The organism is Paenibacillus mobilis (genome assembly GCF_058267595.1).
This window is the reverse complement of sequence record NZ_JBZCMS010000012.1, coordinates 1-56,951: the sequence shown is the minus strand read 5'-3', so window position 1 is coordinate 56,951 and position 56,951 is coordinate 1. Positions and strand designations below refer to the sequence as shown.

At 51.3% G+C, this 56,951-nt stretch carries 52 protein-coding genes (1 of these 52 running past the window's edge); 12 read left to right on the top strand and 40 right to left on the bottom strand.

Annotated features, from left to right (window positions below):
- The 3 genes from AC3ZPD_RS19200 to AC3ZPD_RS19190 all read right to left on the bottom strand — a co-directional run.
- Nucleotides 1–318: the 5' portion of an Lrp/AsnC family transcriptional regulator gene (locus AC3ZPD_RS19200; RefSeq protein ID WP_490985887.1), read on the bottom strand. 183 nt of this gene lie to the left of the window's left edge; 318 of the gene's 501 nt are visible here — the first part of the coding sequence; it begins with the start codon at nucleotides 316–318; its stop codon lies beyond the left edge, outside the window.
- Between the two features lie 154 nt (nucleotides 319–472).
- Entirely contained in the window at nucleotides 473–841 is a 369-nt protein-coding gene (locus AC3ZPD_RS19195; protein WP_490985886.1) for a spore coat protein, read from the bottom strand.
- A gap of 19 nt (nucleotides 842–860) precedes the next feature.
- Entirely contained in the window at nucleotides 861–1,097 is a 237-nt protein-coding gene (locus AC3ZPD_RS19190) for a hypothetical protein (RefSeq protein WP_490985885.1), read from the bottom strand.
- A 140-nt stretch (nucleotides 1,098–1,237) separates the two neighbouring features.
- Here AC3ZPD_RS19190 and AC3ZPD_RS19185 point away from each other — a divergent pair, with 140 nt between their 5' ends.
- Complete coding sequence (locus AC3ZPD_RS19185) at nucleotides 1,238–2,470, top strand: NAD(P)/FAD-dependent oxidoreductase (RefSeq protein WP_490985884.1); 1,233 nt, start codon at nucleotides 1,238–1,240, stop codon at nucleotides 2,468–2,470.
- A gap of 104 nt (nucleotides 2,471–2,574) precedes the next feature.
- Here AC3ZPD_RS19185 and AC3ZPD_RS19180 read toward each other — a convergent pair whose 3' ends face one another.
- From AC3ZPD_RS19180 to AC3ZPD_RS19170, 3 genes are read right to left on the bottom strand one after another with little or no spacing between them, the layout of a single operon-like run.
- Complete coding sequence (locus AC3ZPD_RS19180) at nucleotides 2,575–3,138, bottom strand: hypothetical protein (RefSeq protein ID WP_490985883.1); 564 nt, start codon at nucleotides 3,136–3,138, stop codon at nucleotides 2,575–2,577.
- A 24-nt stretch (nucleotides 3,139–3,162) separates the two neighbouring features.
- Nucleotides 3,163–3,576 (bottom strand): DUF350 domain-containing protein, encoded by a 414-nt coding sequence (locus AC3ZPD_RS19175; RefSeq protein WP_490985945.1) that lies wholly within the window; start codon nucleotides 3,574–3,576, stop codon nucleotides 3,163–3,165.
- Between the two features lie 19 nt (nucleotides 3,577–3,595).
- Nucleotides 3,596–5,956 carry an endonuclease MutS2 gene (locus AC3ZPD_RS19170; RefSeq protein ID WP_490985882.1) on the bottom strand — a complete coding sequence of 787 codons (2,361 nt, stop codon included), beginning with the start codon at nucleotides 5,954–5,956 and terminating at the stop codon, nucleotides 3,596–3,598.
- Nucleotides 5,957–6,141: 185 nt separating this feature from the next.
- On the opposite strand from AC3ZPD_RS19170, the gene AC3ZPD_RS19165 reads away from it, so the two are divergent.
- Nucleotides 6,142–6,498: a phage holin family protein gene (locus tag AC3ZPD_RS19165; protein ID WP_490985881.1), complete on the top strand. Its 357-nt coding sequence runs from the start codon at nucleotides 6,142–6,144 to the stop codon at nucleotides 6,496–6,498.
- Between the two features lie 84 nt (nucleotides 6,499–6,582).
- On the opposite strand, the gene AC3ZPD_RS19160 is transcribed toward AC3ZPD_RS19165, so the two are convergent.
- Nucleotides 6,583–7,674: a GGDEF domain-containing protein gene (locus AC3ZPD_RS19160; protein WP_490985880.1), complete on the bottom strand. Its 1,092-nt coding sequence runs from the start codon at nucleotides 7,672–7,674 to the stop codon at nucleotides 6,583–6,585.
- 275 nt (nucleotides 7,675–7,949) lie between these two features.
- Here AC3ZPD_RS19160 and AC3ZPD_RS19155 point away from each other — a divergent pair, with 275 nt between their 5' ends.
- Nucleotides 7,950–8,330 (top strand): cupredoxin domain-containing protein, encoded by a 381-nt coding sequence (locus AC3ZPD_RS19155; RefSeq protein WP_490985879.1) that lies wholly within the window; start codon nucleotides 7,950–7,952, stop codon nucleotides 8,328–8,330.
- Nucleotides 8,331–8,474: 144 nt separating this feature from the next.
- Here AC3ZPD_RS19155 and zapA read toward each other — a convergent pair whose 3' ends face one another.
- The 3 genes from zapA to pheS all read right to left on the bottom strand — a co-directional run bounded on the left by zapA (nucleotide 8,475) and on the right by pheS (nucleotide 14,546).
- Nucleotides 8,475–10,850 (bottom strand): cell division protein ZapA, encoded by a 2,376-nt coding sequence (gene zapA, locus AC3ZPD_RS19150; RefSeq protein ID WP_490985878.1) that lies wholly within the window; start codon nucleotides 10,848–10,850, stop codon nucleotides 8,475–8,477.
- A gap of 185 nt (nucleotides 10,851–11,035) precedes the next feature.
- A complete protein-coding gene (gene pheT, locus AC3ZPD_RS19145; RefSeq protein WP_490985877.1) occupies nucleotides 11,036–13,477 on the bottom strand; it encodes a phenylalanine--tRNA ligase subunit beta in 2,442 nt (813 codons plus the stop codon).
- Between the two features lie 34 nt (nucleotides 13,478–13,511).
- Nucleotides 13,512–14,546: a phenylalanine--tRNA ligase subunit alpha gene (gene pheS / locus AC3ZPD_RS19140; protein ID WP_490985876.1), complete on the bottom strand. Its 1,035-nt coding sequence runs from the start codon at nucleotides 14,544–14,546 to the stop codon at nucleotides 13,512–13,514.
- 540 nt (nucleotides 14,547–15,086) lie between these two features.
- On the opposite strand from pheS, the gene AC3ZPD_RS19135 reads away from it, so the two are divergent.
- Nucleotides 15,087–15,296 (top strand): YwbE family protein, encoded by a 210-nt coding sequence (locus AC3ZPD_RS19135; RefSeq protein ID WP_490985875.1) that lies wholly within the window; start codon nucleotides 15,087–15,089, stop codon nucleotides 15,294–15,296.
- A 138-nt stretch (nucleotides 15,297–15,434) separates the two neighbouring features.
- On the opposite strand, the gene AC3ZPD_RS19130 is transcribed toward AC3ZPD_RS19135, so the two are convergent.
- From AC3ZPD_RS19130 to ilvB, 15 genes are all read right to left on the bottom strand, one after another.
- The gene (locus AC3ZPD_RS19130) at nucleotides 15,435–15,944 is read right to left on the bottom strand and encodes a hypothetical protein (protein WP_490985874.1); all 510 of its coding nucleotides are present in this window, start codon (nucleotides 15,942–15,944) and stop codon (nucleotides 15,435–15,437) included.
- A 167-nt stretch (nucleotides 15,945–16,111) separates the two neighbouring features.
- A complete protein-coding gene (locus AC3ZPD_RS19125; RefSeq protein ID WP_490985873.1) occupies nucleotides 16,112–17,074 on the bottom strand; it encodes an ABC transporter permease in 963 nt (320 codons plus the stop codon).
- Nucleotides 17,075–18,151 carry an ABC transporter permease gene (locus AC3ZPD_RS19120; RefSeq protein ID WP_490985872.1) on the bottom strand — a complete coding sequence of 359 codons (1,077 nt, stop codon included), beginning with the start codon at nucleotides 18,149–18,151 and terminating at the stop codon, nucleotides 17,075–17,077. It abuts the gene before it with no gap.
- Nucleotides 18,144–19,682, bottom strand: coding sequence for an ABC transporter ATP-binding protein (locus tag AC3ZPD_RS19115; RefSeq protein ID WP_490985871.1), 1,539 nt, complete (start codon nucleotides 19,680–19,682; stop codon nucleotides 18,144–18,146). The genes AC3ZPD_RS19120 and AC3ZPD_RS19115 overlap by 8 nt, the downstream gene beginning before the upstream one ends.
- A 157-nt stretch (nucleotides 19,683–19,839) precedes the next feature.
- A complete protein-coding gene (locus AC3ZPD_RS19110) occupies nucleotides 19,840–20,877 on the bottom strand; it encodes a BMP family lipoprotein (RefSeq protein WP_490985870.1) in 1,038 nt (345 codons plus the stop codon).
- 353 nt (nucleotides 20,878–21,230) lie between these two features.
- Nucleotides 21,231–22,712: a putative bifunctional diguanylate cyclase/phosphodiesterase gene (locus AC3ZPD_RS19105; RefSeq protein WP_490985869.1), complete on the bottom strand. Its 1,482-nt coding sequence runs from the start codon at nucleotides 22,710–22,712 to the stop codon at nucleotides 21,231–21,233.
- A 221-nt stretch (nucleotides 22,713–22,933) separates the two neighbouring features.
- Nucleotides 22,934–23,893, bottom strand: coding sequence for an aldolase catalytic domain-containing protein (locus AC3ZPD_RS19100; RefSeq protein ID WP_490985868.1), 960 nt, complete (start codon nucleotides 23,891–23,893; stop codon nucleotides 22,934–22,936).
- A gap of 297 nt (nucleotides 23,894–24,190) precedes the next feature.
- Nucleotides 24,191–25,753 (bottom strand): leucyl aminopeptidase, encoded by a 1,563-nt coding sequence (locus AC3ZPD_RS19095; protein WP_490985867.1) that lies wholly within the window; start codon nucleotides 25,751–25,753, stop codon nucleotides 24,191–24,193.
- Between the two features lie 142 nt (nucleotides 25,754–25,895).
- Entirely contained in the window at nucleotides 25,896–26,999 is a 1,104-nt protein-coding gene (locus AC3ZPD_RS19090; protein ID WP_490985866.1) for an ATP-binding protein, read from the bottom strand.
- A gap of 417 nt (nucleotides 27,000–27,416) precedes the next feature.
- Complete coding sequence (locus tag AC3ZPD_RS19085) at nucleotides 27,417–27,821, bottom strand: hypothetical protein (RefSeq protein WP_068694136.1); 405 nt, start codon at nucleotides 27,819–27,821, stop codon at nucleotides 27,417–27,419.
- 206 nt (nucleotides 27,822–28,027) lie between these two features.
- Nucleotides 28,028–28,573 carry a peroxiredoxin gene (locus AC3ZPD_RS19080; RefSeq protein ID WP_490985865.1) on the bottom strand — a complete coding sequence of 182 codons (546 nt, stop codon included), beginning with the start codon at nucleotides 28,571–28,573 and terminating at the stop codon, nucleotides 28,028–28,030.
- A gap of 183 nt (nucleotides 28,574–28,756) precedes the next feature.
- Nucleotides 28,757–29,857 carry a 3-isopropylmalate dehydrogenase gene (gene leuB / locus AC3ZPD_RS19075; RefSeq protein ID WP_490985864.1) on the bottom strand — a complete coding sequence of 367 codons (1,101 nt, stop codon included), beginning with the start codon at nucleotides 29,855–29,857 and terminating at the stop codon, nucleotides 28,757–28,759.
- A 204-nt stretch (nucleotides 29,858–30,061) separates the two neighbouring features.
- A complete protein-coding gene (gene ilvC, locus AC3ZPD_RS19070) occupies nucleotides 30,062–31,054 on the bottom strand; it encodes a ketol-acid reductoisomerase (RefSeq protein ID WP_490985863.1) in 993 nt (330 codons plus the stop codon).
- 223 nt (nucleotides 31,055–31,277) lie between these two features.
- Nucleotides 31,278–31,763, bottom strand: a complete 486-nt coding sequence (gene ilvN / locus AC3ZPD_RS19065; RefSeq protein ID WP_490985862.1) for an acetolactate synthase small subunit — start codon at nucleotides 31,761–31,763, stop codon at nucleotides 31,278–31,280.
- Entirely contained in the window at nucleotides 31,763–33,454 is a 1,692-nt protein-coding gene (ilvB, locus tag AC3ZPD_RS19060) for a biosynthetic-type acetolactate synthase large subunit (protein WP_490985944.1), read from the bottom strand. Before ilvB ends, ilvN begins: the two co-directional genes overlap by 1 nt.
- A 588-nt stretch (nucleotides 33,455–34,042) precedes the next feature.
- Between ilvB and AC3ZPD_RS19055 the strand changes: the two genes are divergently transcribed.
- Nucleotides 34,043–34,495 carry a GNAT family N-acetyltransferase gene (locus tag AC3ZPD_RS19055; protein WP_490985861.1) on the top strand — a complete coding sequence of 151 codons (453 nt, stop codon included), beginning with the start codon at nucleotides 34,043–34,045 and terminating at the stop codon, nucleotides 34,493–34,495.
- Nucleotides 34,496–34,502: 7 nt separating this feature from the next.
- Here AC3ZPD_RS19055 and AC3ZPD_RS19050 read toward each other — a convergent pair whose 3' ends face one another.
- From AC3ZPD_RS19050 to AC3ZPD_RS19030, 5 genes are all read right to left on the bottom strand, one after another.
- Entirely contained in the window at nucleotides 34,503–34,832 is a 330-nt protein-coding gene (locus tag AC3ZPD_RS19050; RefSeq protein ID WP_490985860.1) for a hypothetical protein, read from the bottom strand.
- A 131-nt stretch (nucleotides 34,833–34,963) separates the two neighbouring features.
- Complete coding sequence (gene rplT / locus AC3ZPD_RS19045) at nucleotides 34,964–35,323, bottom strand: 50S ribosomal protein L20 (RefSeq protein ID WP_068694121.1); 360 nt, start codon at nucleotides 35,321–35,323, stop codon at nucleotides 34,964–34,966.
- A gap of 35 nt (nucleotides 35,324–35,358) precedes the next feature.
- On the bottom strand, nucleotides 35,359–35,559 hold the full coding sequence (gene rpmI / locus AC3ZPD_RS19040) for a 50S ribosomal protein L35 (protein ID WP_068694119.1): 201 nt from the start codon (nucleotides 35,557–35,559) through the stop codon (nucleotides 35,359–35,361).
- 31 nt (nucleotides 35,560–35,590) lie between these two features.
- Complete coding sequence (gene infC, locus AC3ZPD_RS19035) at nucleotides 35,591–36,085, bottom strand: translation initiation factor IF-3 (protein WP_490985859.1); 495 nt, start codon at nucleotides 36,083–36,085, stop codon at nucleotides 35,591–35,593.
- Between the two features lie 301 nt (nucleotides 36,086–36,386).
- Entirely contained in the window at nucleotides 36,387–37,625 is a 1,239-nt protein-coding gene (locus AC3ZPD_RS19030; RefSeq protein WP_490985858.1) for a glycosyltransferase family 2 protein, read from the bottom strand.
- 679 nt (nucleotides 37,626–38,304) lie between these two features.
- On the opposite strand from AC3ZPD_RS19030, the gene AC3ZPD_RS19025 reads away from it, so the two are divergent.
- Entirely contained in the window at nucleotides 38,305–38,835 is a 531-nt protein-coding gene (locus AC3ZPD_RS19025; RefSeq protein ID WP_490985857.1) for a phosphatase PAP2 family protein, read from the top strand.
- Nucleotides 38,836–38,888: 53 nt separating this feature from the next.
- Complete coding sequence (locus tag AC3ZPD_RS19020) at nucleotides 38,889–40,055, top strand: MGDG synthase family glycosyltransferase (protein WP_490985856.1); 1,167 nt, start codon at nucleotides 38,889–38,891, stop codon at nucleotides 40,053–40,055.
- Nucleotides 40,056–40,356: 301 nt separating this feature from the next.
- On the opposite strand, the gene AC3ZPD_RS19015 is transcribed toward AC3ZPD_RS19020, so the two are convergent.
- The 8 genes from AC3ZPD_RS19015 to trmB all read right to left on the bottom strand — a co-directional run bounded on the left by AC3ZPD_RS19015 (nucleotide 40,357) and on the right by trmB (nucleotide 47,398).
- Nucleotides 40,357–40,530, bottom strand: coding sequence for a YezD family protein (locus AC3ZPD_RS19015; RefSeq protein WP_490985855.1), 174 nt, complete (start codon nucleotides 40,528–40,530; stop codon nucleotides 40,357–40,359).
- Nucleotides 40,531–40,641: 111 nt separating this feature from the next.
- Nucleotides 40,642–41,649: an ABC transporter substrate-binding protein gene (locus AC3ZPD_RS19010; protein ID WP_490985943.1), complete on the bottom strand. Its 1,008-nt coding sequence runs from the start codon at nucleotides 41,647–41,649 to the stop codon at nucleotides 40,642–40,644.
- 136 nt (nucleotides 41,650–41,785) lie between these two features.
- Nucleotides 41,786–42,118 (bottom strand): 4Fe-4S binding protein, encoded by a 333-nt coding sequence (locus AC3ZPD_RS19005; RefSeq protein ID WP_490985854.1) that lies wholly within the window; start codon nucleotides 42,116–42,118, stop codon nucleotides 41,786–41,788.
- Entirely contained in the window at nucleotides 42,111–43,718 is a 1,608-nt protein-coding gene (locus AC3ZPD_RS19000; protein WP_490985853.1) for an FAD-dependent oxidoreductase, read from the bottom strand. The genes AC3ZPD_RS19005 and AC3ZPD_RS19000 overlap by 8 nt, the downstream gene beginning before the upstream one ends.
- A gap of 79 nt (nucleotides 43,719–43,797) precedes the next feature.
- Nucleotides 43,798–44,763 (bottom strand): ABC transporter permease, encoded by a 966-nt coding sequence (locus AC3ZPD_RS18995; RefSeq protein WP_490985852.1) that lies wholly within the window; start codon nucleotides 44,761–44,763, stop codon nucleotides 43,798–43,800.
- Nucleotides 44,764–44,793: 30 nt separating this feature from the next.
- Nucleotides 44,794–45,585 (bottom strand): ABC transporter permease, encoded by a 792-nt coding sequence (locus tag AC3ZPD_RS18990; RefSeq protein ID WP_490985851.1) that lies wholly within the window; start codon nucleotides 45,583–45,585, stop codon nucleotides 44,794–44,796.
- A 43-nt stretch (nucleotides 45,586–45,628) separates the two neighbouring features.
- Nucleotides 45,629–46,405, bottom strand: a complete 777-nt coding sequence (locus AC3ZPD_RS18985; protein ID WP_490985850.1) for an ABC transporter ATP-binding protein — start codon at nucleotides 46,403–46,405, stop codon at nucleotides 45,629–45,631.
- A 270-nt stretch (nucleotides 46,406–46,675) separates the two neighbouring features.
- The gene (gene trmB / locus AC3ZPD_RS18980) at nucleotides 46,676–47,398 is read right to left on the bottom strand and encodes a tRNA (guanosine(46)-N7)-methyltransferase TrmB (protein WP_490985849.1); all 723 of its coding nucleotides are present in this window, start codon (nucleotides 47,396–47,398) and stop codon (nucleotides 46,676–46,678) included.
- 435 nt (nucleotides 47,399–47,833) lie between these two features.
- On the opposite strand from trmB, the gene mnmL reads away from it, so the two are divergent.
- The 4 genes from mnmL (at nucleotide 47,834) to AC3ZPD_RS18960 (ending at nucleotide 50,944) form a co-directional block, all read left to right on the top strand.
- Complete coding sequence (mnmL, locus tag AC3ZPD_RS18975) at nucleotides 47,834–48,784, top strand: tRNA modification radical SAM protein MnmL/YtqA (RefSeq protein WP_490985848.1); 951 nt, start codon at nucleotides 47,834–47,836, stop codon at nucleotides 48,782–48,784.
- Complete coding sequence (gene mnmM / locus AC3ZPD_RS18970; RefSeq protein WP_490985847.1) at nucleotides 48,784–49,371, top strand: tRNA 5-(aminomethyl)-2-thiouridylate-methyltransferase MnmM; 588 nt, start codon at nucleotides 48,784–48,786, stop codon at nucleotides 49,369–49,371. The genes mnmL and mnmM overlap by 1 nt, the downstream gene beginning before the upstream one ends.
- A 101-nt stretch (nucleotides 49,372–49,472) precedes the next feature.
- The gene (locus tag AC3ZPD_RS18965; protein WP_490985846.1) at nucleotides 49,473–49,868 is read left to right on the top strand and encodes a VOC family protein; all 396 of its coding nucleotides are present in this window, start codon (nucleotides 49,473–49,475) and stop codon (nucleotides 49,866–49,868) included.
- An 80-nt stretch (nucleotides 49,869–49,948) separates the two neighbouring features.
- Complete coding sequence (locus tag AC3ZPD_RS18960; protein WP_490985845.1) at nucleotides 49,949–50,944, top strand: alpha/beta hydrolase; 996 nt, start codon at nucleotides 49,949–49,951, stop codon at nucleotides 50,942–50,944.
- 150 nt (nucleotides 50,945–51,094) lie between these two features.
- Here AC3ZPD_RS18960 and AC3ZPD_RS18955 read toward each other — a convergent pair whose 3' ends face one another.
- Nucleotides 51,095–52,927: a B12-binding domain-containing radical SAM protein gene (locus AC3ZPD_RS18955; RefSeq protein WP_490985844.1), complete on the bottom strand. Its 1,833-nt coding sequence runs from the start codon at nucleotides 52,925–52,927 to the stop codon at nucleotides 51,095–51,097.
- A gap of 51 nt (nucleotides 52,928–52,978) precedes the next feature.
- Nucleotides 52,979–54,886 carry a DNA helicase RecQ gene (gene recQ / locus AC3ZPD_RS18950; RefSeq protein ID WP_490985843.1) on the bottom strand — a complete coding sequence of 636 codons (1,908 nt, stop codon included), beginning with the start codon at nucleotides 54,884–54,886 and terminating at the stop codon, nucleotides 52,979–52,981.
- A gap of 256 nt (nucleotides 54,887–55,142) precedes the next feature.
- Between recQ and rlmD the strand changes: the two genes are divergently transcribed.
- On the top strand, nucleotides 55,143–56,774 hold the full coding sequence (gene rlmD / locus AC3ZPD_RS18945; RefSeq protein WP_490985842.1) for a 23S rRNA (uracil(1939)-C(5))-methyltransferase RlmD: 1,632 nt from the start codon (nucleotides 55,143–55,145) through the stop codon (nucleotides 56,772–56,774).
- Nucleotides 56,775–56,951: the final 177 nt, after the last annotated feature.

The following is a 56,951-nucleotide window of genomic DNA, read 5'->3' as shown; positions in this document are numbered from 1 at the left end:
GTAGGCTCCGGACATCAGATAAACGGATTTTACCTGGGGATATAAATATACCCGTTCCGCTATGCTGTCAAAACCTCTGCCGCGTTCAGGCGTGATCTGCACTTCGATCAGGGCTGTCACTTTCTCGTCATCCAGCTTGCTGCCGTTGATGACCGTGGCATATTTGACGATAATATGCTCCTGTTCAAGCTCCGCGATCGCCGTTTTCACTTCCTCTTGGGTGACGCCTAGCATTGTCGCAAGAAGTTCGGGCGTGTACCTCGAATCCTCCTTGAGCAGCTCAATCAGCTTTTGTTTCAGATCGCTTAATACCTTCATATGTCCCTCCTAAGCCTGCTGAGTTTATTAACTATATTACATGAATTACGGGTTCCTGCAAAGAAAAACCGCCATCCCGTGGCAGATTGTCCGGAATAGCGGCTGTAAAGGTTCTTATTTAACTGAATAAGCGATTCTTAACGGGCCTTTCGGGTTAGCTATAATGAGAGGTGCTGCCCATTTGCGGCTGCGCAGAGGACATCGACGCCCCCATGCCGCTTAAATGCTGCTGAACGAACTGCTGGTCTTCGGTTTGCGTTTGCTGAACGGATTGGATCCGTTTGGATACTTCCTGACGGCCAGCCTTCGAAGGAGCGTTGTACATATTATTGCTGGACATCAGTTGATACATTTCTCCCTGCATTTTGAGCGTGCTGTCGGTCAGCTGCGTGAACATTTGGCGAACGGTCGGGCAGGAAGCTTCCGTCGCGGCCGTTGCATATTCCCGCACCGAGCGGCGAAGGTCTGCCAAGGTAGTGTTCAACAGATCCTTATCGGGCAGCAGTTGGTTTTGATTTTGCATGATGAGAATTCTCCTTTCCTTATTGAAGTTGTGCCGGCGCCAACTGTTCATGCTGACTCAGACAGTCGGCCAGCATCTGCATATGCTGCTCATGGGTTTGCACGTATTGCTGACAGGCTTGACGGATCGATTGATTTTGGGTTTGCGAAGCGATCGTGCTGCATAGTTTGATCTGCATGCTTTCATTGGAAATGCAGTCGGAGATATACTCCAGCTCTTTGCAGGTCAAAGCCTGCATTTGTTGGTTGTTGTTCACCAGATTTCCCTCCTTCGTAAAAATGAACATCATTATTATTGTCCGCGGGACTGTTCATTTATGTGGAGGTCTTAAATAGTTCCCGATATTTTCGAAAATAATAATCGGGGTCTTTATTTGCAGAAAGGACGTGGAAGTCGATGAATCTTCATTCCGGTGATTTATTTTGGCCAAACCTTCATCCTCAGTCGCCGGTTTATCCCGCTCTTTCGGATTCCCGCCGCTGCGACGTGCTGATCGTTGGAGGAGGGCTGAGCGGAGCCATGTGCGCTTACCAGTTAACCAAAGCGGGCAGAAAGGTTACTCTGCTCGAAAAACATAAAGTTGCCTCCGGCAGCTCCAGTGCCAGTACCGGCTTGATCCAGTATACGAGCGACAAAACCTTAACCTCCTGCATCCATTCTTTTGGGGAAGAAAAAGGAGTTCGTTTTTACCAATTATGCAAAGAGGCCGTGGAAGGTTTATCCCGACTGTATCAAGAAGCGGGAGTCCGTGAGAGCGAAATGCTTCCCCGAAACAGCCTTTATTTTGCCAGCACCAGCGAAGATAAGGATAAGCTGTTTGAAGAATATGAGACGCTTAGAAAATACGGTTTTGCTGCCGAATGGCTGTCCCGCCAAGGAATCGAAGACCGCTTCCCGTTCTCCAGGTCCGGGGCTATTTACACGTCCGGAGATGCCGAGGTCGATCCTTACCGGTTTGCGCACGCCTTGATTCAGGGAGCTGTCCGCAAAGGGGCAATTGTACACGAAAACAGTCCGGTGACCGGCATCCATTTTGATGGCAGTCATGTCCGGTGCAGATGCGGCGAATATGAGCTTACAGCCAATGAAGTCGTCATCGCCGCCGGTTACGAAACCCAGGAAATAAAAAAAGACCGCGGCGCCTTCCTGACCCAATCCTTTGCGCTGGCTACGGAGCCCGTATCTTTCCTGGATCAGTGGTATCAAAAATGCCTGATCTGGGAAACGGCCCGGCCGTATTTATATTTGCGGACAACCCCCGACAATCGGATTCTGATCGGCGGACTCGATGAAGAGCTGAGTCCCGGCGGGCTTGATGAAAGCAGGTATATAAGCAAAAGCAAAACCCTTTTAAACGAATTAACTGCACTTTTCCCGCAGGCAGCCGGCGTTAAAGCAGACTATGCCTGGGGAGCGGTATTTGGCCAGTCTCATGACGGCCTTCCGTTTATCGGCGAACATCCCCGGTTTCCTGGTTGCCTGTTCATGGAAGGGTACGGAGGCAACGGGGCCGTGTATTGTTATATCGCCTCGAAGCTGATCACCCAAGCCTTAAACGGGCATGACAGCCGTGATCTGGAACTGTTTTCTCTGCTTAGGCCGCGCCGTTCCTCCTCTCGCCATTCCTGATCTTTTCAACCTTCCATAAACCTTTGCTTGTATAAAAAGAAAAGCCGCTCCGGTCGGGAGTGGCTTTAAACGGTTGTGAACCGCCTGGCTTGTACGCCGAGTTCTTATTCGGTTTCTACGGCTTTTTGAACACCGGCCGCAAAACGCGTCCGATCTTCATCCGCCAGGAAGCTGCTGACATGGAAACAGGACGGACACACATAAACATTCATGCGAAAAGGCGCTTCCAGCAAGGAATGTTTAATGCCAGCCGGAAGCACAGGGTGGAAACTGCCGGCATTTACCTGATTTTGCCCGGCCTGAATCATATATTCCCGGCAGTGCGGACATTCCGGCATTTGGTCCTGAACCTCCAGAATTTTGCCGATTGCGGATTCGTAAGCAATCAGATCGGTTTCGCTGCCTTCAAGGGACGGCAGGCCCGTTATCGCATGCGTGCGCTGCGCGCGGTGTTCGCTATCCTCTTCTTCCATCCAGGAATCCTGAGAAGCATTGTAGGCGTCTTCTTCAAGCTCAGCATCAAGCTCTTCCTCGTCATCGCTTAAGGTCACGCTTAAAGTGCGGTAGCCTTTTAATTCATTATGGCAATGCGGGCATTCTTCCTCCGGCCCGATTTCTTCATCCCATACAATCTCCGTTTGACACCAAGGGCAAACCGTTGTTTCCATTGTTTTCTTCCTTCCTGCTTCTATTTAAGCCATACAGGCTGCGATCACCAGCGCCAGAGACACCGAAATGCACAGGGAAATGACGCCTGCAGCCGTATTGCGCGCTTTAATTTCCTTATCGATTTTAAATACCGGCGTAAAAAATTCAAACAATAAATAAGCAATAAACAATAATAAAGTGCCCAGACAGGACCACGTTATAAAATCATTGATTTCCGGATAAGAGGCCGAAGCGCGGAGAATCAGGCAAATGCCGGCGATTTTCCCTCCGGTGGCCAGAGCCGCCGCCAAATTGCCGTCGGCAATTTCTTCCCAGCAGCGGTAGGACGTCAGCCGTTCAAAGCAGGCCAGAAACACGACTAGTTCCAAAACCGCCAAGGATAATATCCCGACGGTATGTCCAAATGGGATGTCCAGAAGCCGATCTATCGTGTCCAGGGCCGATTCCCCCTTATGCCTATTTGAGCTCGGCAACCGTCACGCCGGTTCCGCCTTCACCGTAATTGCCCAGCCGATAGCTCTTTATATGCTTATGCCTGCGCAAGTATTCCTGCATGCCGGTCCGCAAAACCCCCGTACCTTTCCCATGAATAATGTAAACCTGGCCCAGATTCGCCAGGAAGGCTTCATCCAGGAACCGGTCGACCTCAATCAGCGCCTCCTCCAGATTCGAGCCGCGCAAATCAAGCTCCGTGCGGACATTGTCGTCTTTGGTACGTTTGACGTTGGTTACGCTGCGCTGCGGAGCTTTAGCCGTCGGCTCCTGCTGCACCAGCTCCAGATCGTCCAGGCTGACCTTCATTTTCATGATGCCCAGTTGCACGACCGCCTCCTTGCCGGCCAGCTCCACCACATGGCCTTTCTGATTAAGGCTGTACACCCGTACTTCATCGCCGGGGCCGATTTGCCGCTGCTTCAGCGCCTTGCGCACGGCAGGCGCTTTCTTGCGCTGGGCCGGAGCCGCTTCATCAAGCGCTTTGCGGGCGGCGATCAGCTTATGCTCCTTGACCGAAGCCCCTTCCTCGAGCGCAAGTCTGCGCAGGTCCTCGATAATTTTTTGGGCTTCGTCTCGGGCTTTTTCCACAATCGACCTGGCTTCTGACTCCGCTTTCTCAATACGTTTGTCCCTCTGCTCTTCCAGCTTTTCAAGGTCCTCTTCGTATTTGCGGCGAAGTTGCTCCATTTCCATTCGCAGCTTCTCGGCTTTGTCCCTTTCTTTCTCCGCGCTCAGACGGTTTTGCTCCAGGGAGGCGATCATGTTCTCAACCCTCAGGTCGTCTTCCTTCACTTCGCCCCGGGCAAATTCCAAAATGGAAGAAGACAAGCCCAGCCGTTCGGCGATCGCAAAAGCGTTGCTTCGCCCCGGAACCCCGATCAGCAGCCGGTAAGTCGGACTAAGCGTATTGACGTCGAATTCCATGCTGGCATTAATAACGCCTTTGCGTTCATAAGCATAAGCCTTCAGCTCGCTGTAATGCGTAGTCGCCACCATCCGGCAGCCCAGCGAATGAATGTAGTCCAGTATGGCAATCGCCAGCGCGGAACCTTCGGCGGGATCAGTCCCTGCCCCAAGCTCATCCAGCAGGACGAGGCTTTTTGGCGACATCTGGTTCAAAATATTGATAATATTGGTCATATGGCTGGAAAAAGTACTCAGATTCTGCTCGATGCTCTGCTCGTCGCCGATGTCGGCGTAAATGGCATCAAATACGCAAAGCTGGCTGCCGTCTTCCGCCGGAATAAACAAACCCGACATCGCCATCAGGCTCAGCAGGCCGATCGTTTTCAGCGAAACCGTTTTACCGCCCGTATTGGGCCCCGTCACGATGATGGACGTGTAATGATTGCCGAGCTCTACATCTAAAGGCACCACTTTTTCCGCTGCGATCAGCGGGTGGCGTCCTTTCTTCAGCTTCAAAAATCCGCGGTCGTTCATCATCGGCAGGGTCGCCTTCATTTCCCGGGCCAGCCTGGCTTTGGCAAAAATAAAATCAAGCTCCGCCAGCACCTCGCAATCGTAAAACAAAAGCTCGGACTGCTCGCCCACGAGCGCGGTCAGCTTTTGCAAAATGACTTCGATCTCGCGTTCCTCGGCCAGCCTTGTTTCGCGCAGCTTGTTGTTCATCGCCACGATCGACTCCGGTTCGATAAACAGGGTAGCGCCCGATCCGGACTGATCATGGACGATCCCCCCGAAATAAGAACGGTACTCCGCCTTCACCGGAATAACGAACCGGTCGTTCCTGATCGTGATCAGCTGATCCTGCAGCATCTTCGAAACATTGGAAGAACGGATCATCGCGTCCAGCTTTTCACGGATCCGGCCTTCTCCGCCGCGAAGCTCGCGCCGAATCTGCGCCAGCGCCGGACTGGCCGAATCCAGTACCTCGGCGTTGTCGTCGATGCACCGTTTGATCGCATCTTCAAGCGCCTTTTGATCGCTTAAGTCCTCAGTCAAACGAAACAGCAGCGGAATCGGGTCGTCTTCGTGCAAAGCCGCAAGGTGACGGCGCACCCGGCGTGCGCCAAACAACGTTGAGGCCACGCCGTGCAGCTCATGAGGGCTCAGCGTCCCCCCTATCCGGGCCCGTTTGGCTGCGGGGACAATATTGACGATTCCGCCAAAAGGCGGCGCCCCTTTGAGCCTGTCGACTTTAAAGGCCTCGTCCGTTGCCTGCAGCAAATGTTTAACGCGCTCCAGCTCGGTGGATGGCTCGAGCTCTTTGGCAAGCTCACGGCCAAGCTCGGTTCCGGCAAAATGAGCAAGCGCATCTATAATTTTATGGTATTCCATGGTTTTCAAAACTTTGGGATTCAAGAACCAGCAGCTCCTCTCGTCACAGAAAATAAACCGTTTAAAGTATTAAAACGTTTATTTCCGACTAATCTTATTATAAACAATGCAAGGTTTAAAACACCATTTCATCCGAATACATAACTTTGCCGTCGTTAGTCCATGCTATAAGCGATATACGACACATCAGGAAAGGAGACGATTTGAATATGCATTTTCTTGGACATGTTGTCCGGTTTATCGTATCCGCATTGGTTCTTCTTGTTGTAGGATGGCTCGTGCCCCAATTTACTGTCGGCTCATTCGGCAGCGCCCTTCTGCTAGCTTTGGTAATCGCCTTGCTGGGCTGGATAATTGAGGGGATTTTTGGCAAAAGAGTCACACCTTTCGGCCGCGGAATCGTCGGTTTCATCGTCAGTGCCCTCGTGATCTGGCTGGCCCAATTTGTGGTAACCAATGTCAGCGTTTCGCTGATCGGCGCACTGCTGGCTGCCCTTGTAATCGGGATCATCGACCTCTTCATCCCGGTTGCAACGCCATTTAACGCCGCGCATGACCGGAAATAGTCCGGTTAGCCTTCAAGGGGAAACCCCTGGCCTCACGGGCCAGGGGTTTCTTGGCTTTAAAGAAAGCGTAAATTGAGGGTTCTGCTAGATCTGCGTAATGAGCTTCCTTACCTGTTCGTGGTGAACGACCACCTTGTTTTTACCGGAACGTTTCGCTTCATATAAAGCGGCATCCGCATCCCGGAAAAGCTTTTCTTTTCCGCTGCCGGAATAGTATTGGCACAACCCCGAGCTGATAGTAATCACCCGCCCCTCCAGCTGTGGAGCGATAAGCCGCTCTACTTTGGCGCGGATGGCTTCGCAGCAGTCTTCCGCCTCTTCAATCGTCGTATCCGCAAAAATCAGGGCAAATTCCTCTCCCCCGTAGCGGGCCGCAAAGTCGTTGGGACTGATCAGATCCATGATGCTTTTAGCCACTTCCTTCAGCACGATGTCGCCCACCCAATGACCAAAAGTATCGTTAATGGTTTTGAAGTTGTCAATGTCCAGAATAGCCAAATGAATCGAAATCCCGTTGGCTTCGGAATTCTGGATCAGATTTTCCAAGTACTCATGAAAGGTTTTATGATTATAAAGTCCTGTCAGCGCATCCATCTTCAGCAGCTTATCCGAAATAGCCTTCTCGACGATCAGCTTCTGTTCGGATTTGACGAGAATTTCCACCGCTTTGCGCATTTCCTGTGACCGGGTAATGACGCCTTGGCCGAGCAAGGTGCCGATGACCAAAACGGTCAAAACCAGTGTAAAATCAGCCGCATCCATCACAATCATATCAAAAGTCGGCGGGATCAATGCAACGAGTACAAATAGAATGATATTTAAAACCGAAAACAGTCGAAGGAGATTCCTTTCAAAATAAACCAAAGAAATCAGCAGCGGCATGACCAATACGATTTCCGCCCCGTCCACGACCGAATCCAGCATAAAATAAAGAACGTAACTGAACAGCAGGCCGCAGAGCAGCACCGCCCGTTTTAAATAAACCTTTCTCTCACGCTTAAGCCAAAGTTCGGTAGCACCAAGCAAAAGAAGAATAAACAAATCAACATAAAGCAATAGATCCGGCCGTTTATCCCATAAATAAGAGCCGGCTGAGCGGGTGGATGGCTGACTAGTCAGCCAGGAAAGACCTTCGGATAAAAACAACAGCACCGCAGTCAGCCAGTAGAAAATCATAATCTTACGGTTCCACGACAAGGAATCATATTTACTTTTAGAAAATCCGAGAATATAGATCGCCTACTTTGACCTTTAGATGAGAGAAAAAGTTTATAGGGTTGCGTCTAAGCACACAAAAAAGCACGTTTTCCCGAAAACTTACGAGTACACACCGTGCCGTCATTCGTTTTGACAGATGAACAACGCTATTATACCGTATATGGCAGGTGTATTTCTATACCAAGAACGTCTAAAATAAAGAGGATGTTTTATTTTTGGAAGAGGTGTTTTTTATGAAAAAAATGATGTTGTCCCTTCTGGTCGGACTGCTGCTGCTAATGCTTTCCGCCTGCGCGAGGGGGACTCCCCAGGCGGAGCCCGGGACTACCGGAAGCCCGGAACCCAAAGCCGAGGCCAAACTGAACATCAAAGCCGTCAATTATGCGTTTGATCAAAAGGTTTACCATTTGAAGGTCGGCGTCCCCGTAGAAATTACGCTGGACAACGAAATCGGCAACCACGGGGTTAAAATTCCCTATCTGGGCGTTAAGCTGGATCAAGCCCATCCTTCAACGGTTATCACGCCGGATAAAACCGGTGAATTTAACATGTCCTGTTCCATCCCGTGTGGTCCCGGCCATAAAAATATGACCGCCAAAGTCATAGTGGAATAACCTTGTCCTCCTCCTGTTCTTATCTTTAACCGGGTGCGGACCTTCTCTATCGACAGACAAACGATAAGCTAAAAGCAAAGGAGCCGGCACTTAAGCCGGCTCCTTTAAAATTTGCGCTGTTACACGCGCTTGCTTGATAATTGGTCAGGACAACTGATCCTGTTCAAGCAGTTCGATCCATTCGTTGTATTCCCTTTGCAGCTTTGCATATTCAACTTTCAGGCTTTGCAGTTCTTTCTCGTGTTTCCCGAACCGCTCCAGGTCCATTTCTCTTTCAGCTAGAAGCAGGCGGTATTCGTGGGAAATGACTTCGAACTGGTCGCCGATAAGCTGAAGCTGTTCCTGAAGTTTGGTTTTCTCTTCTTCGGCACTCTCAACCTTACGGCTCAACAGTTCTGTTTGTTCCTGTCCGGCCGCGGCTTCCTGCTGCCACTGCGTAATCTGCTCCCGGAGCTCGCGTTCGGCTGCTTCACGCCGCCGCTCCCGTTCAGCCGCTTCCTCGCTTAAGCTCCGCAGACGGGCCAACTGTTCCCGCTCGGAAGCAAGCTCGGCTTCCCGGCTGTCCACTAATACGGCATATTCTTCGGTTTCCCGTTTTTGCTCCTGCAGGCTCTCCTGCAGAAGTTTAATTTCCTGACGCAGCTCTTCCAATTCACGAAGATACTTTTCCGCCTGCTGTTGTTCGGCTACCGCCTGCTCGCCTACACGTTCAGCCGCAAGTTTTGCCTCCTCAAGCTCGTCCATCAAACCGCTCATTTCCGCGTAAAGCTGCTCAAGCTTCGCTTCGCGCTCAGCCGCCGCTTTCTCAAGGCTGGTCCGTTCTTCCGAAAGTAATTCCCGTTCCGCGATCCACTTCCGGCGCTCGTCCATCATGGACTCCATTTCAACCAAAGCTTGGCTGAGCTCTTCTCCATGCTGAGCAAGATCATTCTGCAGTTCCTTCTGCGAATCGATCAGCCGGTCACGTTCGGCTATGAGCCCACGGCGTTCATCTTTCAAGGATTCGGCTTCATCCAGCGCCAGGTTGAGCTCTGCGGCGCGTTTCTCGGCTTCGGCCTTCAATTGGTCATAAGCTTCAGTAAGCCGAGCTTGCTCCACAGCAAGCTCGCGGCGTTCTTCAGCCATGCGTTCGGCTTTCGCCAAGGCCTGGCTCAGCTCTTCAGCACGTTTCTCGGTCTCCGCCTTCGATTCGCTGTAGGCTTCAAGCAGTCGATCCCGTTCGGCGATCAGCCCGCGGCGCTCGTCCATCATACGTTCGACTTCAGCTAAAGCCTCATTCAGCTCTTCGGCCCGTTTCTCGGCCTCGGCCTTCAAGCTGCTTACGGCTTCGGCATGTCTCACGGCCTCCGCTTTAAGCCGCTGCTGGGCTTCGGCCAGCTGATCGCGTTCGGAGCCAAGCTCCAGACGTTCGTCCATCATGGACTCGATTTCAGCCAGCGCCTGCTGCAGTTCGGTTTCTCCCTTGGCCAGCTGTTCCTTCAGCGTCTGGATTTCCTCCTGATAGGAGGCCAGACCTTTCTCCAGCGTTTCATTATGCTCGGAAGCCTGCTGCAGGGTAAGCTCCAGCCGCTCAATTTCTTGGCTTCGGCTTTCGGCCTGGACCTTCCAGGTTTCAGCTTCTTTGGCCGCCTGCGCGGATTCCAAAGACAGCTGTTCTTCCCTTCTGCCCGCGCCTTCAATCTGCTGCTTCAGCCTGCGTTTCTCCTCATGGGAGGCAGCCAGATTAGTCTGCGTTTCTTTGAGCTGCTTCTCCAGGCTTTCGAGTTGGGTTTTATACTGCTGCTCCAATTTTGTACGCTCTTGCTTATGCTGATTATCCAGCAGCAGGAGTTTGTCCTTCTGGGCATTCTCCAGCTGGGCAAGCTTCTCCTTATGCTGCTGCTGGACTTTGTCCAGCTCTTCTTTCAGCCGCTTCTCTTCGATCCGGACAGCCGCTTCATGCTTGCGCGTCTGCTCAAGCTGTTGACTTAAAGCGGCTTGTGCTTCCTTGGCCTGTTTCAGCTCCGCTTCAATCGTCTTCAACTGGGCTTCTACCCGGCCTTTGGAGCTTTTGAGGTCGCTGATCTGTTTCTCCGCTTCGGAGGCTGCGGCTGCTTTCTGCTCGCCCAAAACCTCGAACTGCTTCAGGCTTTCCTCCAGCCTGGTTATTTTGTTCGAGGCTTCCGCCACTTCGGCTTTCAAACGGGAACGCTCTTCCTGCAGGTTCACATAACGTTCCTGCTGTTTCACCGCATTTTCCTGAAGGGCGGACATATCCTGCTTCAGCGTTTCCCTGCTCTCCATAAGTTCAGAAAGCTGCTGCTGGAGCTCGTCGCTTTGCACGGCTTCCTCTGCCATATGAACGGCCGTCAATACGGCCAGCCGGGGAATATCGAGGTGCTGGTGAGCTTTTGCCAGGGCACGCATGCGCTCATCGACGTGACTGGCAATCTTTTTCATATATTCGGGGTTACTGCCGACAATTTTATAGGCTGTTCCATAAATTTCAACGGCAACACTGATTCGTTCGGATTTTGCCAATGCGCTGTGCCTCCTTCGTTCTTCTGTTTAGTCATTGATGTAGTTGATGCACACATGGAAACGGCTGGGCCGTCTCTATCATTCTAAAGGGTTAACCAAACTGGATTCAACTTTACAGAAAAAAACCGCATCGAATCCATTCTTCTATAAAAAGGATTCGATGCGGTATTCCCCAATTCCTGCTGCTATTTTCTTAATTCCGCTCCGAAAGTTTGCTCCAGTGCAGACACGGCGCGTCCATGCACTTCCGCAATCTCCTCATCGGTCAGCGTACGTTCTTTATGACGATAAACCAGGGACAAGGCAACGCTCTTTTTCCCTTCTCCCAGCTTGCTTCCCGTAAAGATGTCAAACACGTTGACTTGCTCCAGCAGCTCGCCCGTATTTTCACGGATGGAATTCATAAGCTCTGCTGCGCTTACGGCATTGTCGACAACCACGGCGATATCCCGCTGAACGGATGGGAATCTAGGAAGGTCGCGGTATTCAATCGCTTTGGCCTCCGCGGCAAACAAAGGCTCCAGCTTGATTTCAGCTACATAGGTATCATCCAGTTCATGGCTGCGCTGGACATCCGGATGGATTTGGCCCATAACGCCGATCCGTTCTTTAGCCTGATGGTTTGCGAGGAAAATAGAGGCCGAACGTCCCGGATGGAAGCCTTCCGGACGGTCCGCTTCATACGTGATTTGTCCTTCCAGTCCCAGGAATCCGATCACCGTTTCCACCGCGCCTTTCAAATCGTAGAAATCCACTTTGTCCGGGTTCAGGTTCCACTGCTTCTCCTGCCGAAGTCCCGTCATCAAAAGACCCAGCATCGGGATTTCTTTCGGCTGAACGGTCAGGGTTTCCTCCGTGCTCTGGAAGACCGACCCGATTTCAAACATAGCCAGGTTTTCCTGCTTGCGGTTCCGGTTGAAAACCGCTACATCCATCAGCTGCGGAATCAGGCTTGTGCGCAGCACGCTGCGGTCTTCGCTCATCGGCATGGCTAGTTTAACGGAATGACGGCCTTCTCCTAAAGTCGGGAACAACGCTTCGGCTTCCCGGTTGGCGAAAGAGTAGGAAAGCACTTCCTGTAGGCCGCCATTGGTCAGCATCGTGCGGATGCCGCGGCGCAGCAGCTGGGCTTGCGTATATCCGCCCTGCGTTGTAGGCCCTTCGATGGCCGTTGTAGGAATTTTATCGTAACCGTACAGACGGGCTACTTCTTCAATCAGATCGACATCGCGGGTGATATCGCCGCGCCGGGTCGGAACCTTGACCTCAAGCCGGTTATCCGGCAAATTCCTGCTTTCGAAATGCAATCTTGCCAGGATCGTTTTGACTTCCAATGCGGAAATTTCCGTGCCCAGGAACTCATTCAGTTTAGTCAAGGATAAAGGAATAACCACTGGTTCCGCAGCTGCTCCGCCGCTCTCGACAATGCCTTGCTGCACCGTGCAGCCTGCAATAGCGGCAATAAGGGCAGCAGCCCGGTTAAGCGCCGGAATTACCCGGCCCGGATCCACTTCCTTCTCGAAACGCTGGGAAGCTTCGGAGCGGAGACCGAAATAACGGGACGCCTTCCGGACAACCCCGCCGTCAAACTTGGCAGACTCCAGTACGATATTGACGGTATCCGCGGTAACTTCGGAATTGGCGCCGCCCATGACGCCGGCCAGGCCGATCGGTTTCTCTGCGTCCGTGATCAGCAGCGTACCTCCCGGAACCTTGCGTTCCTGTCCGTCCAGGGTTTCGACGATTTCGCCTTCGCGAGATACACGCACTTCAATTTGGTTCCCCGCAATACGGGATGCATCGTAGGCATGAAGCGGCTGGCCGTATTCCAGCATGACATAGTTGGTAACGTCAACCACGTTGTTGATCGGACGAATGCCCGCAGCCATCAGCCGGTTTTGCATCCACAGCGGAGACGGGGCGATCTTCACATTGTTGATGACCCGAACCGCAAAGTGGCTGCAGAGCTCCGGATGGCTTATTTTTACGGAAATGGAATCGGAGGCCTTGGAGGCATTTTCCACCACTTTTGCTTCCGGAAGCTTAACGTCCCGGGCCAGAATCGCCCCTACTTCGTAAGCCGCTCCCAGCATGCTGAGGCAGTCCGCGCGGTTTGGCGTCAGATCGAAATCCATAATCTGGTCATCCAGGTTCAGCACCTGCGCAATCGGCGTTCCGATTTTCGTTTCCGGCGGCAGCACTAAAATCCCTTCCTGCTGGTCTTTGGGCAGAAGCTTCTCGTTTAGGCCAAGCTCTTTGGCCGAGCAAACCATACCTTGGGAAGGCACGCCGCGCAGCTTCGCTTTTTTGATTTCCAGCCCGCCCGGCAGCTTGGCGCCAACCAAAGCGATAGGCACTTTTTGGCCGGCTTCGATGTTTTTGGCCCCGCAAACGATCTGCAGCTCTTCTTCTTGTCCGGCATCCACCGTTACAACGTTCAGCTTGTCTGCGTCAGGGTGTTTCTCTTTGGTTTTGACATAACCGACTACCACTTTGGAAACCCCTTTGTTCAGGGACTCCACACCGTCGATTTCAATGCCGGAACGTGTAATCTGCTCCGCGAGTTCTTTAATATCCACATTTTCAAGCGATATATAATCAGACAACCACGAGGTTGATACTTTCATCGTTTACATCTCCTTTGGGCTTTGGACTTTACGATTAATGACGGGCAAATTGTTCCAGGAAGCGGATATCGTTGTTATAGAAATGACGGATGTCGTCTACGCCGTATTTCAGCATCGCGATCCGTTCTACTCCCATACCAAACGCAAAACCGGTATATTGCTCCGGATCATAACCCCCCATTTCAAGCACGCGCGGATGCACCATGCCGCTGCCCAAAATCTCCAGCCATCCGGAGTTTTTACATACCCGGCAGCCTTTGCCGCCGCATTTTACGCAGGTCACATCTACTTCAATGCTCGGTTCCGTAAACGGGAAAAAGCTTGGACGCAAACGGATTTGCGTGTTCGGGCCAAACATTTTGCGGCTGAACTGGAGCAGCGTGCCCTTCAGGTCGCTCATCCGGATCTTTTTGCCGATCACCAGGCCTTCGATCTGATGGAACTGGAAGGAATGCGTCGCGTCGTCATCGTCACGGCGGTAAACTTTACCCGGGCAGATGATTTTAACCGGCACTTCGCCGTCCATCGCTTTCATCGTACGTGCCTGCACCGGGGAGGTTTGCGTACGCATCAGCAGATCCTCCGTCAGGTAAAAAGAGTCCTGCATGTCGCGGGCCGGATGGTTTTTCGGCAGGTTTAGGGCTTCGAAATTGAAGTAATCCGTCTCTACCTCAGGGCCTTCAGCGATCTGGTAACCCATCCCGATAAAAATATCCTCAATCTCTTGGATAATCCGGTTCAGCGGATGAACACCCCCCTGCTTCAACGGACGTCCGGGAAGCGTAACATCCAGTTTTTCGGCCGCCAGACGGCGTTCCGTTTCCTGCTGTTCGAATGTTTGCTGCTTCTCCTCAATGACTGCCTCGATGGCACCGCGGACCTCATTCGCAACCTGACCGATAACCGGGCGTTCTTCAGCGCTTAAGGCGCCCATGCCGCGCAAAATTTCGGTCAAGGCCCCTTTTTTGCCGAGATATTTAACCCTCAGCTCATTTAACTGACCGGCATCCAAAACTCCATTCAGCTCGGCCAATGCCTCCTGCTTCAGCTGTTCCAAACGTTCTCTCATGTCAAACCTCCTGGGTTCATTTTAATTTGAAAACAAAAAAAGCCTTTTCTCCCGAAAGGGACGAAAAGACCGTGGTACCACCCTTGTTAGAACCGCCGATGAAGGCATTACTTCCAGGACGGAAGATGCGCGGCTGCTCTCACTTCTCGACATAACGGCTCGCGACCGGTATCCCCTACAGCCGGCTTTTAAAAAGACGGGTTCAAGGAACTGCTCCGGAGTGAATTTCAGTCAGCCTGTTTCTGTAGAAACGCTCTCAATCCATGGCGCTTCCTCCCTGTATAGAGGTGCTGCTTACTTGTCTCCATCTCGGCATTTGATATGGTAACGCCGGATTGCCCGGCAAGACACTATAGCTTATTATATGCAAAGCCGAAGTTGATAGCAAGGTCTATCCGCGTGAAAACTCAACTTTTGCCGAATGACGGCGCAGGCTGCCTGCAATTTGGGCCTTTTGCCTGCTTTATGTTATGGTAAAGGAATCTCAGGGCAAAAGACTCACACCAAAATCATTACGAAATTTTGTATACAGGAGGAACTATGGACGGCACAAAACGCAGCAGCATAACTCCCGGTCTTACCGTCGACATCGTCCTTAAACAGGATCAGCGGACCGGCAAAACAACAAGAGGAATTGTCAAAGATATTTTAACCAATTCACCTACCCATCCGCACGGGATAAAGGTCCGGCTTCAGGACGGCCAGGTCGGCCGGGTCAAAACGATCCATCCCGGAAGCACTGAATCTTGACCGTGTAATCTTCATTTAGACTACAGCTAAATTACAGCTGTTACGCGCAAAAAGAAGCAGACGTTTCCGTTCTGCTTCTTTTCTTCTTTTCTTCTTTTCTTCTTTTTTTCTTCCATTTTCCGATCCAAACTTGTCCAACTAGAGCTTATAATTTTTCGTTGAAGCGGCAGCTTGCTCGTCAAGCTCGGCCTCATTACTGCGGTCCAATGTAGCCTTCTGATCGCCGTAATAAGTATCGGCATTGCTGAGCACGCCGTAAAAACGTTCTTGCTCCGTAAATTCGCCATCCTGATAATAGTTGGAATTCAAAGCGTGATGGCGCTGGAAAATTTGATAAATTTCCCCGGTTTCCCGGTCGCGGTCATCGGCGATCAGCAGGAAACGCCCGTCTTTCATATGCTCCTCGTAAACAAACCTTTCTTTTTCCGGGAGCTCAAGGCCCGCTATCTGGTTGATCGCTTCAGCCGTTTTGCTGCCGCCAAGCTCCAAGACCTGGCTGCCCGAAAGGTCCTCTTCCACAACCATGTTCGTTTTATAATTGGCTATTACAGCGATCTGATCCTCTGCGAATCCCTGCTGCTTCAGCTCATCAACGGTTTCCTGTACATCCTCCGGCGCTGCAAATACGCCTACCCATTTCTTAGACATGTAAATAACCTCCCTTATGGTGCTGGTTATACCGTTTCATTACCCGGTGCGGCAGGATATAAACGTCTATTTTCCTAATGACAGCGAAAGCAGTGGCAGCCCGGTCTGTATTCCGTGGAAAAAGAAAACCCGCAAAAGCGCTATGCTTCTACGGGTTGACGGTATACCTAACGTTTACTTGGATCGTAAGGCTGACCCAAAGCCGCCGGCGCTGCCGAACGGCCTACAGCCGCTACCAGGACGATGACCGTCAGCAGGTATGGCAGCATATAAATGAATTCCTGGGGAATATCTTTAGACCAGGAGAACAGGGTAACATAAGTCCGAATCGCCTGGGAGAGACCAAAAAAGGCCGCAGCGCCAAACGCGCCAAGCGGATTCCATTTCCCGAAGATCATGGCCGCGATGGCAATGTAACCTTGTCCGGAAATCGTGTTATGAGCAAACGTACTTGTTGTAGTCAACGTTACCGTTGCTCCGCCAAGCGCAGCCAAAGCTCCGCTGATCATAACGCCGATATAACGCATCCGGTTTACATTGATGCCGGCTGTATCCGCCGCACTCGGATGTTCGCCGACGGCGCGAAGACGCAGGCCAAACGGTGTTTTAAACAGCACATAAAAGGCGACAAACACCAGAATGATCGCAATGTAGGTGGTCGGATAGTTATGGAACAATCCTTCGCCGATAATAGGGATTTTGGATAACCCCGGAATAGAAACTTTGTTGAACACTTCCGTCAGCAGCGGCGATTCCCCGTTGCCGTCAAAAATCAGCTTCACCAGGTACAAAGTCGCACCTGCCGCCAGGAAGTTAATGACGATACCGCTGATTGTTTGGTCCGCTTTAAACGTGATGGAGGCGACCGCGTGAATCAGCGAAGTAATGACGCCTAGAACAATCGCGGCGATCAAGCCGATCCATGGAGAAGCCGCACCCATTCCACCCTCTTCGGCGTAATAAGTGGCTACTGCTGCCGCAAATGCGCCAAACATCATAAAACCTTCAAGCCCCAGGTTTGTCACCCCGGAACGCTCCGAAAAAATACCGCCCAACGCGGCAAAAATCAGCGCCGTGGAAAAGACAAGCGTTGTATTTATTAACTGTCCCAGTGTCGTTACCCAATCCATTTACAACACCTTCTCTTTCTTGCGTTTAAAGTAAAACGGCTTGATAATCCACCGGACAATGCCCTGCGCGGCGATAAAGAAAATGATCGAGCCGATCACGATACGGATTAATTCCGGCGGAACTCCTGCGCCGAAGCTCATTCCCGCAGATCCGTACGTCAATGTACCAAACAACAGACCGCCCAGCAAAATGCCAAACGGATTGTTCATCCCGATCAGTCCTACCGCAATACCATCAAAACCGGTACCCGGAGAACCGGACATCACCGTTTGGTAATGGAATACGCCGAGGATTTGGAAAGCGCCGGCCAGCCCGGCAAAGATGCCGCTGATAAACATGGCTTTCACCACATTGCGGCCCACGTTCATCCCCGCATATTGCGCGGCATTCGGGTTGTTGCCTACCGCCCGAAGTTCGTATCCTTGTTTGGTTTTCCACATGAAGTAATAGAAGAAAACCGAACACAACAAAGCGATCAGCATACCCCAGTGAATACGAGCGCTGTTCATCAATTCCGACAGCCACGGGAAAGAAACGGAAGCGGTCGGCAAAATGTCTTCGGAACGCTGTTTACCTTCCATCAGCAGGAAGTGGCGGACGATAAAGTTCGCCAGATAAAGTGCGATCCAGTTTAACATGATACTCGTAATTACTTCGTTTACGCCCCGCTTGGCCTTCAGGTAACCGACAAGAGCGGCCCAAAGCCCGCCAAAAAGCCCGCCGGCAATAACGGCCAAAGGCGCGTGAATGTAAATTGGGAGACCATGCACTTTAATTCCGATTACGGTAGCCGCAGTCATACCGACTATAAACTGCCCTTCACCCCCGATGTTAAACAATCCGGCACGGGCGGCAAAAGAAAAAGCAAAACCGGTAAAAATAAGCGGCGTAATCTCACGCAGCGTTTCCCCGAAATCGTAAGTATTGCCGAAAACCTGGCTAAAGAGCGATTGATAAGCCAGCAGAGGATCATATCCGCCGATCAGCATGACAATAGCCCCAACGATCAGTCCCAAAACGATCGCAACCAGGGAGACGGCCGTATTGCCTGAAAAGATTTTTAAAATTTTATTCATCCTTAGCACCTCCGGCGATCGTACTGCCCGCCATCATCAAGCCAAGCTCCTGGTCATTGGTTTGCTCAGGGAGGACTTCGCCGACAATTTGTCCTTCATAGATAACCGCGATCCGGTCGGAAACGTTAATGATTTCATCAAGCTCAAAAGAAATCAGCAGCACCGCTTTACCTTGATCCCGCTGGGCGATAAGCTGGGTCTGTACAAATTCAATCGCCCCGACATCCAGTCCGCGCGTCGGCTGGGCCGCAATCAGAACGTCCGGATTTTTGTCTATTTCCCGGGCTATAATCGCTTTTTGCTGGTTGCCGCCAGACAAGGAACGCGCTTTCGTTTCGGTGCTTGGCGTACGCACGTCAAAGGCCTGGATCAGTCTTTCGGCCTGTTTTCTAATTGCATTGTGATTCAGAAATCCTTTTTTGCTGTACGGTTCCTGGTAATAGGTTTCGAGCACCATGTTTTCACTCATCGAAAAATCCAGCACCAGCCCGTGTTTATGCCGGTCCTCGGGAATATGCGCAATTCCGCTTTCGCTGATTTGGCGGGGCGTTGCATTAGCGAGTTCTTTGCCGTTTAACCGGATCGAACCGCTGTCCACTTTGCTTAACCCGGTCAAAGCTTCAATCAGTTGGCTTTGACCGTTGCCGTCAACGCCGGCAATGCCCAAAATTTCCCCCGCTCTGACATTGAGGTTAAGTCCGTTAAGAATCGTTGCGCCTTCCTTGTTCTTCACGAACAAATCGCGCACTTCCAATACCGGAGCCCCCGGCGTAGCCTCACGCTTGTCCACTTTAAAGGTAACGTTTCGGCCGACCATTTTCTCCGCCAAAAGGCTTGGCGAAGCTTCGGAGGTTTTAACCGTATCAATGACCTTGCCGCGGCGGATGATCGTCACCGTGTCAGAGATCTGCATAATTTCTTTCAGCTTATGGGTGATCAAAATGATGGATTTGCCTTCCGCTACAAGCTTGCGCATAATCTCCATCAATTCCGTGATTTCCTGAGGGGTCAATACGGCGGTCGGTTCGTCAAAGATTAGGATGTCGGCGCCGCGGTATAACGTTTTCAAGATCTCTACGCGCTGCTGCATCCCTACTGATATATCATGAATTTTCGCATAAGGATCTACACGCAGGCCGTACTGCTCAGACAATTCATGGATTCGGGCCGCGGCCGTTTTATGGTCCAGGTTCAACCCTTTTTTAGGTTCCATGCCCAAAATAATGTTTTCCGTTACCGTGAAAGGCTCCACCAGCTTGAAATGCTGATGCACCATTCCGATCCCGAGATCGATCGCCTTGTTGGGATTATCTATAATTACGGGTTTTCCATCCATTTCGATACTGCCTTCATCCGGTTGATACAAACCGAAAACAATATTCATTAATGTCGATTTACCCGCGCCATTCTCACCAAGCAATGCATGAATTTCGCCTTTGTACAGTTTCAAACTGATCGAGTCATTGGCCACGACGCCTGGAAAACGTTTCGTTATGCCTTTGAGCTCGACAACGGGGGTCGCTGCGTTCATGTGATCACCCTTCATTTAAATTAGGCCGCCAAAGGCCCATACATCAATATACACGATAACGTGACAACAAGGCTAGTTAAAAAAACCAGCCTTGTCGAAATTTCTGATTGTATTCAATTGATCTTAAAGCCTATGCGAACCCGATCTTAAATCCGTATTATTTAGCTGGTTCAGATGGAACTTTGATTTCGCCGCTGATGATTTTTTGTTTATACTCATCAACTTTAGCCAATACGTCAGCAGGCACGTTTTTGTTGGATGTATCCGCAATGCCTACGCCGTTTTCTTTCAGGCCAAGCACTTCGCTTCCGCCTTTGAAAGTACCGTCAACCACTTCCTGGCTCACGCGTTTAACAGCTTCGTCAACACGTTTAACCATGGAAGTCAAAGTTACGTCGTCGCCAAATTCCAGGGATTGGTCTTTGTCAACGCCGATAACCCATACTTTTTGTCCGGATTTAACGCGAGCAGTCGCTTCGTTAAATACGCCTGTGCCTGTACCGCCGGCTGCTTGGAAAATGATATCCGCGCCGTTGTCGTAGAAAGTAGCGGCAGCTGTTTTACCAAGATCCGGTTTATCAAAGGCGCCAGTATAGTTAACAAGAACTTGAGCGTTAGGGTTAACAGCCTGGATACCTGCTCTGAAACCTGCTTCAAAACGTTCGATAACCGGAATTTGGGATCCGCCCACGAAGCCGATTTTGTTGGTTTTGGTCATCATGCCTGCTACTACGCCAACCAGGAAAGAACCTTCGTTTTCAGAGAAGGTAACGGATTTAACGTTCGGCTGGTCAACGGTTGCGTCGATGATAGCCAGTTTGGCATCCGGATTCTCGGAAGCAACTTTACCAACGGCGTCCCCAAGATCCATACCGATACCCCAAGTCAAAGCGTAGCCGCCTTTAACGAATTTGTTCAGGTTTGTTTCATAGTCATCTGCTTTTGTACTTTGCAAATATTCCGATTTGACATCGCTCAAAGAAGAAAGGCCTTCCCAAGCGGATTGGTTGAAGGATTTGTCGTTGACGCCGCCCACGTCGGTAACTAGACCGATTTTGACATTGGAAGCAGCAGCGTTGGAACCTGTGTTTGCAGACTCTCCGGCATTAGCGTTGTTTTTATTGTTACCGCATCCTGCCAATACAACCGTAAGCGCAAGCAGCATTACGATCGATAATTTGAAACTTTTCTTCATTGAGTGGTATCCCCCTTAGAAATTTGAAAGTACCGAGTTTAATCTAGCAATCTGCGGCACTAACTTTTTGACAAACTAGATTATACATTTAACAAAGCGCAAAATCCACACAATAATCATCAAAGTTCATCCAATATTCGTTCTTTTTTTCGCGAAACCGCTTTAATTCGACATATCTAACCTACTAAGTTCGGTATATCGGATAACTCGTTCGACAATGTTCTATTCCGCCATACCTGTATTATTTACCAATAGCTTTCAAAGCTATGCAAGCAATTTCGCCGGATCCATGCCTCCTGGTTCCCGATAGCCGTAACCTTTGGACAGCACGTATACAGCAACGTAGCCAAGACCTAAACCGCCGCTTTGACCAAAAATTCCTGCTCCAGCCTACAGGCCGGCATCGGCCTGCTGAACAAATAGCCTTGTCCGTCATGGCAATGCTGGCGTTTCAAAAATTCAAGCTGCTCCCTGTTCTCGATTCCCTCGGCGGTTACTTTTAACTTCAAATGATTGGCCATGGAAGCTATAGAAGAAACAATAGCCGCATCGCTGCCGCCTTGTACCAGCTCCTCCAGGAAAGAACGATCGATTTTGATGCGGTCAACCGGAAGTTTTTTTAAATACTGCAGCGAGCTGTAGCCGGTTCCGAAATCATCAATGCTGATCAAAATCCCCAACTGCTTCAATTCCCGGATTTGTTCGCATGCGGCTATCTTGTCCATCGTCATGCTTTCCGTGATTTCCAGATCCAGGTACCGAGGATCCAGCCCCGTTTCCTCCAGAACTTCCGTTACAAGCGCGGTAAAACGGGCATTGCGAAATTGCCGAATCGACAAATTTACGGAAACCGAAACCGGCTCAAAGCCTTCATTCTGCCATTGTTTGTTCTGCCTGCAGGCCGTCCGGAGCACCCATTCCCCAAGCGGTACAATTAAACCGCTTTCTTCGGCCAACGGGATGAATTCCCCGGGAGAAAGCAATCCCCTTACCGGGTGGTTCCAGCGGACAAGCGCCTCAAGCCCTACCGTTTTCCCTGAGGAAAGACTGACCTGGGGCTGATATTCCACAAAAAATTCCTGCCGTTCAATCCCTCTGCGCAGGTCATTTTCCAGTTCCATTCTTGATAAAGCCGCCGTCCGCATATATTCCGTGTAACGGCAGCAGCTTAACCCCTGTTCTTTGGCGTAATAAGCAGCAAGCCCGGCAAATCGTGCCAGCTCTTCGCCCGATTTGGCGTCATAAGGATAGAGAGCAAAACCAAGGCTAAGCGGCATATGGAATTCCTGTGACCCCCAACTGAATGATCTATTTAATTTCGACATAAAACATTCCGCATATGCTTGGGCTCCCGCCGGGTCTGCATATTTTCTCGTAAAAAATGCAAATTCATCCACGCCTATGCGATAAACTTTTCCCTGGCCGCCATAAACCGAAGCGATTCGTTCGCCTGCTTCTCTGAGCATTTGGTTGCCTGCGGCGAACCCTAATACATCGTTCAGCATTTTATAGCGGTTGATATGAATAATGCAAAGTCCTTTTCCTTCCGCGGGATCGCCCTCCTCCAAAAAAGCGTGCAGATCCGAATTAAAAACGCGCCTCGAAGGAAGCTCTGTCAACGAATCGGAATTTTCCCCATAGGTTCTGCGATTATAAAAATTCCAGCACAAAACAACGCACAAGACGGAAAGAACCATACTCCCGATCATGCGGATTAAGCCGCCCTGTCTCCACGCATCCGACAATAACAACAAGCAGCAGCCGAACACAACAAAGACGACCAGCAGCTTCAATCGTGAGATGATAACTCTTTTCTCCTCTTTCCTGAATCGCATAGGCTTCAGCTCCCGGATGTATAATTATACGTCTCACATTTTGTTCAGCCATTGTCAAACCAAGGCGCTATTCCTCCATATTTGTAACAATTCCACATCCTACAGTAATTTCCTTCCAGCCGTTTCAAAAAGAAATGTTGTTTTATGGAAACCAAAAAAGAAGACCTTGATCGGCTCAATGAAGAGCAAATCAAGGTCTTCTTTTTCATGAAACAGTCCCTTTAAGCTTTCGGAAAACTTACTTCAGGCGTAGTAAGCTTATCGTAAAACTCCACCACGGCATCCTTCCGTTCGGAAGCTCTGACCGCCATGGCCGAACGGGGATGTTCGTTCAGCGTGCCGGTAATCATGTAAGGGAGCAGGTAACCCCATTCCTCTTTTTCACGAAGTGGCACCAGCAGCTTTTCCAAAATTTCCAGCACCGGACGCAGCTGATAATGCGTATTTTTCAGGTGGGTAACCAGCAGCTCCGTCGGACAGTTGCCGGCTGCGCGGCCCATGCCGTAAACCGATGCATCCAGCAGTTCAACCCCATTGTCAGCCGCGATTAATGTATTTGAAAAAGCCAGCTGCATATTGTTGTGCGTATGAACGCCAAGCCGTTTGTTAGGAAGGTGCGTTTTGAACTTGTCGATCAGGTAAAGCATGTCTTTATGATCCAGACTGCCGTAAGAATCCACGATGTAAACGACATCCACCACGCTTTCACGGATCATTTCAAAAGCTTCAAGCAATTCCTTGTCCATAACGCCGGATAAAGCCATAATATTGATCGTCGTTTCATAACCCAAGTCATGGAACTTTTGAATGAGCTCCAGGGCTTTGTCCACATCTTTGATGTAACAAGCTACACGGATCAGATCAAGCAGGCTTTCGCTTCGCGGCAAAATATCCTCTTCGTCCACCCGTCCTACATCCACCAGAGCCGATAATTTGGTGCTGCCCTTCTGGGGGATTACTTTACGCAGGAAATCATCGTTCAAAAATCTCCAAGGGCCTGCATCATCGGCCCCCTTCAGTAGCTTGGGCGAATTTTTATATCCGATTTCCATATAGTCAACGCCGGCTTCATTAAGTCCGGCATACAGCTGTTGAACAAATTCTACGCTGAAGTCCCAGTTGTTCACGAGACCTCCGTCGCGGATGGTGCAGTCTACAATTTTGCTGGGGTTGTTTTTCATAACGGAATCCTCTCTTTATCACCTGGATTCAGGTGTGTATTCTTTTCTATCTTACTTGATGCAAAACGTTAAAGTAAAGAAGTTTATTCGCCGCTTTAAAGTGAGATAGCCATGACGGTTAAACCTGCCGTCTCCGCCAACCCAAAAAGCCCCGCCGTTTCATGCGGAGCTTTTTGTCCGTTGATTAACTCTACATTTCAAGTTGATTAATGCTACATTTTAAATAGAAGAAACTCATCCGGCATTCCCGTGAAAGGGTTCTAATCCGCTCTGAAAAACGGTTTAATTCACGCCGGATCACTGCTGATTTTCAAGGATCCACTGGCTCACGGTCCGGACCATGACGCCGGTTGCCCCCTTCGGATCCACTCCGCGTTCCTTATGCAGAAAGGCCGTCCCGGCAATGTCCAGATGAATCCAGGGCAACCCTTCCGCAAAAGTGCCGATGAACAATCCAGCGGTAATTGCGGCGCCGTTTCTTCCCGGGCGGTTGTTTAAATCGGCAACGCTGCTTTTCAGCATCGCCCAGAACTCCGGATAACTCGGCAGCGGCCATACCTTCTCCCCCGTTTGTTTGGAAGCCATGATAAAGCTTTGCAAAAACGTTTCGTCATTCGTCACCGCGCCTGTCGCAACATCTCCGAGCGCCGACAGGATCGCTCCCGTCAAGGTCGCAATGTCGATAATCCGTTCCGCTCCCTGCTCTTTTGCATAGGTGACGCCGTCGGCCAATACGATTCTCCCCTCGGCATCCGAATTCTGCATGTCAATGGTTCTTCCGCTGCGGGTCGTGATCAGGTCACCGGGTTTCATGGCGCTTCCGGACGGCATATTTTCTGCAGCAGGGATGACGGCAATCACATTGGCTTGCGGCTTAAGGATCCCCAGGATTTCCGTAACGCCCAATACCGAAGCCGCGCCGCCCATGTCGCTGATCATTTCCTCCATACCCTGGGCTCGTTTGAGAGAGATCCCGCCGGTATCAAAAGTAATCCCTTTGCCGACCAGCCCGGTGACGCCGGTCCAATGCTCCTGCCCTTGATACTTAATCGTAATCAGCCGGGGCGGGTTGACGCTTCCTTGTCCTACGGCGAGAATCCCGCCCATTTCCTTCTCCCGGAGATCCGCTTCGTCCAGGACCTCCACTTCGAAGCCATAACGCTGGGCAAGCTCAACCGCCGCTTCTCCCAAATCCTCCGGGGTCAGCAGATTGCCCGGCAAGTTGGTCAAATCCCTTGCCGTAATCGTGCCGGCCGCATAAGCGCGCCCCGTGCGGATGCCTTTTTCCCATTCCTCCTGCTCGGATCCGACGACTGCCCCTTCATGGAAAAACGTGATTTTACGAATGCCTTCGTAGCCGCTTTTCTCGCGTCTATAAACTTGCCTTTGATAAGCTCCGAGCAAAAAACCTTCCGTCAGCGCATGTGCCGCCAGATCGTTCCGCCCTTCGACCGTCAATGAGCCAATGGAGGCAGGCACCTTAAACAGCACCTGATCCGGCCGGATGCTCATGGCGGTGCGAGCCGCGGCGGCGGCCGTCAATCTGAGCTCCTCCACCCTTAGCGGATCTTCGCCGGCTCCGACCAGAATGACCGTTTCGGCAGGCTGCGCTTCCGGCATCGGCAGCACAAAAGTTTGATTGACTTCGGCATCAAACCAGCGGCTTTGCGCCAGCGTCCCTGTGTAAGGCTTAAGCCACGGTTCTACCTGGCCGTTTTTCAGCTCCTTTTTGCTCAATAAATGAATGAGGACTTTACGTTCCGCCTCGGCAGGGATTCCCCCGCCGCTCCATATTACCTCCGCTACATTCCCGTCCATGCTGCACCATCCTTTTTTGTAATCTCGGCTGTCTTTATTCATTCCTCTTCCCTTACTTATTTAAACAAAATAACCCCACAAAGTGGGGCAAGCTCTGAAAGCCGGCCCTTTATTTACAAGCCGCACCATAAATCCAGCTCTCTTAAAGCTAAAAAAACCGTTTCGCATGAAACGGTTTTTTGCCCTAGTTCGCAAGCGGAAGGGAGATGATAAAGGTCGTCCCGACTCCGATACTGCTTTCGACTTGAATGGAACCGCCGTGGTTTTTGATAATGCGGTAACTCTCCGACAGCCCCAAGCCGGTCCCTTTCTCTTTTGTAGTAAAAAAAGGATCGGACAGCCGCTTCAACCTTGCTTGTTCCATGCCGCTTCCGTTATCACGTATGGAAATTACCGCATTGGGGCCTTCCGATCTTGCCTGAATATGAATTTCGCCTTTGCGTCCTTCAATCTCTTCGATCGCGTCCAAGGCGTTCTTGATGAGATTAAGAAAAACCTGCTTGATTTGTTTGGCATCTATGGCAATCAGCATCTCTTCCTGCTCGGATTTAAGCGAGATTTCGCAGTCTTTCATCAGCGCTTCGCTTTCGGTCAGCAGCACCGTTTGTCTGAGCAGCGAAGACACCCTTAAGATCGCTTTTTCCGGAGCCGACGGTTTGGAAGAGTTCAGAAATTCGTGAATGATATCGTTGGTTCTATCGATTTCCATCAGGATAATCCGGGCGTATTCGTCCTTGCCCAGCTGCAGCAGATGCGGGCGAAGCAGCTGAATGAAACCTCGGATCGCGGTTAAAGGATTGCGGATTTCATGCGCGATAGCCGCGGAGATCTTTCCCAGTATCGCTAACTTATCGTTTTGGGAAGCCGTCTGTTCAATTTGCTTGTAATCGGAGATGTCTTTAAAGCTGATCAGCAGATCCCCATCCAAATCTTCGGTATACGTAACCGTGATCATCCAGTATTTCCCGAGATCATCCCGGACTTCGAATTTGGTTTTATGTTTATGCATAATCTCGCGATAAATTTGAACGACCCATTTCCGTTTGCATCGCCTTAAATGAGGGACCGCAATCAATTGGCGGAAGGTGCAGCCGATCATAACCTGCGGTTGGAGTTCCAAAATGGCGGCCATCAAAGAGTTTGCAAAAGCAATTTGGCCTTCGCAATTAAACAAGATAATCCCATTGTCCAGGTGCTGGAGTACATTTTCATACTTGTTTTTTTTAAGCTGGGCAGATACAAAAAGTTCGACTGGTTGGAGCAATGTTTCTTCGATATCACTCAACAAGTTGTTATCCTCCTTTTCCCTTGAATGATGTTCTTGCCGGTTTGGCTTTTTCCATCGCAGAACGGAGAATTGCAGGGTGAAAATGAGTTTTCCCAAGACCATCTGACACTTTTCAAGCCAAGCACTTAAAATATCTGATACCCGAGACATTTGATATCTATAAACCAATAAAGATCGCTCAATGGGCTATAACTTCATGCTTGAAAAGGCCGATATGCCGATCTTCTCCTGCAAAAGTTTTCCTAGTACAATTTAATCATAAAGAGGTTGTCTAACCCCGTCAATCAGAGAAACTGTCGAAAAAAGAGGTTTCAACCCTTTCCAGCCATCATTTCCAGAAAAAGAAAAAGCAGCCTTCTTCTGCAGAAAGCTGCTTTCACTTATGGAATCATTTCATGAGGTTCATGCCTAACGGTCCTAACGGTGCTGGAGTCTTTCTCTTCTTCTGCTCATAAAAGCCAGCCGGCGCTTAAGCTCGCTTTCCCATTTTTCATCCCCAATATGTTTAGCCACGGTCAGCAGATCCAGCGAGCTGTCGATTTGGCGTTTGACGATATCCAGCGGATCTTCGCGTTCATCATTGACGCAGTTTACAAAAATGGACTCATCGTCCTCGGAAACAAAATCGGCGAAATCAATTTCCTGCGCTCCGTCCGCATGGGCGTATTCGGCCAAAATTTCGTACTCATTTTCCACTTTATAATGAACCTCAACCCGATGACAAACCGGGCATAACAGCAGGGGAACATTATGGACTTGAGTACGGTAATGCTTCAGCGTTCCTTTTGTCCCCACCATGCTGGCCCCGCAACAAAAACTCATTCCCATCACCCTCCTGATCGCGGTTCATTCTTGTTTCTATAACTTATTCGAGGACCTCAGATGCGATTCCTCTCAATATGTTAGATTTTTACCCATTTTATCACGTTTAAGTCAAAATTGCCGCTCCAACTTGTCCGCTTTCGCAATGGATGAAAAAGCCCCCTGCTGACTTTCGTCAAAGGGGGCTTTCGCTATAGTCCGGACGATTACGCGTTCAGCGTTTTGTCGCCTGGTTTCCAGTTCATTGGGCACAATCCGCCGGATTGCAGAGCTTGAAGAACACGAAGAGTTTCTTCTACGCTGCGGCCAACGTCGTTGTGGTTAACCACTTGGTATTTCAATTCGCCTTCAGGATCGATGATGAACAAGCCGCGCAGCGCTACGCCTTCTTCTTCGATCAGTACGCCGTAGTCGTCGGCTACTTTCTTCGTGATGTCGGAAGCGAGCGGGAAGTTCAATTGTCCCAAACCGTTGTTTTCTTTGGAAGTACTGATCCATGCTTTGTGGCTGTGGATGGAGTCGATACTTACGCCAAGAATTTCAGTGTCCAGCTCTTTGAATTGCTCGTAAGCTTCGCTGAGAGCCGTGATTTCCGTAGGACATACAAATGTGAAGTCCAGCGGATAGAAGAAGAATACCAGCCATTTGCCGCGGTAGTCGGACAATTTTACGTGTCCAAATTCTTTACCGTCTCCAGATACTGTCTCCATGTTAAAATCAGGTGCTGGTCTTCCAACCAAACGTTGTGCCATGATTATAATCCTCCTTTAAAATATGTAAGGTGCGGGATGCCGCTCCCTTTTTTCTGAATGATAACCTTTATCATTTACAATAGTGATGGTATCATTTCCGCATCTTTAAAGTCAAGATTATATTTATTTCTTTTTTAGAATTATTATAATCAACGAATTTTTTGTGAACTTTTTTATCGCCTATTAGCGGACGGCCGAGGATGTTTTGCCTGCCATTGCCGCTACAATCAAATCACCCATGGCGTCCGTGCCGATTGCAGCCGTCTTGTCTACCGCAATATCGCCGGTACGGTGACCTGCATCCAGCACGTCCTTCACCGCTTTTTCGATCGCATCAGCCGCATCCTCATAACCAAAGGTCATGCGGAACATCAAGGCCACCGACAAAATCGTGGCGATCGGATTCGCTTTGTTTTGCCCGGCAATGTCGGGAGCGGAACCATGTACGGGTTCATAAAGACCAAAGCTTCCTTCACCAAGCGAAGCGGAGGACAACATGCCGATCGAACCGGTGAGCATAGCCGCCTCGTCACTCAGGATGTCGCCGAACATATTTTCCGTCACGATGACGTCAAAGCTTGCAGGTCTGCGGAGCAGCTGCATCGCGCAGTTGTCAACGAGCACGTGCTCAAGCTCCACATCCGGATACTCGGGCGCAACCCGGTTGACCACCTCGCGCCATAGGCGGGAAGTTTCCAGCACGTTGGCTTTGTCCACGGAGGCCAGCTTTTTCCGGCGTTTGCCCGCAATTTCGAAGGCCTGGCGTACGATCCGCTCAACTTCGCTCACATTGTAGGCGCACGTATCTACCGCTTCCTGCCCCTGCTCGCTGTCGCGGCGGAATTTCTCGCCGAAATAAATGCCGCCCGTCAGTTCGCGAACGACGATGAGGTCGGTTCCCTCAAGCACTTCCGGCTTTAAGGTCGAAGCGTCCTTCAAGCAATCGAAGACGACCGCCGGACGCAGGTTGGAGAACAATCCAAGCGCTTTGCGTATGCCAAGCAGGCCGGTTTCCGGGCGGAGCTCCTTCGGATTGTTGTCCCATTTCGGGCCGCCGACGGCACCGAGCAGGACCGCATCTGCATTTTTACAAACTTCAAGCGTTTCCTCCGGCAGAGGCGTGCCTTTCTCGTCAATGGCAATGCCGCCGAACAAAGCGTGTTCCGTTTCAAAGCGGTAACCAAACAGCTCCTCCGTCCGCTTCAACACCTTTTCCGCTTCCCTTACGACTTCCGGCCCGATTCCGTCCCCGGCGATCACGGCGATTTTTTTCACTTCTGACATGGGATCCACTCCTCTTCACGTTTATGCATCTTATCTATTTTTAACATAGCAAGGCAGATTGCACAAAGATATAGAAGCTATTAAAGCGATAGGCTAAGCCTATAACGAAACCATAGTTTAAAAAAAATGCAGCCCGGCGCAGATTTCTCTGCGGGGCCGCATTTCCTTGCGGGACAATCATCCCATGATACTGGGAAAAGCCGCTTATTTTTTGATCCAGTGCATCAAACCGCGGAGCTCGGAACCTACTACTTCGATTGGATGAGCAGCTTCATTACGGCGTGTTGCCGTCAGGAAAGCGCGGTTGGATTGGTTTTCCAGGATGAAGTCGCGGGCAAATTTGCCTTGCTGAATATCAGCCAGCACTTCTTTCATCGCTTTTTTCGTTTCATCCGTTACGATGCGAGGACCTGTGACATAATCGCCGTATTCGGCCGTGTTGCTGATCGAATCGCGCATTGTAGCCATGCCGCCTTCATAGATCAGGTCAACGATGAGCTTCATTTCATGCAGGCACTCGAAGTAGGCCATTTCCGGCGCATATCCCGCTTCAGTCAGCGTTTCGAAGCCGGCTTTGATCAGCGCAGTTACGCCGCCGCACAATACGGCTTGTTCGCCGAACAAATCGGTTTCGGTTTCTTCGCGGAAGGAAGTTTCGATAACCCCTGCACGTGTACAACCGATCCCTTTTGCATATGCGAGGCCGATAGCTTTGGCTTGTCCGGTTGCGTCCTGGTGGATCGCGATCAGACCCGGTACGCCGAATCCGTCAACATAAGTACGGCGGACCATGTGGCCAGGAGATTTAGGAGCAACAAGCAAAACGTCATTGTCTTTGGAAGGAACGATTTGTCCGAAATGGACGTTGAAGCCATGGGCGAACAACAGTGCGGCGCCCTTTTTCAGGTTAGGAGCGATTTCGCTGTTGTAAACGGCTGCCTGGGTTTCGTCCGGCATCAAAATTTGAACTACGTCAGCACGGCTGGTTGCTTCAGCTACCGACAATACTTCGAAGCCGTCTTCTTTGGCTTTGTTAAAGGATTTGCCTTCACGCAAACCGATGATGACATTCAGGCCGCTTTCGCGCAGGTTTTGAGCGTGGGCATGGCCTTGGCTGCCATAACCGATGATTGCGATCGTTTTGCCTTTCAATACGCTAAGTTCTGCATCTTGCTCGTAGTACAAAGTAACTGCCATGATATGATTCCTCCTAAAAATGATGTTTGTTTAGTCTGCTGCGCGGCTGCGCAGAAGCTTATTGCTGAACCCTTCAACCTAATGAGCGGGTATTTCAAACGATCTGGCCGTCCTTGCAAGATCGCTTCAAATCCCCGCTCATGGAGCCGGGAAATTTCAGGGATTACGAATGAGCGCCGGATCTACTTCAATCTCTTCCGAATGGACTTTATTGGAAAATAAATCAGGCGTTGCCGCGGGTCATGGCCGTTACGCCTGTGCGGGACAGCTCTTGAATGCCGTAAGGCTTCAGAAGCTCCAGCAGTGCGTCCAGCTTTTCCGTATCCCCGACGACCTGGATCATCATGTTTCGGGTGCCGATGTCCACAACCGCCGCCCGGAACGTATCCGCCAGCGATTTGATTTCCGGCCGTTCCGCCGGCTCCGCTTTCACCTTGATCAGGGCAAGCTCCCGGGAAACCATCGGCTTGGAACTAAGATTGACAACTTTGATGACGTCGATCAGCTTATAAAGCTGCTTTTCGATTTGTTCCAGGGTCTGGTCGTCTCCTTCGGTGACGATGACCATGCGGGAAAGCCCTTCCTCTTCCGACTGGCCTACCGTAATGCTTTCAATGTTGAAGCCGCGCCGGCCGAAGAGGCCGGACACGCGCTGCAGGACGCCTGGCTGATCGTTGACTAATATGGCAATCGCATGTTTTGTGGTCATTATTCACTGTCCCCCATCAGCATTTGATCAATGGTTGAACCCTGAGTGACCATCGGATAGACACTTGCTTCTTTATCCACCAGGAATTCTACCAGAACAGGTCCCGGCGTTTCCATCGCCTCAAGCCAGACAGCCCGGGCATCCTCTTTGTTGGTCGCCCGCAGTCCTTTAACGCCGTAAGCTTCCGCAAGCTTCACGAAGTCCGGGCTTCCGGACAGGTCAATATGGCTGTAACGGTTATCGTAAATCAGCTCCTGCCACTGTCTGACCATGCCGAGCACTTGATTGTTGATAACGACGATTTTTACCGGGATATTATTAATGGCACACACGGCCAGTTCTTGGGAACACATCTGCATGCCGCCGTCTCCGTTGATAGAAATAACCAGCCGGTCCGGATGAGCCATCTGTGCACCGATGGCGGAAGGAAAGCCGTAACCCATAGTGCCAAGCCCACCGGAAGTAATCAAGGAGCGAGGATGGTTAAATTTGTAATACTGGGCCGTCCACATTTGGTGTTGTCCTACATCCGTAGTAACAATGGCTTCTCCTCGAGTTGTTTCGTTCAGCAATTCGATGACCCACTGCGGTTTAAGCATTTCGTCGGAATCTTTATATTTAAAAGGCTTCGCCGATTTCCACTGCTGAATTCGGTCTCTCCACGCATCGGCCTTATCGGCGCGTTTAACCAGTTTATTCAGCTGTTCCAGCACCGTCTTGACATCCCCTACTACAGGAATATCCGTATGGACATTTTTGCCGATCTCGGCCGGATCGATGTCAATGTGCACGATCTTGGCCCCGGGAGCAAATCCGTCAAGTTTGCCGGTTACCCGGTCGTCAAAGCGGGCACCGATACAGATCAGCAAATCGGATTGCTGGATAGCGTTGTTCGCCGTATACGTCCCATGCATACCCGGCATGCCCATCCAAAGCCGGTTGCCGCTTGGAAACCCTCCAAGTCCCAGCAAAGTGGTCGTTACCGGAATTTCGGCTTTCTCCGCAAATTCAAGCAGTTCCTCGTGAGCCCCGGAGTAGACAACGCCCCCGCCGGCAAGAATGATAGGCTGTTCAGCCTCTCCAATCGCAGCCGCTACTTTATCCAACTGCAGCCGGTTTGGCGCAACCGTCGGATTGTATCCGCGGAGGTTCAGTGTTTTTACCGGTTCAAACAAGGCAGTCGCAGCCGAAACATCTTTCGGAATATCAATCAGCACCGGCCCTTTCCGGCCGCTATTTGCGATATGGAAGGCTTCGTGGATAATCCGGGCCAAATCTTTTGCATCCCGCACAAGATAGCTATGTTTGGTGATCGGCATCGTGATCCCTGTAATATCTGCTTCTTGGAAAGCGTCCGTTCCAATCAGGTTCTGAAAAACGTTCCCCGTAATGACAACCAGCGGAACCGAGTCCATGTAGGCCGTTGCAATGCCGGTGACCAGGTTGGTGGCGCCAGGACCCGAGGTGGCGATACAAACGCCCACCTTGCCGCTTGCTCTCGCATATCCGTCGGCCGCATGGATAGCTCCTTGTTCATGCCTGGTAAGCAAATGATGGAAATCGCTGAAACCGTAAAGTGCATCATAGATGTACAGCACGGCCCCGCCCGGGTATCCAAAGACGCATTCCACGCCTTCAAGCAGCAGGCTTCTCAGCAAAATTTCCGAGCCCGTAATGACCTCCGGTTTCATCCATTTCTCACGTAATTGTTCTGTCGACTTCAATTCCTCAGTTTCCGTTTTCACTTTACGTTTCCTCCTCTCAGGCTTGGCGGCTAGAGCAACAAAAAAACCTTTCGCCCACTGCCAGCGTACTACGCTAGAGGGGCGAAAGGTTTGATTTACCTTACGCGGTACCACCCAAATTCACAAGGCATCTCGCGATGCCAAGTCTTGGCGGGTAAACAAGAAGCCGGATCCGGCCTATGCATTTGTTACCCTTCGTCCGTAACGTGGACAATACGATTTCCCCTAGTCACCGATCCGGTCCAGCTTAACAAGCCGCCGAAAACACCTTTCAGGAAAACAGCTCCGAGGTGAGCGCGCAATAAGGGATAACGGTGGTGGTCTCAGCAATTCCATCCACTCTCTGAGCATAGAGCCCTTAAGCTTCGTCCTCATCATAGCCATTCGGTTTATAGCTTTAAATGGTTAAAATGATTATATGTTCACCTTACACGCTAAGTCAAGAGTAAACCACATATTTTTATTTGTCACCCTGTACGGGCCGCTGTCATAAGATAACCAAGACATTCACCCAGATTTAAAGGAGGGATGGCTTTGATCCGTTATCGCAGACCCAAACAGGATGACCCCGTCATCTATAAATTAATCGAAAAAGAGCTTGTCCCGCACAGTCATTTACCGGAAAACGAACTTGAAAAAATACGCCGCGACCTGCCTTCGCGCATGAAAAGAGGCGTCACGCTGGTAGCCGCATCCAATTACGATGCCGATCCCGTAGCCTTTATCCATTTCATGATCCACGGCGAACTTTTATATATCGACATGATCGCTGTTGAACGGAATGCCCAGCACAAGCGTTACGGCAAATCCCTGATGGCCAAGGCCGAAAACTTTGCGGCATCCAGAGGCTGTGTCCGCTCTAAAGTTATGGTGGACGCCGGAAACACGCACGCCCACCTGTTTTACAGCAAGCTGGGTTATCGCACCTTGCGTTTTATCGCTCAGACCCAATGTTATGAGATGGAGAAAACGTTAGTTAACCGCTAAGAGTTAATTAAAGGAAAAATCCAGGATATCCGTAACCCTGGCCCGGGTATCCGCCATATCCGTAACCTGGATATCCGCCGTATCCGTATCCCGGTCCAAAACCGCCATATCCAAAGCCTCCGGCATAAGGTGCGGTGCCGATGGCTAACAAATCAAACAAAGCGAGAGGCAAGATCGCCTTGGTTCTGACTTTTTTTCCGGCTGCAGGTTTCATGTAAAGGCGTTTGCCGCTGATTCTCACCAAAGTGCCCGTAACGACGCCGCCGTCTTTTTTATAGGCCACGATTTTTTTGCCGATCAGCTTTTTCGCCTGATTCTCAATCGTACTAGCTTTCATCAGGTTTCCCTCCTCCTGCTGTATTCTTATCCAGAATATGCCCCTCTCCCGTAAAATGATTGTTTATACGCCCGGTGCCGCACAAACAAAAAAAGACGCCCGATAGGGCGCCTTTTCAATAAAGACTTAGATTAAGCATTGATTTTTTCTTTAGCTACAGTAGCCAAAGAGTTGAAAGCCGCGATGTCGTTAACAGCCAGATCCGCAAGCATTTTGCGGTTGATGTTTACTTCAGCGAGCTTCAGGCCATGCATCAATTTGCTGTAGGACAAGCCGTTTTGGCGAGCGGCAGCGTTGATACGAACGATCCACAATTTGCGGAAATCGCGTTTTTTCTGACGACGGTCACGGTAAGCGTAGAGCAGGGATTTGTTCACTTGCTCCTTAGCTGTTTTGAAAATACGGTGTTTGGAACCGAAATAACCTTTTGCAAGTTTCAGAATTTTCTTATGACGACGACGAACGACGAATCCGCCTTTAACTCTTGCCATAGTGATAAACCTCCCAAATATTGTTTAAGAATGTACTACTTCAGGTTAGCCAAACCTTGTTTCAAACGGCTTACGTCGCCGGAATACATCACAGGACTGTTAGCCAATACGCGTTTAGCACGTTTGGATTTGTGGGACAGAAGGTGATTTCTGTTGGCTTTGTAACGTTTTACTTTACCAGTTCCCGTAATTTTGAAGCGGCCTTTAAGGCTGCTGTGTGTTTTCATTTTAGGCATTAGGTCTTCCCCCTCATAGTTTATATGGCGCCTAATTTTTAGGCGCCAAAATCATAATCATACTACGGCCTTCAAGTTTAGGTTGACGCTCAACGCTGGACAGTTCTGCCACTTCGGTCTTCACGCGCTCCAAAATTTTCTGGCCGATATCGGCATGAGTGATTTCACGTCCACGGAAGCGTACAGAGCATTTAACTTTGTCGCCTTCGTTCAAAAATTTGATTACGTTGCGCAATTTCGTTTGATAATCATGTTCCTCGATATTGGCACGGAACCAAACTTCTTTGATGTCCACGATTTTCTGATTCTTGCGGGCTTCTTTGTCTTTCTTCTGCTGCTCGTAACGGAATTTGCCGTAATCCATGATCCGGCATACCGGCGGTTTGGCCGTTGGCGCGATATTCACCAAATCCAGGTTCAAATCAATAGCCATTTGCATAGCTTCACGAATCGGTTTGATGCCGATTTGCTCGCCGTCCGGTCCAACCAAGCGAACTTCTTTCGCCCGAATCTCGTCATTGATCATATGTTCCTTACTGATAGTTCTCCACCTCCAAAAAGGATGGCCGCAGCAAGCGGCTTTAAATCGCCTTTCATAAATGAAAAGGGATGCGGGTCAGACACCCGCATCCCAAATTGATCGTCCATATCATCATGAATGTTCATTCATAAGTTTGGTCGGATCAAAACCAGCCGACAAAGTCGGAAGGTGAGAAGCGGAAGCCTCTGCTTACAATCCAAAATTTAATTATTCACAACACTTTGATTAATATACCACATGATCAAAGTCTATGTCAACCACTTCCGCAAAACCGAGAAGCTGGCGGTTACCCCTGCTTGCTCTGAACTTCTTCCAGCCGAACTACGCGGGTATGCTGGGTATGGCTCCACTGCTTGTTGTTTTGCGTAAAGAAAGCGTAAAACGTAATCGGGTACCACGAAATCAGATAAATCGGGAACAGCACCAGGTACAAGTATACCTTCTTGAACGTCACTTTCTCCAAAGCCATCGCCAGCAGGAAGGTAATCACGTTCGCACCTACCGCAAAAAACGAGGCCCAGACCGGCAAATAAGAATACAGAGTAGAGAAATGCGGTCCGTTAAAGAGCGATTGATCCGCCCAAATTAACGCAGCAAGCAAAAACGTAAGCAGAACGATGTATACGTTCACCGCGTACAGCGCCATGTCCATTTTGATCAGGCTGCGCTCTTTGATGCTTTTCCAAAGCAGCGGGAAGAAATAACGGCGGGCAACCGTAAAATGGCCCTGCATCCAGCGCAAACGCTGACGGGCGGACGCCTTGAAGGAAAGCGGCTTTTCGTCAAACAGCTTCGCGTCATAGTTAAACACCGGATGAACGCCGCGGTCCACGCAGCGCATAGTAAATTCCAAATCCTCAACCAGGCTGGTTGCGCCCCAGCCCATTTCCTTCAACAGATTTGTCTCAAAGCACATGCCGGTTCCGCCAAGGAAATTGGCCATGCGCAAATTGTGGCGGGAAAGCTGCCACAACCGGTTTACGTACCAGTAAGAAATCCCGTAAGAAGCGGTAATCCAAGAGTCTTCCGGGTTTTTGGTATCAATGTAGCCCTGGATAACCTTGGCGCCTTCGCACAGGTCGTTATTCATTTCTTTAAGAAAATCCGGATGCGCCAGGTTATCGGCGTCAAACATCACAACCGCATCATATTGGCGCGGCATTTCCCAAAGATTTTTGAGCATCCATTCGATCGCAAAACCTTTGCCCCTCTGATTCGTATTCGTCCGTACGCAGGCATTCATGCCGTGCTGGCGGACAATTTCGGCCGTGCGGTCCGTACAGTTGTCGCAGATGACAAATACGTCGTAGAGTTCGCGCGGATAATTCAGCTCCTTCAGATTTTCCATCAGAGCTCCTACAACCTGCTCCTCATTATGTGCCGCCACCAAAACCGCAAACGATTTTTCCGGCGCATGCTCTGGTTTGTGCTTTTTCCTGTACATGCCGAACAATGAGAATACGAACTGATAAACGGCAATGACCGCCAGAATGATCTGGAGGGTAATCAAAATGCCATCGAACATGATTCTCTGCAGCCCCCTTTTTCAACCCTGTTGAATGAATTTTGTTTTTTTCTTTCTCTCTAAAAGCCAGTGTTGTTTTTTTTGTTATCACTGTTCTTTTTGTGCGAAACGATTTTCGCTGACCACCTTTGCTGCCCTTCACGATTTTTCCATTTAATGTTCCATAGCAAGTAAGACGCCATATCGATTCTCTATGACTTTGTTTTTTTTGTCAAAAGCAAATTTGCGCTTGTTTTGCCAAAATACAGCCTCAGCAGCCGGCTTTGGCTTTCCACTCCGTCATAGTCACGGTTTCATCCCTGCTTATTTCTTATTTTCATCATTTTTAACCCTTTTTATTTCTTCGGTCCTCCTTTTTTTTCAAAAATTCAGAAAGCGAATAGGACCTGAAATCGAAACCCCTTTTGAAACACCATTAATATTTACGAAACAAACCCTCAAAAAGTTTACAATAAAACTCAATTTAATTTAAACTTTTCGGATAACATTGAATCAGTCAGGAACAAAATGAGGTACAAAGCTCCGGTAGACTTTTTGTTCAAAAAGCCCGTCCGGCGTTTAAAAATATGATACATTTAATTCAGATATGCGAACCGGTTTCATTAGTAAAGAATTCCGGCCATAATAAAATACCCGTGGACTTTGCAAATAAAAGCCTTTACAGAAAGGGGAGCTATGCATGCTGCCGAGACTTTTTGCCAAGTTCAATCAAATGGACCGTAAATTATTTGTTAAAATCAATACCGGGCTTCACCGGAAATTTTTAAATGTCCTGCTTTATTACATGACTCACCTTGGAGGAGCCACCTTTACCATATCGGCCTGTCTGATCACCTGGTACTTTTTACCCAGAACGTGGGGATCGGCCTCCCTTATGAGCCTCACGGCGTTGGCCGCGAGCCATATTCCGGTTGCAATCGCCAAAAAGTCCTATCCGCGGCTGCGCCCCTACCTGGCGCTTCCGGAGACGCGGACTTTCCGAAACCCGCTGAAGGACCATTCCTTTCCGTCGGGGCATACGACAGCTATTTTTTCCGTTACCGTCCCGTTCATGATTTTATTTCCGCTGCTCATCCTGCCGCTGCTCCCGATCGCCCTGGCTGTGGCTTTATCCCGGATTTACCTGGGACTTCATTACCCCTCGGACGTGCTTGCCGGAGGCCTGATCGGGACCTTGACCGCGTTTGGAACGGTTGCATTATGGCCATAAAGCGGATAATGTATATATAATGGTAAAACCTTGCGGGAAAAGGTGAAACTAAAGTGCATAAACAAAGAATACTGCTGTTGTCGGAAGGGTTTGGAGCGGGGCATACGCAAGCCGCTTATGCGCTCTCCAGCAGCTTGCGCAAGATAGCGCCCAATGTGCAGACCAAAGTACTGGAATTGGGCAGCTTCCTGAACCCCAGAATGGCACCTTTCATTATTACTGCATACAAAAAGACCGTATCTTCGCAGCCCCGGCTCGTCCGGCTCATGTATCGCAGCAACTATAAGAAATCTTTAAACAAGTTTACGACGCTGGCGCTGCACCGGATTTTTTATACCCATACCTCCCAGCTGATCAAACAGCTGCACCCGGATGTCATCGTTTGCACGCATCCTATTCCGAGTGCAGTTATCTCCAGAATCAAACGGCTGGGCATGGATGTGCCGCTTTGTACGGTTATTACCGATTACGACGTACACGGCGCCTGGGTAAGCCGGGAAGTAAACTGTTATCTCGTATCCACCAATCAGGTCCGGGAAAAGCTGATTGAACGCGGGGTCGACGATTCCAAAATTCGCGTGACCGGCATCCCGGTGCATCCGAACTTCTGGGAACGCCACAGCAAGGAGGAGATCCGGACCAGCTTCGGTCTTCACGATCTTCCAACCGTGCTTGTCATGGGCGGCGGCTGGGGATTCATGAAGGACGAAACCGTCAATTCCCTGCTCGCCAGCTACAGAGACCAGGTGCAAATTATTTTCTGCTTTGGCAACAATACGAAGCAGCTGAATAAAATGCAGGAAGATCCGAGATTTCGGCATCCGAACATCCACCTTCTGGGCTTCACCCGTGAAGTGGATAAGCTTATGGAGTTCGCCGACCTTCTGGTCACCAAACCGGGCGGCATGACCTGCACGGAAGGACTGGCAAAAGGCATTCCGATGCTGTTCCACCAGCCTCTTCCCGGCCAGGAAGAAGAAAATTCGGAGTATTTCACTTCCCAGGGTTGGGGAACGCCGATTACCTCCAAGGACGACATTACCGGATGGATGGACCGCCTGATCAACCATTATGATGAGGTCGTCCTGAAACGCCAGCAGGTTCTGGAGCAGATCAACAGCTACCATCCGACCGGAAGCGCCCACGCCATCATCGAGGTGCTGGAGCAGAATCAGAACCAAAACCAGCGGAATCAGTTTTCCTTTAAGAAAACGCCTTGAGATTCGAACGAAAATGAGATTTCCGAGTGAAAATGAAAGTTCAGAACAAAAAGCTGCCGATCATTCGGCAGCTTTGTTTGTCTGGCAAACATTTGGCCAGACTGAAAGAGGCCGATAACAGCCCAATGAAACGACAAAGATCGTCATTGCTGACTAAAGCGCAGCTTTTGGCGATCTTTGTGATTTTTCGATGAATCCTAAAAACAAACCGAAAAAGGAATCCGCATAACCATTAGACAACCCGCAGATCAAAATTCAGTAACCGTGAGAGAATACAGCCATGCTGTTCAGGCAAAGCCGGCTATTTCCGGTTATCCGGCTGATCAAACCTGAACTTCTCCAGCCTTTCAACTTGAACGATTTTGCTGTCATGTACGACAATTTGAACGGACCCGTACTTCAATCCGGACAAGCTGTCCAAAATCTGCTGAATGAACCTGCCCTGTTCACGTTCGTCCGGTTGTCTTTTGGCCATAACCTCAACTCCTTTTCGCTTCTAGGCTGAATGATTCCCCTTAAATTATACCAATTAATCTTATAAGTCAAGTAAGAATTAAAGGGCGGAATACGTCGTTTTTAAAGGTGTTTACGGAGTTGCCAGCTGCCAGTCGCTAAGGGTAAAGTCCTTTTTGGCCAGCTTCTCCTGTACAAGGAAATCTTTGGTCCCGTCAAGCAGCTTTAGCCCCTCATCGCTAAAAGCCGTTTCTTTGATATCGCTGATCGGATAAACTTCGCGGGCGATTTCAGGCGTAGTTCCATTGACTTTGGCCACAAACTCGTAGTATTCGTCCTCATGCTGCTTGAGATCGGCAAGCGCTTTTTGGCGCGCTTCATTCCACACCTTCGGGAAATCCGGAAATTTCTCCAGGTATTTCTCCGAAACGACGGTTACGCTGGTTCCTAACAGATCAGGGTGCGTCGAAGCATCGTCGATATGGGGATAACCTTCGCCGAGCAGCTTAAGCGCAGGGGCCCCCGTATTGGTTGTTGCGTCAATATCTCCCCGGGCCAAAGCGGCGGTTGCATCCGGCGTCAGCATATGCACCAGCTTATAGTCCTTGACGCCTTCCTCCGCCAGCAGGCCCATCACGTACCGGTGCATGAACGAACCCTTTTGGATCGCAATAGTTTTGCCTTCCAGGTCTTTTACCGTTTTTGGCCCCCCTTTCTTGCCGATCAAATAGCCGATTTGCCGGGTCGCCGGCTGAGAGATCAGCCGGGTTTTGGCGCCCGACGCATAAGCGATAATCGCCGGAGTATCCCCCAAGCTGCCAAAATCAAGCCTGCCGCTGATGAGCGATTCGGTCTGGTCCGGACCATTCGGGAAACCGGTCAGCTTGACCTCGGTAATCCCGTATTTCTTTAATTCCTCCTGAATGATGCCTTTATAAAAACCCCATCCCTCGGCCCCGCCGGGAACATTCAAATCGTTGGAGCCGATATACCCGTAATTAAGCACGGCAGGCACTTGCGCTTTAGCCCCATCCGCTCCTGCCGCTTCGGCTGTCGTTCCGTTTCCTCCGTCCGCCCCCTTTATGTTTCCGCATCCCGCCAGAATCAGGGAAAGGATCAAGGTGAAAGCCATCACGCCCATATAACGCGGCTGCCTTTTACCAGTGTTGGCTTTCTTGCGGTTTCTCCGGAAATTCAATGTATTTTTCAAGGTTTCATTCAAGGTGTTGTTCAATCGATTTCCCCTCCTGTATGCCCGAAGTCTTTGCCTTCTGTCCTTAAAAACCCGCTCGCCGCGATAGATGCACCAGAAACTCATGGCTGGCCACCGGTTCCCGGCCTTTGCCCCAGCCGACTTTTTCCCTGTAGCCGCCCAGCAGCCCTTTTTCGATTAAATCCGCTTCAGATACTTCCGAGAGCCGTTCGGCATCGTGAGCGACATACAGCGCGTCGACCGGGCAGTACAGCTCGCACATAAAGCAGGTTTGGCAGTCATCTTGCCGGGCAATAACGGGAATTCCGTCCTCCACGCGATCAAATACGTTCGTCGGGCAGACCGACACGCATTGATTGCAGGCTACGCACCTCTCCGCGCTGATCAGTTCAATCATGCAGGGCCACCTCTTCCGCTACTTTTTCGGGTTTCACCCAAACGTTATCCAAGCCGCCGCTGATCAGGCGGTGATGCTGCTCCTGATCCAGTCCCTTGTAATCCTCGCGTTTATGCATGCCCCGCGTTTCCGTCCGGGCAAGCGCGGAATGGTACATCCATCTTGCCGTTGCCGTCATCGCCTGAGCCTCGCGGGCTTTTACGCCTGCGGCAGAAACTTCGATTTCCTTGTCTCTCTGCTCTTGCCACAAGGCATCCAGCCGGTTCAGCGAATCGGATAACCCTTTCTCTGTCCTGAACAGGTTGATGTCGTAAGGCTTGACTTCAGCCTGAACAGCTTCCCTGTATTCCCGGATACGGTTCTGCTCCGAAATCTCCGGCTTGCGGGAAACAACAGGAGAAACCGACAGCCCGGAAACGTTCCGCTGCGAGGCAAATTTTCCAAGCGAAAGCGCATAGCCGGCAGCGCCTTCTCCGGCAAAAGAGCCCGAAGACATGGCCCAGGCCGCATTATGGCTGCCCCCGCCGGTGAAACCTCCGCAAATGAGTTCACGTGTCGCAGCATCGCCTGCCGCATAAAGCCCAGGCACACCTGTCCCGCAAGACTCATCCACCACCCGGATGCCCCCCGTTCCCCGAACCGTTCCTTCCAAGCGCAGCGTTACCGGGAACAAATCTTTAAACGGATCGATACCCGCTCTGTCAAACGGTAAAAAGAAGTTGGTCTGCGCCACCCGCAGCAGCGGCTTAACTTCTTCCGCCGCCCGGTCGAGCCTCGCATAAACCTGGCGTCCTTCAAGCAGATTCCGGGCGATGACGGAACGTCCTTTTTTCGAGCCTGCCCCTTCCACTTCCGTGCCGTCTTCATAATAAAATCCCGCGTAGGAATAATAAGCCGTTTTGGTGACCGAAGAGAATGTCGGGCTGATCGCGTAAGCGTTGGAAAATTCCATGCCGGATAAAGCCGCGCCTGCTTCTGCCGCAAACAGATAACCGTCGCCGGTCAATACATTGCAGCCCAACGCCTTGCTCAAAAAGGCGCAGCCCCCGGTCGCGATGACCACCGCTCCGGCCCGTACGCTCCACGGCTCCCCGCTTTGCGTGCGGACGCCGGCGGCTCCGCCTACTCCGTATTCATCGGCGAGCAGCTCGAGCGCAGGCGAATGGTCCAAAATTTTTACCCCCGCCTTCTTCACGAGCTTTCGCATCAGCTTCATATATTCCGGCCCCTGAAGACCCTTCAGATGGGGATTTCCGTCTTCATCCTGGGGAAAAGGGTATCCCGACACGCCTAACTTGTTCATGTTCTCATAGGTCCGGTCCAGCACGCGGTCCATCCAGCGGTGCTCCGCCAACCGGCCGCCCATGGTATAACGGCTCGCTTTCGCTTCCTCCCGAAGCTGCCGTTCGGGTTTTACGTACCAGACGCCCGTTCCCGATGGAGCCGTGGCTCCGCTGGAACCGCAATAGCCTTTATCGGCCAAAACGACCTTGGCTCCCTTTGCCGCTGCCGTCAGAGCGGCCCATGTTCCGGCAGGTCCTCCCCCGATGACAAGCACATCCGCCTGCAGATTTAATCCATCCGCCAATCTACTATTCATACTTTGTCTCCTCCTCTTAAAATGAAATGGGACCCGCAGGACGGCTCTTTTGGACTGCACCTTCGGTCAACTCTCGCAGTTATCCTTGATAGTTATCCCGCCAAGCCAGCAGTCTGCGTTCCAGAAATTTAACCACCGAGTCAATCAGCTTCCCGGCTATGGCAAAAATGGCGATGCCTACGAAAATAATCTCCTTGTTGTCGTTTTGCTTCGCATTGTTAATCAGATAACCTACTCCCGACTGCGAGCCGATCAGCTCGGCTACAACCAGTCCGATCCAGGCTGCCCCAAGCGACAGGCGGACGCCCAGCAGAATATTCGGCAGCGCCGCCGGCAAAATAATCCGCCTAAGCTTCTGGAAGGAGCTGAACCCGAGCACCTGACCCACCTCGAGCAGCTTGGAATCCGTCTGCCGGATACCGGCGAAAGTATTCAAATAAATTGGAAAAAACGAACCGCTTATTATAAGCGCAACTTTGGACACCTCTCCAAAACCAAACCATAGGATAATCAGCGGCGCGATCGCCAAATGCGGCACCAGCCTCAGCAGATGGACGCTAGGATCCACCAGATAAGCCAGCAGGCGGACGCCTCCGGCCAGCAAACCCAGCAGCGCTCCCAGCAGACCGCCGATCAGAAACCCTACCCCCGCTCTCTGCAGGCTGACGCCAAGATGATGTGCTAGCTCGCCCGAACCGGCCAGACTCCAAAAAGCATTCCATATTCCGGACGGCGCCGGCAAAAAAGTCGGGGCCACCCATCCGGCCGAAGCGGCAAGCTGCCAGACGGCAAGCAGCAAAACCGGCACGATCCAGCCGAAAGAGAGGTCCAGCAGCAGCGGTTTTCCGGCAGTAAATACACCCTTTAGGCGAGCTGTCGCACCGGATCCGCTTGGGTTGTGTTCCCGGCTTGCGTCATGGGTTTCAAGCTGAATTTCATGCTGTATTTCGTGTTGAGTTGGGTGCGGGTACGAGTGCTGGCTTTGGCCGCGACCTAGCTCCCGGGCCGTCCTCGTTTGAATGGCCGTTTCAGAACCTTCAGCCATCGTTATCTCCTCCTTTCTCTCCTGCCGCCGTCAATCTTCTTTCCATCTGGTCAGCCTTTTGTAGCCCAATAGAACGGCCGAATCGCTGAGCAAGCCGCCCAAAGCAAACAGAAAAATGCCGACAAACACAACGGGCGTATCCGCAAACTGCCGGGCATCGCTCATCATGTAGCCTATTCCCGAGCTGGAAGCGATAAGTTCGGCGACCACCAGCCCCAGCCAGGACAGTCCCGCCGAAAGCCGGACGCCCAATAAAAGGTTCGGCATCGCTCCGGGAAGAACCAGCTTCACCGTTTGCTTCAGCCTGGAGTAGCCCAACACCCGGGTCACCTCGACAAGGCGGTTATCCACGTTTCGAATGCCGGCAAAGGTGTTCACATAAACCGGAAAAAAGGCCGCTTTGGCAATCAGCAGAATTTTCGATTCCTCGCCGATGCCGAACCACAAAATAAACAGCGGCACAACGGCTAAGCTCGGGATCATGCGGATCATTTGGAAAGTAGGATCAAACGTTTTTTCTACCTTATTGAAAAGCCCCACCAGCAGGCCGGATAAGAACCCTAAAGCTCCACCGAGCAAAAAGCCGGACAGCACGCGGAACAGGCTGATCCGCACATGGCTCCATAAATCTCCCGAACGGGCAAGGTCCAGCAGCGAGCTTATAATCTCGGAGGGAGCCGGGAACAGCAGATCGGAGATCACCCCGTTTTCGCTTAAAAGCTGCCATGCGATCAATACCGCTGCCGGCAGAATAAGTCCAAGGGCCACTCTTGCCGGCCGGCGGGGCGTTTCGGGGAGAAAAGTCGAAGTCCGATTCTCCATGGTTTTCCTCCTTTAAATGCCTAAATGCAGGTACTTAAAGCTCTTAAATACCAGCTCCGTCCGTAAGGACAAAATCGTCTACCTTCTCGAAATAGTTCATCACCTTCACGCGCAGCTCTTGAAAAGATGAGGTCGTTTTCCGCCGCGGGTAAGGCAGGTCGATCGGCACGATTTTTCGAATCGATCCCGGCCTCGGTTCCATGATCACAACCCGGTTGCCCAAAAAAACGGCTTCGTCGATATCATGGGTAACAAATACCATCGTCGTTTGGTTTACTTCCCAAATATCCAGCAGCACTTGCTGCATATGAGCACGGGTAAAGGCATCAAGCGCGCCGAACGGCTCATCGAGCAGCAGAATCTGCGGATTCCGCAGCAGCGCCCTGGCTATGGACACCCGCTGGGCCATCCCGCCGGAAAGCTCCCGGGGGTAAGCCTTCTCAAACCCCTTCAGTTGTACAAGCTCGATCAGCTCATCTACTTTGGACCTGATTTCTTTGCTGCGAAGCGACAGGTCGGCGGCGATATTTTTTTCTACCGTCAACCAGGGAAAAAGCCGATGCTCCTGAAAAATAAACCCTTTATCGATTCCCGGCCCCCGAATTTCCTTGCTTCCCAAAGCCACTGAGCCGGAATACCCTGTATCCAGACCCGCTATAATCCTCAGCAGCGTGCTTTTTCCGCAGCCGCTTGGACCGATCAGGGTAACGAATTCACCGGCTTCGATCTGCAGATGAATTTGCCTTAAGGCTTCTACCTGCCCGTTTGCCGTATGAAATATTTTTCCGAGATTTCCAATGTCCAGCCGCGCTCCTCCCAAGCTACCCCTCCTCCTAGTTAAAACGAAAAAAACAGAGGCATCACGCGTATGCCGCGCGACACCTCTGTTCGTACAGTCGGTATCCCCGAATTAATTCCGAGTTAACTAATTTGAATTTGTGTATTTAAAATTTACAACCAATGCCGGGCAAAGTCAACCCTAAAAATAGGCTATTTCAGAGAATAAATCATATAGAAGAAACCCAAAAAGGCCATCCCCTGAGTAAGTCCTCAAGAGAATGGCCTTGTCCTTCACGGAAGCGGGTCCGTTTTAAAAGTTATCCATTTTACGCGCCTCGTATTTCCGCAGCGCTTCTTTGCCTACCATCACTTCGCAGCGGTGGATGTTCATACCCTGGGCATGGAATTTGCTTTCGTATTCCGTCATGACATGGTTTTCGTTGATGCCTTCGCGGTGCAGATTCAGCGAAATATCGCTCATCTGCAGGCCGGACGCTGCAAAAGCATTCAGTGAAAACTCGAACAAGGTTTGCGAGTCCGTTTTAAAATGAATTTCGCCGTTTTCGTTCAGAAGCTGCTTGTACTTGTCCAAAAAACGGGGATGGGTCAGCCTGCGGCGTCCGTGTTTGGCTTTCGGCCAAGGATCGCTGAAATTCAAATAAATCCGCTCGATTTCCCCCGGCGCAAAAAACTCTTCAATAAACTCGATGTTGCCCAGCGCCAGATTCAGATTGGGAGGGAGAACGTCTTCCGCGTTTTCCCCCGTTTTCTCCGCCCAGGCCTTTTTGCCTTTTTCGCCCGCACGGCGAATCAATTCGTCATACATATCCATACCGATGAAATTCACGTCCGGATACCGGACGCTCATTCCGCTGATAAACTGGCCTTTGCCCATGCCCAGCTCGACGTAAATCGGGCGGTCGTTGCCGAATCTTTCTTTCCAGCGTCCTTTATACTCCCGAGGATCCAGCACGATCAGCTCCGGCTGGGCCTCCAAATTTTCACGTATTCCTTTTCTGCCGCGTAAACGCATGTTTAATCTCCTCTTTGTTCCACTTATAGTACCTGACACTATATTTTGCCCAAGAATGGACGAAAAGTAAAGGCTATTCAATGAAAAAGGAACCCTGTAAACGCTGAAACAGCGGCTAAAGGATTCCTTTTTCTTTATTTGGAATTGGGGTCCAACAAAGTTAGGTTCGCAATGAAACGGTTCGGTGCAAAAAAGTCCAAAACCGGAATGCGAAATTCGAAATGCAGGGCGGGAAATCTATATCCCTGCTACTGCCGTCTTCTAATATGCTTATATAAAATAGCATAATTAGCGAGGCAAAGCAAGAAAGCGAAGGAAGCAACATTCCCCTTTTTTCACAACTTTTGATACAATGAGAGATGTTCTCCATTTATTACCCACCCAGTAAGCATTTGAAACAACAAAATTTAATTTTTTTCTATGAAGGAGCACCTTATGAGCACTTTATCTTCCTCCCCGCTGTTGTGGAGCGATAAAAGATTTCATACATGGAATACTGAAATGAAAGAGCAGTTTGGCGAAAAAGTATTTAAGGTGATGCTGGACGCCGGCTTTACCTGTCCCAACCGGGACGGCACCATCGCGACAGGCGGCTGCACGTTTTGCAGCGCCCGGGGTTCAGGCGATTTTGCCGGCCGGCGGCGCGACGATTTGGTGACGCAGTTTAATACGATCCGCGACAGGCAGCATCAAAAATGGCCGAACGCCAAATATATAGGCTATTTTCAGGCCTATACCAATACGTACGCTCCGGTTGAGGAGCTTCGCGACTATTTTGAAGTGATTTTGGAGCAGCCGGGCGTTGTCGGCTTGTCCATCGCAACCCGGCCCGACTGCCTTCCGGACGACGTGGTCGATTATTTGGCCGAGCTGAACGAACGGACTTACCTGTGGGTCGAAATGGGTCTGCAGACCGTTCATGAATCGACTTCGCAGCTCATTAACCGGGCCCATGATACGCAGTGTTATCTCGAGGCCGCCGAGAAGCTGCGCAAACGCGGCATAAGAGTCTGCGCCCATATCATTTACGGCCTTCCGCAGGAAACGCACGAAATGATGCTGGACACGGGACGTGCCGTTGCGGCCATGGACGTGCAGGGCATTAAAATCCATTTGCTTCATCTGATGCGGAAGACGCCGATGGTCAAGCAATATGAAGCGGGACTGCTCCGCTTCCTGGAGCAGGACGAATACATCAAGCTGATCGTGGATACGCTTGAATTCCTGCCGCCGGAAATGATTGTGCACCGGCTAACCGGCGACGCGCCGCGCGACCTCCTGATCGGCCCAATGTGGAGCCTGAAGAAATGGGAAGTGCTGAACGGCATTGACAAGGAGCTCCAAAGCCGTGATTCCTGGCAGGGCAAATACTGGAGGGGACGCTGATGGGCTTCCTCTCCGTGCTCAGCTTTGCCCGCCAGCTGGTGTCGCAAAGGCTCCAGCCCGGCGACACCGCCGTGGACGCGACCGTCGGCACCGGCGCGGACACGCTGTTCCTTGCGGAAGCCTGCGGCCGCAAGGGACAAGTCTTCGGCTTCGACATTCAAGCCGAAGCTTTATCTTTGGCGGCCCAGCGGCTCGCCAAAGCGCGGGAAACCGGCGCCAGGCTTGCGCCGGTTTCCCTGCTGGAGCGCAGCCACGCCGAAATGGCGGCTGCGCTGGATCCGCGGCATCACGGGCGCGTCGGCGCCGTGATGTTCAACCTCGGCTACCTGCCAAGCGAGGCAGCCGACAAAGCCGTCATCACGCTGCCGGACAGCACCATCGGGGCGCTGAACGCCTCGATGGACCTGCTGCGGCCGCGCGGGATCATTACCGCCGTCGTTTATCCCGGCCATGACGGCGGCGGCGCCGAAGCCGAGCGGGTCGAGGTTTGGGCCAGGGAGCTGCCGGCTTCCTCCGGTCAAACGGTCGTTTACCGGCAGCTGCAGCGATCCGCCGCTCCTTTTTTGATAGCGATAGAAAAGAAATAATCCGATTTTCCGCAAAACGATTCAGCTTTATTGCAAAAAAGACAACTGACTTTGAATTGAACTATTTTTGGTTAATAAAATCCGTAAAGGGGAGTCTCAAAATGAGTGTACACAAAATAGAGCATGTAGGAATCCGGGTTTCAGCCCTGGAGGATTCCATTGAATTTTATACCCGGGTCATCGGTTTGAAGCTTGCAGGAACGCTTGGCGAGGTGGAGGCGCCGGTACGTCTGGCATTCATGTCCTTCCCGAACCAAACGAACGTCGAAGTAGAGCTGGTGTATAAAAAAGAACCGGAAGAACTCGCTAACGAAGGACGGGTCCACCATATTGCTTTTACGGTCAGCCAGATTGAGCAGGAATACGAAAGAATCGCCAAACTGGGATTGTCCGGCCTGGACGGGCAGATCAACCAGCTGCCGAACGGCAGCCGTTATTTCTTCTTTAACGGTCCCGACGGGGAACGGATTGAATTTTTCCAACCGGCTGAGCAGTAATCCCATAAGAGGAACATCCGTAAAGTTGATGGAGCCGGTAATCCGCAAGGGGAGATTCGGACATAGAAAGGAAGTTGGACATGATGGTTGAACGGCCCTTCTCGTTTCTGAATGAAGATTTGCAGCCGGTTTTCGTTTACCACTGGGCTCCAGGGGATTCGGAGGAAATTTCGCCGGACGCAGCTCCTCATAAAGCGACGCAGCCGAAAGCCGTCCTGCAGATCGTTCATGGCATGGCCGAAACCGGCAAGCGTTACGAAGAAACCGCTTCGGTTATGGTTGAGCATGGTTATCTGGTCTATGCACCTGATCTGCGAGGCCACGGACTGACGGCAGACAAGGCGGACGGTCTCGGTTACGCCGGGAAAGACGGCCATAACGGAATGGTCAAGGATATCCTTGTGCTCGGAGACGAGATCCGCAGGCGGCATCCCGGCCTGCCCGTGTTTCTGCTTGGCCACAGCATGGGGTCATTCCTTGTACAAAAGGTCATGTACACCGCGCCGGAGCTTTATGACGGATTCCTGCTGGCCGGAAGCTGCGGAAAGCAGCCCTTCCTCTCTTTCGGGGAAAAGCTGGCGGAGCTGCAGTGCCGCCTGCAGGGAGACCGGCAGCCCAGCCTGCTGCTGAACGCTTTGGTTTTTGGCCCCTACAACCGCCAGTTCAAGCCGATCCGGACCCCGTTCGACTGGCTTTCCCGGGATACCGCCGAGGTGGACCGTTTTGTGGCCGATCCTTATTGCGGCGAGCTGTGCAGCGCCGGTTTCTTCTGTGATTTCTTCCGCCTGCTGCGCGAGATTCACCGGCCGGCCAACATGGCCAAAATTCCTTTGGACAAACCCGTTTTTGTTTTCTCCGGCGATCAGGACCCGGTCGGACACAACGGCAAAGGCGTACGGCGGCTGATCGCCGATTATCAACGCCTCGGCCTCCGCGACGTAAAATGGAAGCTGTATCCCGGAGCCCGGCACGAGCTGTTCCACGAGCTCAACAAGGAAGAGGTCATTCAGGATGCGCTCCAGTGGCTGGACCAGCAGGTTCAGCAGCAAGCGCAGAAGGCGGTTAACGCCGGATAATTTACAAACAGCTATTATGAAAATAAAGCAAAAGCCGCTGCACGTCAGTTAGAAACTGCGCATACAGCGGCTTTTTTCTCATTGGAAGTGAACCTCTAAATATTAGCTATCGTGTTTCTTGTTTCTTGTTTCTTGTTTCATCAGCTTGGTTTATCCCTTCGCGACCACCTGCTCCTGCTCCTCGCGCAAAGTGAAATAAACCGGCTTTTCCTGCTCATTCTGCTGATAGAGCACAACCAACAAGCAATCCGTGCCTGCAGCTTCCGGTCCCCGCTCGACGGCTTCTTCAAGGCTGGCAAAAGGCAGCCGCTCCACCATGCCGGACTTGAGCAGTTCGCGCTCCGTCAAACGCAGATTTCTAGGCCAAACAAGTGTTTTGACAGGGTTTAGCGGGCTGTCTGGGCTATCCGGTCTGTCGTTCAGATTAGCTTCCTCCGCGAACAAGGCAGCCAAACGGCCGTAAATCGCCGTCCTCTCTTCCTTATGCATCCGGTCTTCCCACCAGATTTTGCGCGGTTTGTATTTATGGTTCAGCAGGTAATCGGCTTTCATCAAACCGGACACGATCTGAGGATGCCGTAGTCCCCTCACTTTAAGGAAAGCGTCCAGCCGGGTAAATAAATCCTCCAGCTGGTGCCCGATGCGCTGCCAGCCCTGCTCCTCCCAATAATTTCCGAACTCCTGGAAGAAGTCGAACGGCGAATCGAATTCGTGTTTCATTAAATAGCGGAGCGTATGATCCATACGGTGGGCGTTCCAGTATTTTTCAAGCACATCCTCCAGCCGCTTTAACCGGACAATATCGGCGAAGGGCAGCCATTCGCTGCTCAAGATCTCATAAGGCGCGTTATCCATATACGTGTAGTTGTATTTGTCGGCATCGTGACGCAGTCCGGTTCCCCGCAGCATTTTCAGGAAACCGAGCTGCAGCTCCTCCGGCTCCATGGCAAATACGTCGTTAAACGTCTTGCGGAACGTGTCGTAATCCTCGAGCGGCAGGCCCGCGATCAAATCGAGATGCTGATCGATGCGGCCGCTGTTTTTGATCGTCATAACCGTCCGGGACAGCTTCGTGAAGTTTTGTCTGCGTTTGACCAGCTCGTTGGTCGGGTCATTGGTGGATTGAACGCCGATCTCGAAGCGAAAAATCCCCGGCGGCGCGTTCTCCGCCAAATAATCCATCACTTCCGGCCGCATGATGTCCGCCGTAATTTCAAACTGGAACACGCAGCCCTGATGGTTTTCGATCAGGAACCGGAACATCTCCATCGCATAACTGCGGTTGATGTTAAACGTCCGGTCCAGAAATTTGATCACCTTGGCCCCGTTCTCGATCAGGTACAAAATATCCGCCTTCACCCGTTCAATATCGTAATACCGGACGCCGACCTCGATACTCGATAAGCAGAACTGGCAGTTGAACGGACAACCTCGGCTGGTCTCGAAATAGACAATTCTTTTGCCGAGCTCCGGAATATCTTCCGGGAAGCGGTGCGGCGACGGCAGGCTGTCCAGGTCCGCTTTCGGCCGTCCCGGCATCAGCACGACTTCTTCGCCCTTGCGGTATGCCAGCCCATAGACGAAATGGAATTTGCGGTCGCCGGCGATCGTCTGGAGCAAATGGTGGAAAGTCTCCTCCCCTTCGCCCATGACGATATAATCAACAGCTGGCACCCGGTTCATCCAGTAGTCCGTATCGTAAGAAACCTCAGGACCGCCGAGGACGATTGCCGTTTCCGGCATGACCTTTTTCAAAATTTCAACAACCTTAAGCGTTTCTTCGATGTTCCAGATATAGCAGGAAAACCCGATCACGTCCGGTTTCCGGCCGAATAAATCGGATACGATATTCATCACCGGGTCTTTAATCGTATATTCCGCAAGCTCGATGTCGAATTCGTGCTGGCTGTAGGCTTTCAGAAGCCGGATGGCCATATTCGTATGAATATATTTGGCGTTCAGCGTGGATAACACAACTTTCATAGGTCACAACCTCTTCTCAGGGTAAGGAAACAAAGGCACTTATCATCCGGGCTAGAAAAGATCAAACCCGTCATCCTCCATGCCGTTATCGTGGATCTCATCAGGAGCATCGTCATCCGCAGCGGCCCCTAACCCCCCATTTTTGAAAAAATCAAGGAATGGCCTGCCGTATTTGCTGAATTTGAGCTCGCCGACCCCTTTGATCCGCAGCATCTCCTGCTCGGTTTGGGGCTGAATCACGCTCATTTCACGCAGGGTGGCATCGTTGAAAATAATATAAGAAGGCACATGCTCCTTCTGGGCCAGGTCCCGCCGGATGAGGCGAAGCTGCTCGAACACCGTCTCGTTGACCGCCGACGGGCTGAGGTCGTACCGGCTGCGGCGGCGTTTGCTGGCCGCGCTCTCCTGCACGGGTCGCGGCGCCCGCTGCATCACCTCGCGCTGGCCTTTCAGCACCTCCGCCGCTTTGGCGGTCAGCCGCACAACCGGATACTGCCCTTCCGTCAGCATCAGATAACCGTCGGCGACAAATTCGTTGATGAGCTCGGAAATTTCCTTTTCCGTGCGGCGCGGCATCATCCCGTAAGTGGGCAGCTTGTCGAAGCCGTACTGGAGCACTTTTTTGTTTTGCGAGCCCTTAAGTACGGACGCTACCATCGACACCCCGAAACGCTCTCTCATCCGGTGGATGCAGGAGAAAATGATCTGGGCGTCGCGCGTCATGTCCACGAGTTCCCGCTCATCCAGACAGGAACTGCAGTTCCCGCAGGGCTGGCGGTCATGCTGTTCACCGAAATAATCCAGCATCGCCCAGCGCAGGCATTTGTTCGTATAACAGTATTCGATCATCTGCTGCAGCTTGCGGTAGTCGCCTTTTTTGCGGAGATCGTCCTGCGGGTTCTGCTCAATCAGGAATTTTTGGGTGACAATATCCTGCGCGCTGAACAGCAAAATGCATTCGCTCGGCTCGCCGTCCCGGCCCGCCCGGCCCGCTTCCTGGACATAAGCCTCCATGTTCTTCGGCATATTGTAATGGATAACGTAACGGACGTTGGATTTGTCGATCCCCATCCCGAAAGCGTTGGTGGCAACCATGACCCGAATGTCGTCGTACAGGAAAGCTTCCTGCATCGCATCGCGTTCCTCGTCGTCCATCCCGGCATGGTAACGGCCTGCGGCAATGCCGGCTTGCTTGAGCCGGTCATGCAGGTCGTCCACGTCTTTGCGGGTAGCGGCATAAATGATGCCGGCTTGGGCTTCGTGGGCGCGGGCGTATTCAAGAATAAACTCGCGTTTATTCTCCCCGCGCAGCACGGACATGGCCAGATTGTCCCGGCCCAGCCCGGTAATAAAAACGGACGGATCCTCCAGCCTGAGCAGGCGGACCATATCTTCCGTAACCTCCGGCGTTGCCGTAGCGGTAAAGGCCGCTACAACCGGGCGCTCCGGCAGGCTTTCCACAAACGGCGACACGGCCAGATAACTTGTCCGGAAATCATGTCCCCATTGGGAAACGCAGTGCGCTTCGTCCACGGCTACGCAGGAAATCGGCAGCTCGCTCATTTCCTGGCGGAACCAGTCCAGCTCCAGCCGCTCCGGCGCAACGTACAGCAGCTTCAGATCACCGCGGCGCGCAGCGCGGATGCGGTCGTTAACTTCTTTTCCCGATAATGTGCTGTTGATATAAGCGGCGGGGATGCCCATGGCCGTAAGCGCGTCTACCTGGTCCTTCATCAAGGAGATCAGCGGCGATACAACCAGCGTTAATCCGGGCGCCAGCAGCGCCGGAATTTGGTAGCAAATCGACTTGCCGCCGCCCGTCGGCAAAATGCCAAGCGTGTCTTTGCCGGACAGCAGGCTTTCGACGATTTTGACCTGGCCTTCCCGGAAGTCGGGATAACCGTAATATTTTTGAAGCAGCTCCCTCGCTGTTTCCATAGTTGGCATTTCGACGTTCATCGTAATAAAAACTCCTCATTAAAAAAGACTGATAAAAAAATGACGAAAAAAATCGAAAATGAAGACAAGCCTTTACTAAAAAAGGGTCCAAAACGGAAAAAAGGTCCAACTTCCGTATCTTTTAAGTTTACCGGGCTTTGCCCGATTGGGCAACCAACCTTTGGCCGTATATGGCGGCTTCAGATTGACCGGGCAGGCATAAAAAAGTATCATTCCTTTATAAAACTATTGCATGAGCAGGACGGAGAGTTTAAACATGAAACCGACAGACGCTTCCGGCAAGGGAGCTAACGAGCCTAAAACGAAACCGGGAAACGGCGGGACGGCCCGGAAAGATAAACGGCGGAAGCCGCTGGACAGCAAAAATTCCCCTTCCCCTTCCTTCAAAGTGAACGGCAAACAAGGCTACAGTCCCGCTAAAACCGACAATAAAACAAAACCGGGTCAACGTTCCGCAAATGGAGCATTCCCTGCGCCGGGCAAATTCCGTCCGGATAAACCACGTCCGGCCCGGCATGAAAATGCCGAGGAGGTTCAAACAGGCGACCGGCTGATCATCACGATCAAAAGACTCGGGATTAACGGCGAAGGCGTCGGCTACTACCGCAGGAAAGCGGTATTTATCGACGGCGCGATTCCGGGGGAAGTGATTAAAGCCTCCGTGACCAAAGTCGAAGAGAAATTCATGCAGGCGAAAATCGATGAAATCGAAAAACGTTCGCCTTACCGCATCGACGCGCCTTGCCCGGTGTTCGGCATTTGCGGCGGCTGCCAGATCCAGCACATGTCGTACGAAGGCCAGCTCAAAGCGAAAGAGGACCTGGTGCGGGAAGCCTTTTCCCGATATTCGGGTCTGGAAAATGTCCGGATGAAACCGATGCTCGGCATGGATCATCCTTGGGATTACCGCAATAAAGCCCAGCTTCAGCTCGGCCTTCGCCAGGAAGGCGTCATCGCGGGTTTGTATGCCGCCGGTTCCCACGAGCTGGTTGACATCACGGGCTGCCCGATCCAGCATCCGGAAGTTAACCGTGCCGTCGACCAAATACGCAATGTGCTGCAGGAGCTTAAAATTCCCGTTTACCAGGAACGCAGCAACAAAGGACTGGTTCGCAGCATCGTCGTGCGGCTGGGTTTCCAGTCCCGCCATCTGCAGGTTACGCTGGTTGCCGCAAAAGATCAGCTTCCGCAGGAAAAAGAGCTGGTCAAGCATATCCGGCTGGCCTTGCCCGAGGTCACAAGCATTGCGCTGAATATTAACCCGCGCAATACTTCGCTGGTTTTTGGCGACCGGACCCGAATCCTGTGGGGCGAAGAGTCGATCCAGGAATCGCTGGGCGACCTGGACTTCACGTTGTCTCCGCGGGCTTTCTTCCAGCTGAACCCGCTCCAGACGGTGAAGCTGTACGAATCCGTCCGCGCCGCGGCAGCGCTGACGGGCCAGGAAGCCGTCGTCGACGCTTATTGCGGCACGGGCACGATCGGCTTGTGGCTGGCGCCGAACGCCGCCGAAGTTCGCGGCATCGAAACGATCGCGGAGGCCGTCCAGGACGCCAAAGCCAACGCGGAACGCAACGGCCGCAGCAACGCCACCTTCCATGCGGGGCGTGCCGAGGAGCTGCTCCCGCGCTGGGTCAAGTCCGGTTTCTCGCCGGACGTCATCGTAGCCGACCCGCCGCGTACGGGGCTTGATGACGTCTTCCTCGAAACCGTCCTGCGCACGAAACCCAAACGTTTCGTGTATGTCTCCTGCAATCCTTCCACGCTTGCGAAGGACTGCAAGGTGCTGACGGACGGCGGCTATAAAGTCGAATGGGTTCAGCCGGTGGACATGTTTCCGCAGACCAGCCACGTGGAGTGCTGCTCACTGCTGGTGCGCAAGGATTAAAAGCGGCGGCTGCCGGAATTAAAGCCGCCATATTAAAATAAGAAGCGGGTTGAATAAACTGGTACCCATAGACTGGACACTTTGAAAAAAAGGTGTCTGGGCTATGGGTACTTTTTGTATACTGGAAGAGGCAATGGAGGGGATGACATGAGTAAGAAACATTTTAACCAAGCAGAG

What these genes read in the sequence shown, in the direction of transcription:
- AC3ZPD_RS19195 (WP_490985886.1), bottom strand. Translation starts at nt 841, where the DNA reads ATGCAAAATCAAAACCAACTGCTGCCCGATAAGGATCTGTTGAACACT.
- AC3ZPD_RS19185 (WP_490985884.1), top strand. Translation starts at nt 1,238, where the DNA reads ATGAATCTTCATTCCGGTGATTTATTTTGGCCAAACCTTCATCCTCAG.
- AC3ZPD_RS19180 (WP_490985883.1), bottom strand. Translation starts at nt 3,138, where the DNA reads ATGGAAACAACGGTTTGCCCTTGGTGTCAAACGGAGATTGTATGGGAT.
- AC3ZPD_RS19165 (WP_490985881.1), top strand. Translation starts at nt 6,142, where the DNA reads ATGCATTTTCTTGGACATGTTGTCCGGTTTATCGTATCCGCATTGGTT.
- AC3ZPD_RS19160 (WP_490985880.1), bottom strand. Translation starts at nt 7,674, where the DNA reads ATGATTTTCTACTGGCTGACTGCGGTGCTGTTGTTTTTATCCGAAGGT.
- AC3ZPD_RS19155 (WP_490985879.1), top strand. Translation starts at nt 7,950, where the DNA reads ATGAAAAAAATGATGTTGTCCCTTCTGGTCGGACTGCTGCTGCTAATG.
- pheT (WP_490985877.1), bottom strand. Translation starts at nt 13,477, where the DNA reads ATGAAAGTATCAACCTCGTGGTTGTCTGATTATATATCGCTTGAAAAT.
- pheS (WP_490985876.1), bottom strand. Translation starts at nt 14,546, where the DNA reads ATGAGAGAACGTTTGGAACAGCTGAAGCAGGAGGCATTGGCCGAGCTG.
- AC3ZPD_RS19135 (WP_490985875.1), top strand. Translation starts at nt 15,087, where the DNA reads ATGGACGGCACAAAACGCAGCAGCATAACTCCCGGTCTTACCGTCGAC.
- AC3ZPD_RS19130 (WP_490985874.1), bottom strand. Translation starts at nt 15,944, where the DNA reads ATGTCTAAGAAATGGGTAGGCGTATTTGCAGCGCCGGAGGATGTACAG.
- AC3ZPD_RS19125 (WP_490985873.1), bottom strand. Translation starts at nt 17,074, where the DNA reads ATGGATTGGGTAACGACACTGGGACAGTTAATAAATACAACGCTTGTC.
- AC3ZPD_RS19120 (WP_490985872.1), bottom strand. Translation starts at nt 18,151, where the DNA reads ATGAATAAAATTTTAAAAATCTTTTCAGGCAATACGGCCGTCTCCCTG.
- AC3ZPD_RS19115 (WP_490985871.1), bottom strand. Translation starts at nt 19,682, where the DNA reads ATGAACGCAGCGACCCCCGTTGTCGAGCTCAAAGGCATAACGAAACGT.
- AC3ZPD_RS19110 (WP_490985870.1), bottom strand. Translation starts at nt 20,877, where the DNA reads ATGAAGAAAAGTTTCAAATTATCGATCGTAATGCTGCTTGCGCTTACG.
- AC3ZPD_RS19105 (WP_490985869.1), bottom strand. Translation starts at nt 22,712, where the DNA reads ATGCGATTCAGGAAAGAGGAGAAAAGAGTTATCATCTCACGATTGAAG.
- AC3ZPD_RS19100 (WP_490985868.1), bottom strand. Translation starts at nt 23,893, where the DNA reads ATGAAAAACAACCCCAGCAAAATTGTAGACTGCACCATCCGCGACGGA.
- AC3ZPD_RS19095 (WP_490985867.1), bottom strand. Translation starts at nt 25,753, where the DNA reads ATGAATAAAGACAGCCGAGATTACAAAAAAGGATGGTGCAGCATGGAC.
- AC3ZPD_RS19085 (WP_068694136.1), bottom strand. Translation starts at nt 27,821, where the DNA reads ATGAGTTTTTGTTGCGGGGCCAGCATGGTGGGGACAAAAGGAACGCTG.
- AC3ZPD_RS19080 (WP_490985865.1), bottom strand. Translation starts at nt 28,573, where the DNA reads ATGGCACAACGTTTGGTTGGAAGACCAGCACCTGATTTTAACATGGAG.
- leuB (WP_490985864.1), bottom strand. Translation starts at nt 29,857, where the DNA reads ATGTCAGAAGTGAAAAAAATCGCCGTGATCGCCGGGGACGGAATCGGG.
- ilvC (WP_490985863.1), bottom strand. Translation starts at nt 31,054, where the DNA reads ATGGCAGTTACTTTGTACTACGAGCAAGATGCAGAACTTAGCGTATTG.
- ilvN (WP_490985862.1), bottom strand. Translation starts at nt 31,763, where the DNA reads ATGACCACAAAACATGCGATTGCCATATTAGTCAACGATCAGCCAGGC.
- ilvB (WP_490985944.1), bottom strand. Translation starts at nt 33,454, where the DNA reads ATGAAACCGGAGGTCATTACGGGCTCGGAAATTTTGCTGAGAAGCCTG.
- AC3ZPD_RS19050 (WP_490985860.1), bottom strand. Translation starts at nt 34,832, where the DNA reads ATGAAAGCTAGTACGATTGAGAATCAGGCGAAAAAGCTGATCGGCAAA.
- rplT (WP_068694121.1), bottom strand. Translation starts at nt 35,323, where the DNA reads ATGGCAAGAGTTAAAGGCGGATTCGTCGTTCGTCGTCGTCATAAGAAA.
- rpmI (WP_068694119.1), bottom strand. Translation starts at nt 35,559, where the DNA reads ATGCCTAAAATGAAAACACACAGCAGCCTTAAAGGCCGCTTCAAAATT.
- infC (WP_490985859.1), bottom strand. Translation starts at nt 36,085, where the DNA reads ATGATCAATGACGAGATTCGGGCGAAAGAAGTTCGCTTGGTTGGACCG.
- AC3ZPD_RS19030 (WP_490985858.1), bottom strand. Translation starts at nt 37,625, where the DNA reads ATGTTCGATGGCATTTTGATTACCCTCCAGATCATTCTGGCGGTCATT.
- AC3ZPD_RS19025 (WP_490985857.1), top strand. Translation starts at nt 38,305, where the DNA reads ATGCTGCCGAGACTTTTTGCCAAGTTCAATCAAATGGACCGTAAATTA.
- AC3ZPD_RS19015 (WP_490985855.1), bottom strand. Translation starts at nt 40,530, where the DNA reads ATGGCCAAAAGACAACCGGACGAACGTGAACAGGGCAGGTTCATTCAG.
- AC3ZPD_RS19010 (WP_490985943.1), bottom strand. Translation starts at nt 41,649, where the DNA reads ATGGGCGTGATGGCTTTCACCTTGATCCTTTCCCTGATTCTGGCGGGA.
- AC3ZPD_RS19005 (WP_490985854.1), bottom strand. Translation starts at nt 42,118, where the DNA reads ATGATTGAACTGATCAGCGCGGAGAGGTGCGTAGCCTGCAATCAATGC.
- AC3ZPD_RS19000 (WP_490985853.1), bottom strand. Translation starts at nt 43,718, where the DNA reads ATGAATAGTAGATTGGCGGATGGATTAAATCTGCAGGCGGATGTGCTT.
- AC3ZPD_RS18995 (WP_490985852.1), bottom strand. Translation starts at nt 44,763, where the DNA reads ATGGCTGAAGGTTCTGAAACGGCCATTCAAACGAGGACGGCCCGGGAG.
- AC3ZPD_RS18990 (WP_490985851.1), bottom strand. Translation starts at nt 45,585, where the DNA reads ATGGAGAATCGGACTTCGACTTTTCTCCCCGAAACGCCCCGCCGGCCG.
- trmB (WP_490985849.1), bottom strand. Translation starts at nt 47,398, where the DNA reads ATGCGTTTACGCGGCAGAAAAGGAATACGTGAAAATTTGGAGGCCCAG.
- mnmL (WP_490985848.1), top strand. Translation starts at nt 47,834, where the DNA reads ATGAGCACTTTATCTTCCTCCCCGCTGTTGTGGAGCGATAAAAGATTT.
- mnmM (WP_490985847.1), top strand. Translation starts at nt 48,784, where the DNA reads ATGGGCTTCCTCTCCGTGCTCAGCTTTGCCCGCCAGCTGGTGTCGCAA.
- AC3ZPD_RS18965 (WP_490985846.1), top strand. Translation starts at nt 49,473, where the DNA reads ATGAGTGTACACAAAATAGAGCATGTAGGAATCCGGGTTTCAGCCCTG.
- AC3ZPD_RS18960 (WP_490985845.1), top strand. Translation starts at nt 49,949, where the DNA reads ATGATGGTTGAACGGCCCTTCTCGTTTCTGAATGAAGATTTGCAGCCG.
- AC3ZPD_RS18955 (WP_490985844.1), bottom strand. Translation starts at nt 52,927, where the DNA reads ATGAAAGTTGTGTTATCCACGCTGAACGCCAAATATATTCATACGAAT.
- recQ (WP_490985843.1), bottom strand. Translation starts at nt 54,886, where the DNA reads ATGAACGTCGAAATGCCAACTATGGAAACAGCGAGGGAGCTGCTTCAA.
- rlmD (WP_490985842.1), top strand. Translation starts at nt 55,143, where the DNA reads ATGAAACCGACAGACGCTTCCGGCAAGGGAGCTAACGAGCCTAAAACG.